40 protein-coding genes and 5 pseudogenes are annotated in these 42,155 nt (G+C 69.5%); 17 read left to right on the top strand and 28 right to left on the bottom strand.

The genetic code is table 11. From position 1 onward, the window contains the following. Window positions 1–660 (bottom strand): annotated as a pseudogene (locus BCD49_RS38040) (tetratricopeptide repeat protein); the annotation flags it as partial. Window positions 661–1,157: 497 nt separating this feature from the next. Here BCD49_RS38040 and BCD49_RS41635 point away from each other — a divergent pair. Then, window positions 1,158–1,835: a hypothetical protein gene (locus BCD49_RS41635; RefSeq protein WP_007516250.1), complete on the top strand. Its 678-nt coding sequence runs from the start codon at window positions 1,158–1,160 to the stop codon at window positions 1,833–1,835. Window positions 1,836–2,021: 186 nt separating this feature from the next. Here the strand turns inward: BCD49_RS41635 and BCD49_RS38030 are convergent, their stop codons facing one another. Together BCD49_RS38030 and BCD49_RS38025 are read right to left on the bottom strand one after the other, a co-directional pair. Beyond that, window positions 2,022–3,392, bottom strand: a complete 1,371-nt coding sequence (locus BCD49_RS38030; RefSeq protein ID WP_007516249.1) for a permease prefix domain 1-containing protein — start codon at window positions 3,390–3,392, stop codon at window positions 2,022–2,024. Further along, window positions 3,389–3,763, bottom strand: a complete 375-nt coding sequence (locus tag BCD49_RS38025) for a PadR family transcriptional regulator (protein WP_007516248.1) — start codon at window positions 3,761–3,763, stop codon at window positions 3,389–3,391. The genes BCD49_RS38030 and BCD49_RS38025 overlap by 4 nt, the downstream gene beginning before the upstream one ends. Before the next feature lie 329 nt (window positions 3,764–4,092). Here BCD49_RS38025 and BCD49_RS41630 point away from each other — a divergent pair. Beyond that, window positions 4,093–4,588, top strand: a pseudogene (locus BCD49_RS41630) (IS6 family transposase); the annotation flags it as partial. A 32-nt stretch (window positions 4,589–4,620) separates the two neighbouring features. Here the strand turns inward: BCD49_RS41630 and BCD49_RS38015 are convergent. The 4 genes from BCD49_RS38015 to BCD49_RS38005 all read right to left on the bottom strand — a co-directional run bounded on the left by BCD49_RS38015 (window position 4,621) and on the right by BCD49_RS38005 (window position 8,222). Then, complete coding sequence (locus BCD49_RS38015) at window positions 4,621–5,907, bottom strand: MFS transporter (RefSeq protein WP_007516247.1); 1,287 nt, start codon at window positions 5,905–5,907, stop codon at window positions 4,621–4,623. Continuing rightward, a complete protein-coding gene (locus BCD49_RS38010) occupies window positions 5,904–6,443 on the bottom strand; it encodes an ArsR/SmtB family transcription factor (protein ID WP_007516246.1) in 540 nt (179 codons plus the stop codon). The genes BCD49_RS38015 and BCD49_RS38010 overlap by 4 nt, the downstream gene beginning before the upstream one ends. An 82-nt stretch (window positions 6,444–6,525) precedes the next feature. Then, window positions 6,526–6,813 (bottom strand): transposase, encoded by a 288-nt coding sequence (locus BCD49_RS41625; protein WP_083401951.1) that lies wholly within the window; start codon window positions 6,811–6,813, stop codon window positions 6,526–6,528. Window positions 6,814–7,040: 227 nt separating this feature from the next. Further along, complete coding sequence (locus BCD49_RS38005; RefSeq protein ID WP_035924739.1) at window positions 7,041–8,222, bottom strand: cytochrome P450; 1,182 nt, start codon at window positions 8,220–8,222, stop codon at window positions 7,041–7,043. 59 nt (window positions 8,223–8,281) lie between these two features. On the opposite strand from BCD49_RS38005, the pseudogene BCD49_RS46695 reads away from it, so the two are divergent. Beyond that, window positions 8,282–8,863: pseudogene (locus BCD49_RS46695) on the top strand (integrase core domain-containing protein); the annotation flags it as partial. 58 nt (window positions 8,864–8,921) lie between these two features. Here the strand turns inward: BCD49_RS46695 and BCD49_RS42915 are convergent. From BCD49_RS42915 to BCD49_RS37980, 6 genes and pseudogenes are all read right to left on the bottom strand, one after another. Next, window positions 8,922–9,020, bottom strand: a pseudogene (locus BCD49_RS42915) (IS6 family transposase); the annotation flags it as partial. A gap of 149 nt (window positions 9,021–9,169) precedes the next feature. Continuing rightward, the gene (locus BCD49_RS37995) at window positions 9,170–10,459 is read right to left on the bottom strand and encodes a GIY-YIG nuclease family protein (RefSeq protein ID WP_131803652.1); all 1,290 of its coding nucleotides are present in this window, start codon (window positions 10,457–10,459) and stop codon (window positions 9,170–9,172) included. Window positions 10,460–11,152: 693 nt separating this feature from the next. After that, the gene (locus tag BCD49_RS43340; RefSeq protein WP_007516242.1) at window positions 11,153–11,398 is read right to left on the bottom strand and encodes a hypothetical protein; all 246 of its coding nucleotides are present in this window, start codon (window positions 11,396–11,398) and stop codon (window positions 11,153–11,155) included. Then, on the bottom strand, window positions 11,395–14,523 hold the full coding sequence (locus BCD49_RS37990; protein WP_007516241.1) for an ATP-binding protein: 3,129 nt from the start codon (window positions 14,521–14,523) through the stop codon (window positions 11,395–11,397). Before BCD49_RS37990 ends, BCD49_RS43340 begins: the two co-directional genes overlap by 4 nt. 56 nt (window positions 14,524–14,579) lie before the next feature. Continuing rightward, complete coding sequence (locus BCD49_RS43335; RefSeq protein ID WP_157845209.1) at window positions 14,580–15,014, bottom strand: hypothetical protein; 435 nt, start codon at window positions 15,012–15,014, stop codon at window positions 14,580–14,582. Between the two features lie 761 nt (window positions 15,015–15,775). Continuing rightward, the gene (locus BCD49_RS37980) at window positions 15,776–16,234 is read right to left on the bottom strand and encodes a hypothetical protein (protein WP_007516239.1); all 459 of its coding nucleotides are present in this window, start codon (window positions 16,232–16,234) and stop codon (window positions 15,776–15,778) included. 132 nt (window positions 16,235–16,366) lie between these two features. Between BCD49_RS37980 and BCD49_RS37975 the strand changes: the two genes are divergently transcribed. Together BCD49_RS37975 and BCD49_RS37970 are read left to right on the top strand one after the other, a co-directional pair. Continuing rightward, the gene (locus tag BCD49_RS37975; protein ID WP_007516238.1) at window positions 16,367–16,618 is read left to right on the top strand and encodes a hypothetical protein; all 252 of its coding nucleotides are present in this window, start codon (window positions 16,367–16,369) and stop codon (window positions 16,616–16,618) included. 486 nt (window positions 16,619–17,104) lie between these two features. Then, complete coding sequence (locus BCD49_RS37970; RefSeq protein ID WP_131803650.1) at window positions 17,105–18,310, top strand: hypothetical protein; 1,206 nt, start codon at window positions 17,105–17,107, stop codon at window positions 18,308–18,310. 152 nt (window positions 18,311–18,462) lie between these two features. Here the strand turns inward: BCD49_RS37970 and BCD49_RS37965 are convergent, their stop codons facing one another. Both BCD49_RS37965 and BCD49_RS37960 read right to left on the bottom strand, forming a co-directional pair. Continuing rightward, entirely contained in the window at window positions 18,463–18,708 is a 246-nt protein-coding gene (locus BCD49_RS37965) for a hypothetical protein (protein WP_007516236.1), read from the bottom strand. Between the two features lie 162 nt (window positions 18,709–18,870). Continuing rightward, window positions 18,871–19,362 (bottom strand): MarR family winged helix-turn-helix transcriptional regulator, encoded by a 492-nt coding sequence (locus tag BCD49_RS37960; protein WP_116439467.1) that lies wholly within the window; start codon window positions 19,360–19,362, stop codon window positions 18,871–18,873. A gap of 185 nt (window positions 19,363–19,547) precedes the next feature. On the opposite strand from BCD49_RS37960, the gene BCD49_RS37955 reads away from it, so the two are divergent. Then, window positions 19,548–20,495, top strand: a complete 948-nt coding sequence (locus tag BCD49_RS37955) for an NADP-dependent oxidoreductase (RefSeq protein ID WP_071042477.1) — start codon at window positions 19,548–19,550, stop codon at window positions 20,493–20,495. 320 nt (window positions 20,496–20,815) lie between these two features. Beyond that, window positions 20,816–21,277 (top strand): annotated as a pseudogene (locus tag BCD49_RS37950) (VOC family protein). 2 nt (window positions 21,278–21,279) lie between these two features. Here the strand turns inward: BCD49_RS37950 and BCD49_RS37945 are convergent. Further along, window positions 21,280–21,993, bottom strand: coding sequence for a response regulator transcription factor (locus BCD49_RS37945; protein ID WP_027140550.1), 714 nt, complete (start codon window positions 21,991–21,993; stop codon window positions 21,280–21,282). Continuing rightward, complete coding sequence (locus BCD49_RS37940) at window positions 21,896–23,239, bottom strand: sensor histidine kinase (protein ID WP_071042479.1); 1,344 nt, start codon at window positions 23,237–23,239, stop codon at window positions 21,896–21,898. Before BCD49_RS37940 ends, BCD49_RS37945 begins: the two co-directional genes overlap by 98 nt. Window positions 23,240–24,202: 963 nt before the next feature. Between BCD49_RS37940 and BCD49_RS37935 the strand changes: the two genes are divergently transcribed. Further along, window positions 24,203–24,916, top strand: coding sequence for an LmeA family phospholipid-binding protein (locus BCD49_RS37935; protein ID WP_083401948.1), 714 nt, complete (start codon window positions 24,203–24,205; stop codon window positions 24,914–24,916). A gap of 473 nt (window positions 24,917–25,389) precedes the next feature. Here BCD49_RS37935 and BCD49_RS37930 read toward each other — a convergent pair whose 3' ends face one another. After that, the gene (locus BCD49_RS37930; RefSeq protein ID WP_007516228.1) at window positions 25,390–25,872 is read right to left on the bottom strand and encodes a hypothetical protein; all 483 of its coding nucleotides are present in this window, start codon (window positions 25,870–25,872) and stop codon (window positions 25,390–25,392) included. A 200-nt stretch (window positions 25,873–26,072) separates the two neighbouring features. Next, the gene (locus BCD49_RS37925; RefSeq protein ID WP_007516227.1) at window positions 26,073–26,750 is read right to left on the bottom strand and encodes an IS6 family transposase; all 678 of its coding nucleotides are present in this window, start codon (window positions 26,748–26,750) and stop codon (window positions 26,073–26,075) included. 340 nt (window positions 26,751–27,090) lie between these two features. On the opposite strand from BCD49_RS37925, the gene BCD49_RS37920 reads away from it, so the two are divergent. Next, window positions 27,091–27,579, top strand: a complete 489-nt coding sequence (locus tag BCD49_RS37920) for a DinB family protein (RefSeq protein WP_027140548.1) — start codon at window positions 27,091–27,093, stop codon at window positions 27,577–27,579. Window positions 27,580–27,923: 344 nt separating this feature from the next. Here the strand turns inward: BCD49_RS37920 and BCD49_RS37915 are convergent, their stop codons facing one another. Continuing rightward, window positions 27,924–28,184, bottom strand: coding sequence for a hypothetical protein (locus tag BCD49_RS37915; protein WP_007516224.1), 261 nt, complete (start codon window positions 28,182–28,184; stop codon window positions 27,924–27,926). 49 nt (window positions 28,185–28,233) lie between these two features. Next, on the bottom strand, window positions 28,234–28,479 hold the full coding sequence (locus BCD49_RS43860; RefSeq protein ID WP_027140547.1) for a hypothetical protein: 246 nt from the start codon (window positions 28,477–28,479) through the stop codon (window positions 28,234–28,236). Between BCD49_RS43860 and BCD49_RS41610 the strand changes: the two genes are divergently transcribed. The 4 genes from BCD49_RS41610 (at window position 28,457) to BCD49_RS37890 (ending at window position 32,052) form a co-directional block, all read left to right on the top strand. Next, on the top strand, window positions 28,457–28,921 hold the full coding sequence (locus BCD49_RS41610) for a LuxR C-terminal-related transcriptional regulator (protein WP_007516223.1): 465 nt from the start codon (window positions 28,457–28,459) through the stop codon (window positions 28,919–28,921). The genes BCD49_RS43860 and BCD49_RS41610 overlap by 23 nt on opposite strands. A gap of 282 nt (window positions 28,922–29,203) precedes the next feature. Further along, window positions 29,204–30,154 (top strand): TauD/TfdA dioxygenase family protein, encoded by a 951-nt coding sequence (locus tag BCD49_RS37900; RefSeq protein WP_071042476.1) that lies wholly within the window; start codon window positions 29,204–29,206, stop codon window positions 30,152–30,154. A 29-nt stretch (window positions 30,155–30,183) separates the two neighbouring features. Continuing rightward, window positions 30,184–31,050, top strand: coding sequence for an alpha/beta fold hydrolase (locus BCD49_RS37895; protein ID WP_007516221.1), 867 nt, complete (start codon window positions 30,184–30,186; stop codon window positions 31,048–31,050). Between the two features lie 282 nt (window positions 31,051–31,332). Beyond that, the gene (locus BCD49_RS37890) at window positions 31,333–32,052 is read left to right on the top strand and encodes a GntR family transcriptional regulator (RefSeq protein WP_007516219.1); all 720 of its coding nucleotides are present in this window, start codon (window positions 31,333–31,335) and stop codon (window positions 32,050–32,052) included. On the opposite strand, the gene BCD49_RS37885 is transcribed toward BCD49_RS37890, so the two are convergent. From BCD49_RS37885 to BCD49_RS37865, 5 genes are all read right to left on the bottom strand, one after another. Further along, complete coding sequence (locus BCD49_RS37885; protein ID WP_007516218.1) at window positions 32,015–33,706, bottom strand: thiolase C-terminal domain-containing protein; 1,692 nt, start codon at window positions 33,704–33,706, stop codon at window positions 32,015–32,017. The two genes, BCD49_RS37890 and BCD49_RS37885, sit on opposite strands and share 38 nt — an antisense overlap. A gap of 33 nt (window positions 33,707–33,739) precedes the next feature. Beyond that, window positions 33,740–34,705 carry a TIGR03621 family F420-dependent LLM class oxidoreductase gene (locus BCD49_RS37880; protein WP_007516217.1) on the bottom strand — a complete coding sequence of 322 codons (966 nt, stop codon included), beginning with the start codon at window positions 34,703–34,705 and terminating at the stop codon, window positions 33,740–33,742. A gap of 84 nt (window positions 34,706–34,789) precedes the next feature. Then, entirely contained in the window at window positions 34,790–35,950 is a 1,161-nt protein-coding gene (gene larA, locus BCD49_RS37875; RefSeq protein WP_007516216.1) for a nickel-dependent lactate racemase, read from the bottom strand. 112 nt (window positions 35,951–36,062) lie between these two features. Further along, window positions 36,063–36,824 (bottom strand): sugar phosphate isomerase/epimerase family protein, encoded by a 762-nt coding sequence (locus BCD49_RS37870; RefSeq protein ID WP_007516214.1) that lies wholly within the window; start codon window positions 36,822–36,824, stop codon window positions 36,063–36,065. A 178-nt stretch (window positions 36,825–37,002) separates the two neighbouring features. After that, window positions 37,003–37,812, bottom strand: a complete 810-nt coding sequence (locus BCD49_RS37865; protein ID WP_007516213.1) for an enoyl-CoA hydratase — start codon at window positions 37,810–37,812, stop codon at window positions 37,003–37,005. Window positions 37,813–38,048: 236 nt separating this feature from the next. Here BCD49_RS37865 and BCD49_RS37860 point away from each other — a divergent pair, with 236 nt between their 5' ends. Beyond that, window positions 38,049–38,495 carry a nitroreductase family deazaflavin-dependent oxidoreductase gene (locus BCD49_RS37860; protein ID WP_007516212.1) on the top strand — a complete coding sequence of 149 codons (447 nt, stop codon included), beginning with the start codon at window positions 38,049–38,051 and terminating at the stop codon, window positions 38,493–38,495. Next, window positions 38,492–39,256 carry an SDR family NAD(P)-dependent oxidoreductase gene (locus BCD49_RS37855; protein WP_007516211.1) on the top strand — a complete coding sequence of 255 codons (765 nt, stop codon included), beginning with the start codon at window positions 38,492–38,494 and terminating at the stop codon, window positions 39,254–39,256. The genes BCD49_RS37860 and BCD49_RS37855 overlap by 4 nt, the downstream gene beginning before the upstream one ends. Here the strand turns inward: BCD49_RS37855 and BCD49_RS44525 are convergent. Continuing rightward, entirely contained in the window at window positions 39,225–39,815 is a 591-nt protein-coding gene (locus tag BCD49_RS44525; RefSeq protein WP_007516210.1) for a hypothetical protein, read from the bottom strand. The two genes, BCD49_RS37855 and BCD49_RS44525, sit on opposite strands and share 32 nt — an antisense overlap. A 433-nt stretch (window positions 39,816–40,248) precedes the next feature. Here BCD49_RS44525 and BCD49_RS43330 point away from each other — a divergent pair, with 433 nt between their 5' ends. After that, the gene (locus BCD49_RS43330; protein ID WP_007516209.1) at window positions 40,249–40,485 is read left to right on the top strand and encodes a hypothetical protein; all 237 of its coding nucleotides are present in this window, start codon (window positions 40,249–40,251) and stop codon (window positions 40,483–40,485) included. A gap of 72 nt (window positions 40,486–40,557) precedes the next feature. Then, window positions 40,558–41,364 (top strand): helix-turn-helix domain-containing protein, encoded by an 807-nt coding sequence (locus tag BCD49_RS37845; RefSeq protein ID WP_007516208.1) that lies wholly within the window; start codon window positions 40,558–40,560, stop codon window positions 41,362–41,364. 203 nt (window positions 41,365–41,567) lie between these two features. Here the strand turns inward: BCD49_RS37845 and BCD49_RS37840 are convergent. Next, a partial coding sequence (locus BCD49_RS37840; protein ID WP_116439466.1) for an IS5 family transposase occupies window positions 41,568–42,155 on the bottom strand: 588 nt, incomplete at its 5' end.

The raw sequence follows: 42,155 nt of genomic DNA, 5'->3' as shown, positions 1-42,155 counted from the left end.
GTCCGCCATTTCCCCGACCCGTTCGAACCGGACACGCAGGGCGTCACCGAGGTTGGACAACCGCCTGGCACGGACGGCATGGTTGGCGGGCGTGGCATCCACTGCGGCCTGTCCCGCCGCAATCGCAGCCTCCAGGTCCGCCAGCTCGCCGCCCCACCCGAACCGTCTGTTCAGAGCGTTGCCGAGGTTGGACAGCATCCCAGCGCGGCCGGGATGGTCGACGGGAACGGTGTCCACCGCGGCCTGTCCCGCCGCAATCGCGGCCTCGAGGTCCGCCAGCCTCCCGACCTGTTCGAACCGGATGCGCAGGGCGTTGCCAAGGTTGGACAGGTCCACGGCGCGCCCGGGATGGTCAACGGGCGTGGCATCCACCGCGGCCTGCATGGCAGCGACCGCATCATTCAGGTCCGCTGGTCTCCCATTGCGCTCATACCGGATGCTCAAGGCGGCGCCGAGGTTGGACAACCGCCCGGCGCGGTCAGGGCGATCAACAGGAGTAGCGTCCACAGCCTGCCGGAGCAGGTCGATCGCATCGTTCAGCGCCGACTGGCTACCGGTCAGCATCGTCTTGCCTAGCAGGTAGACAGCGCGGCCAGCCTTCCACTCGACCGCAGATCTTTCCAGCCGTGACCGCACCCGCCCGAGCAGACGCTCCCGCATCCTCCGGCCCCCGTAACGCCCGTCGGGCCGCACTGCCGCGACGGCCACCGCTCCCCTGGCGCTGACAGCATGAACAGTCACTCTCACGACGTAGCAGTCATACCAAGCGCCCGCCGAGAATACGCCCGAGCCGGGACTGTCCTGCAGGTCAGACATTCCCCACAGGCACCCGTCGAGATCACGGTTCYGGCCAGGAGCAGGCAGCTACACCACCGTCGCCGCGACGGCGACCCGACGCCCGAGCCTTGTGCCTGTCCTGGGCCGAGGAGAGGGCCGGCRCATGATCGCCGACGGTGCGGATGTCGCGGGTACATGCGCGGAGCGCCAGGGATGCCGCCCGGGCGGCACGAACAGCGATCTGTGAGCGCTCGCGATGCACCAGGCGTTCTCGCGCCACCCCGACTTCAGTCAGCCGCTGATCGCGTCGGTCGGCAGAGCTGAGATAGTGGCGGCCGGTTTGCGGCGATCTGGGACAGGACAGGCAGGAGAATTTCGCGATGCGGGGCAGGGCTCGACGGGTAGCCGCGACAGCCGCCGCGGTGGCGGTCGTAACGCTCACCGCAGGGTGCGCCAACTCCTCCAACCCAGGCGGCACCACCGCGGCGAGCCAGCAGCCGACACCGATGGCCGCCTCGGCAACGCCAACGACGCCCGCCGCGCGAGACAACGCGACCGACCTGCTCGACGCGCAGGACCGGCTGCGCCCCGAGCAGGTGCAGCAGGCCTGGTGGACGTGGGCGACGACGCCGGCCACCGGCCAGGTCAGCCCGGTGGACGATCCGGACGGCCGGGCCTGCGCCGACCGGCAGCCGGCCAGAGTGTGGTTCCTCGCCGGCACCTACGGCGGCGACGCCGCCCGGGCATGCACGGTCCCCGCAGACCGGGTCTTCATCGTCCCCCTGGTGAACTTCCGCGCCGACACCGAAGCGGACTGCCAGGACCTCCTCGCGGCCGCACACGGCAACGCGACCTTCGACCAACAACCCCTCAGCCCGGCCGCCATCGAACCGACCCTCCTGATCGAGGACGGAACACAGTCGTTCGCGTGCGGCCTGTGGATCGCGATGAACACCATCCCGGCCGGCAACCACCGCCTGTCGATCGACGGCAACGCCGGCGACTTCCAGACCCACGTCGACTACACCCTCACCGCCCTCACCCCCAGCTCCGGATAGCCCGGCCAAACGAGACCGAGATCTACTCGACCCCATGACCCGAACGACGAGATCGCGAACCCGCCGAGATCAGACTGCCGGCGTGGTCGCAGCCGGCAACGGCGTCGGCCGGGCTGGGGCACCGGGAGACGACCTGGCGCCACGGACGTCGAACTCGCAAGGCGGCGCCATCTGGGCGCGGGCGGGTCAGGCGTAGTTGAACAGCGGAGGGAAGACGAGGGCCGCGATCCAGGCCCAGGCGGCGTAGACGGGCAGGTAGCCGGTCTGCCAGCGTTCGAGCGTCGCGAACGGGGTGCGTCGACGGACGAGCCCCAGCAGTAGCCACGCTGACCAGGCGAGGTTGGCGAGCAGGATGACGTTCTCGCCGAGGGCCGCGGCCTTGTTCGGTGTGGTGCCGTATTCGGTGATGCGCCCGGTGATGGCCAGGAGTACCAGCACGTCGATGGCCAACGCGCTTACCACGAGGGCGAGCTGCAGTTTGTCGAACAGATCGGGTGGGGCCAGCGGGTCGCGGGCTGAGATCGAGTAGAGGAGCAACCCCAGCACGATGACCAGGAGCAGGTCGAACAGGATCAGCGCTTGGCGCTCGACGTCGATGCCGTTGCTGGTCCAGCCGATGGCGACGAGGAAGGCGAGCAGGACCGCTGTGAACAGCGGGGTGAACAGCCGGGTGAGCACCGGAGCGATGTTCTCGACGACGCTCTGCTTGGCCTCGACGAGCCATCCGGCCACGACGACCCCGGCCGCCGCGCCACACGGAAGGAGCCACCCCGCGATGAACTCCTGCGGAACGATCCCGATGGCTTTGAAGGCGCCGGTCGTGAATGCGGTGAGTACGCCGCCGCCGAGGGCCATGAGGACGAAGTAGATGAACCATTCACCGGTGAAGCGGATGAAGTCCATGCGTCGACGGGACGACCGCCAGTCGTCGGCCAGGTAGGCCAGGCCCACCACGAGCCACAGGGCGATGGGCAGGTGGATGCTGGTGATGACCAGCGACTGCGAGCTGTCCGCCAGGGGGTAGGCGTTGGCCGCGACGGCGCCGAGCGCGAACAGCGCCACCAGTATCCCGACCAGTGAGCGTCGGGCCTGCCGGCGCCAGGCGAGGAAACCCGCGAGCCAGGGCAGCACGAGCAGGCTGACGTTCGGCCCGTAGAACGAGGCCGACGCGTCGTCGCCCAGCCTCACCCCGAACAGCTCTGGCGCCTTGATGGACAGCGCGGCACCCGCCGCGCAGAAGGCCATCACCCGCAGCTCCCGCCGCGACCGCGCGTCCGCGGCCGGGTTTGCGGTCAGGACCAACTGCTTCCACAGCCGTTCGGAGTGCTCCCGGGCAAACTCACGGGACAGGTCGTCGAGGCTACCCATCCGTTTGACCGCGACCAGGAACGCCTCATCCGTGTTGAGGCCGGCCTCGACGAGCTCGTCCACGGAACCACGGAGATGGTCTTCGAGCTCGTCGGCGTCGGTCAGCCGCATCTCCCGGCGACGCCCCACGTACTGGCGCCACTGCGCGAGCTGCGCCTCCAGCTCCTCCTGCCCCTCCCGCGCCGTCATGCCCGGCCCTCCAGCGGGATCGCCGTCAGCGTCCCGCGGTCACCAAGACCCAGCCAGATTCCCTTGAGCGCGTCCATGACCGTGGCCCACTGACGGCGCTGCTCGGCCARCTCGGCCAGACCCGCCTCGGTGAGGCGGTAGTACTTACGCCGCCGCTCGCCGGTCACCGACCGCCAGCTGGACTCCACACATCCGAGGCGCTCCAGTCGGTGCAGCAACGGGTAGAGCAGGCCCTCCGTCCAGTCCAGTTCGCCACCCGACAACTCGTTGATCCGCTTGAGGATCGCGTAGCCATAGCTCTCCTCCTCGGCCAGGATGCCGAGCACCATCGGCGTCGCCGAGGCGGCCACCAGATCCTTGCCGACCTTCACCAGGCCTCACCCCGTTCGACACCCTAGAAGTACGATGCATAATACTGCTAGGTATAGAAGACGCAACGGCTGGTACGGCGTTTCGGGCGGGACCAGCCGTCGCACCCACCGCGAGCACCGTTGCGTCGGCCAAGCGCAGGAGCCGGGCCGGCCCCCGTCCGGTGTGACCGTGTGATGCGTAGCCGCAGCGGACCCCGGCCTGGGCGTCACCCGCAACACCCACACCGTCGCGATCATCAGCCGTCGCCTCCGCCGTCCACCCCGCCCGGGTGGCACTGTTGCACGGTTGGGGCCGCGGCTCGGATCGGTAGTCGAGGCATGATCGAGTGATGCTTCGCCGCCCTCGTCCACCGGTCGCGGTCTCGGAGTTCGCGGGGTTCCGCTTCTCTCCTGAGGTGATCGTGCTGGGCGTCCGGTGGTATCTGCGGTACGCGCTGTCGGACCGGGATCTCGAGGAGTTGCTGGCCGAGCGTGGCCTCGAGGTCGACCACGTCACGATCTTCCGCTGGGTGCAGCGGTTCACTCCGCTGCTGATCGACGCGGCCCGGCCCTGCCGCCACAGCCCTGGTGACAGGTGGTTCTGCGATGAGACCAACGTGAAGGTCGCCGGACGGTGGACATACCTCCACAGGGCCATCGACCAGTTCGGCCAGGTCATCGACGTGCTCGCCTCCGAGAAGCGGGACCTGGCAGCGGCGCCGCGGTTCTTCACCCGGGCGCTGTCTCACGGCCGCCGACCGGTCGAGGTGACCACCGACCGGGCCGCGGCCCACCCACGGGCCCTCGATGAACAGCTCCCCGCCGCCCACCACGTCGACGGCCGAACGCGACAGCGCCCTCAACGACCTCGCGGAGCCCTAGATGGCACCCTCCAGAACGGGATCCAAGGATTCCGGGTGATCTGGATCATCGGCCGGGGCGGCGGCACCCAGCGCCGCCTCAACCCGGCGGTTGTTGGTCATGGTCGACGTGACGGCGGTCATGGCGAGGAGGAGGCCGGCGGCGGTGTAGAGCGGGGTGCGTACGTCGTAGGTGGTGGCCAGCCAGCCGCCGAGGAAGGCGCCGAACGGGGCCGCGCACAGGGCGAGCATGCGGGAGGTGGAGGCGACCCGGCCCATCAGGTGGGCGGGGACGATCGCCTGTCGGAGGGAGGGGCCGAGCACCATCGTGGCGCCCATGCCCGCTCCACAGACGGCAAGGGCGAGGCCGGCGATGTACGGGTTCGGGGCGGCGGCAAGGCCCAGGATGGCGAGTCCCTCGGCTGCCGCCGTGCAGGTAAGCGCGGCGCCGGTGCCGAGCCGTCGGCCGAGGAAGGAGGCGATGCCCGCGCCGAACAGACCGCCGGTGGCCTCTGCCGTGAGGAGCAGGCCGAAGCCGAAGGTGTCGATGCCGAGACGATCGTGCGCGAAGAGGGCGAGTACGGTCTCCACGGCGAGGAAGGCGATGTTGCCGACCGCCGGACGCAGCGCGAGCCCGAGCAGCAACTTGTCCCGGAATACGTACGAGGCGCCAGCCCGCGCCTGCCGCAGCAGCGACTCACGAGCCTGCGGTACGGGCCGKGGCGCGGCAGGCAGCGACCGTACGAGCAGCGCGGAGACGGCGAACGACACCGCGTCGGCGAGCAGCGGAACCGCCTGCCCGAGCGCGAGCAGGGCACTGCCCGCAGGTGGCCCCGCGAAGCCGGACGCGGCGGTCTGGGTGCCGCGCAGGCGAGAGTTGGCGCGCTGCAGGAGCGTGGGGTCGCGGCCGAGCAGATCCGGCAGATAGGCCGTGGCGGCCGTGTCAAAGAAGAGTCCGCCGAGACCGAGCAGGAAGGCGACGGCCGCGAGCAGCGGAATGCTCAGCACGTCGAGCGCGGCCGCTGCCGCCGGTATCGCGAGCAGCACAGCGCGCGCCGCGTCCATGCCCCACATCGTGCGCCGACGGTCCCAGCGGTCCACCAGCGCACCGCCGAGCACCCCGAAGAGCAGCCACGGCAGCGTTCCGGCGGCCGTGACGACGGCGAGCGCCATCGGATCCCGCGTCAGCATCAACGCGAGCAGCGGCAGCGCGGCATGCGACACCCCGTCACCGAGCGAGGACACCGTCTGCGCAGACCACAGCCGTCCGAACCCCGTCGGCAACTTCCGACTGTCTGAGGTCACTTGGCGTCCCCTTCGGCCTGCGCGCGCGGTGCCGGGTGGAACAGCGCGAAGACGAGCGACGCGTCCGGCAGCGACGGATCGGACAGCTCCCGGTACTCGTCCGCCAGTGCCTCCAGCCGCGCCCCCAGCTGCGCGAACTGCTCGTCGGTGAGGCGCAGATGCGCCATCCGTACGTGCCGCGCGCCGTCCACCGGCGCTGCCTCGAGGTCCGCCACCGCATGCCGCATCAGCACATCCGGCCCTCCCTCGCCCGGATCCGGCAGCACGATCGCCCGCGCGGCCATCGCGTAGTACCGCTCGGTGACCCCTCGGACCTTCCGCGTTCGTACCACCTTCACCAGGCCGGCCCGTTCGAGCAGCCGTACGTGGTAGCTGGAACTCCCCTTCGCGAGGCCCACTCGCTCGGCGATCTGTGTGATCGTCGCGGGCTCGAAGCGGAGCACGGCCATGATCCGGTGACGCGTGAGGTTGGAAACGGCGCGTAGCTGCTCGTCAGTGGTGACGTGGAACGTCTCGGAAGGATCATCGGTAGGCATACCCCAATGGTCAACGTTTCTTGACCATTGGGCAAGGGGGTGTGTGGCTCTTCGCAGTTCGGTAGAAGTCGCTATCAGGTGGTCACTCGACGTGCCCGACGGTTGTAACGGTGTGTAGCCAGAGTGGGCGACTACTCCGGGAGGCGATGTAGCGGGCGCRGCATTGCTGGTTGGTGACGTACGTGAGGCCGAACGCTTGGCGGTAGACCAGTTTGATCAGCCGGTCGACGCCCTCGGTGGTGGCGTTTGGCAGGCCGCGCAGGACGGTGTTGGCGATCTCCTCGCGCCAGGTGGAGACGGTCTCGGCGAGTGCGACGATCTCGGGAACGTTCTCGCCGACGGTGGCGCAGTGGCTGAAGAACCTGGTCAGGGCGTTGCCGATCTGTGAGCGGCTGGTCGGGTGGCCGGTGTGGGTCGACGCAAGCGAGCCACGGTGCCGAGCCAGGCATCATGCGGCGGCGGCCGTCCGACTCGGCGGAGCCGATCACCATCTCGTGAGAATTCGCGCGGGTCGTGGCGTTCCCCTGAAGAGGACCCGCTGGCGGGGAACGCCACAAGGAAGGTCTCCGGGATGCCTGACCGGGACAGCCAGGTGGTTCAGGTATGTGGTGGTGGCTGAGTCAACAGGACGGCGGTGTAGCCGCGCAGGACGAAGGTGGGGCGTTGGACCGGTTCGGCGGCCAGCGTCCAGGTCGGGGCGTGGTCGAGGAGCGCGGCCAGGGCTGTCTGCAACTCGATGCGGGCCAGCGGTGCGCCGAGGCAGAAGTGCAGGCCGGCACCGAAGCCCACGTGGGGGTTGGGGTCGCGGCCCGCGTCGAAGGAGTCCGGGTCGGCGAAGACCGCCGGGTCGCGGTTGGCGGCACCGAGCAGCGCGGCCACCTCGGCCCCGGCCGGGATCGTGACGCCGGCGACCGTGACGTCCGCGGTGGCGGTGCGGATGAACAGGTGCAGCGGCGGGTCGTAGCGGATCATCTCCTCGACCGCGGCCGGGATGAGCGTACGGTCGGCGCGCAGCCTGGCCAGCTGGTCTGGATGCCGCAGCAGGGCCACCACTCCGCCGCCGAGTGCGTTCACCGAGGCCTCATGGCCGGCGTTGAGCAGCAGGATCGCCGAGGCGACCAGCTCGTCGGCGGACAGACGGTCGGTGCCGTCGCGCGCGGCCACCAGGTGGCTGATCAGGTCGTCGCGCGGGTCGTCGCGACGGCGCGCGGCGAGCCGGCGCAGGTAGCCGGCGAACTCGCCCGCGGCCGTGACCGCCGCGGCCTCGGCAGCGGGTGACGGCGCCACCTCATACATCCGCACGATCGCGGCCGACCACGGCCGCAGCCGGTGCCGGTCGGCGCGGGGTACGCCGAGCAGTTCGGCGATGACCGTGACGGCGAGCGGCTCGGCGACGTCGGCGAGCAGGTCGAAGTCGGGACCGGCCGCGGCCAGCAGCGCCGTGGCCTCGGCCGCCACCGCCGGGCGCAGGCGTTCGACGTGGCCGCGGCTGAACGCCTGCGCGACCAGCGACCGCAGCCGGGTATGCGCCGGCGGCTCGTTCTCCATCATCTGGTTGCGGTGCAGCAGGTTGAAGGGCGCGAAGAAAGCCGCAGGCTCCTTGTCCTGCCAGAGCCGGCCCAGGCGGCGGTCGCGCAGCACCGCGCCGACCGCGGCGTGGCTCGCCGCCAGCCACCGGCCCGTGCCGGCGTGCCAGCTCACCGGGGCGCGCTCCCGCAGCCGGGCGAGCGTCGGGTACGGATCCCGCAGAAACCCCGGATCGGCGAAGTCAATCTCCAATCGTGGTCCCCCTCCACGCCCGCCACGGTGGGAGCCCACCGTAGAACGACCTCCGTGGCTTCCTACGCTCCCAGGCCCACGGCCCGCTCGCCGCCGACTTCCTCGAGACCGTGACCCTGACCGGGACGCGTCTCTACCTCCTCGCCGTGATCGAACACGCCACCCGAGGCATCCGGATCCTCGGCGCCACCGCGCGCCTCACCGGGGCGTGGGTGACCCAGGCCGCCCGTAACCTCGCCATGGACCTCCACGACGCCGGCTCCGCCGCCCGCTACTTCATCCGCGACCGGGACGGCAAATACCCGGCGTTGTTCGACGCGATCCTCGCCGACACCGGGATCACGGTCGTGCGCAGCGGCGTCCGAGCCTCACACATGAACGCGATCATGGAAAGGTGGGTAGGAACCTGCCGCCGGGAGCTCCTCGACCGAACCTTGATCTGGAACCAGCACTACCTCCTGCATGCTCTCCGCGCATACGAGGCGTTCTACAACGATCATCGGTCACATCAGGGCATCGCCGATGCCAGGCCACTCCAACCGCTGCCCGAACCGGTCACCGACCCGGACCGGCTCGCCCACCTCGACATCCGCCGACGCGACCGCCTCGGCGGCATCCTGCACGAGTACGAACACGCCGCCCGACCTGCCCGGACGTACTTTTCGGCAGGTACAGGACCAGCTCGCTGCAACAGCGCCGCTTCTCGACATCCCGGTATGACAGCGCGAACCGCAGATACCAGCGCACGCAGAGCACGATCACCTCGAGCGGGAACCGGAACCCGGCGAACTCCGACACCGGCATCGGCGGGCGAGCGGCAACGAGACACCACTCGATCATGCCTCGACCACCGAGATGGACCACGACATCGGCCCATGCAACAGCGCCCGCTGTTGTTCCTACAGGCCCGACCAAGGCGGAAGCTGAAAGCCGGCCGCAGCAGACTCCTACCGGGTGATGGTGATGGTGAAATTAAGGTGGGTGTTGTTCGCGGCGCGGACCTCGGCTGGCTCGGGTTTATCGCCATATTTCCGCTCATACGACATCGGGTCTTGGGGGGAGTTCCAGGCCGGCGCCTTCTCTTTAATGAGATCGTATTCGAGGGCGCGGGCCAGGCGTTCGTCCAGGTTGGTACCCAGGACGTGGATGGTGGCGGCGGTGCCGATGAACTCGCCAGGCTTGGTCTGCAGGTGCTCCTGGAGGCGGTCGACGGCGTCCCGGGGCGCCGTTCTTCCACCGACGATGCCCACGTAGACGCTCCCGCCCTGGGCGTCGCGGATCTCGTAGACCTGATAACGCTGCGGTGTCTCGGAGTCGATCCGTTCGAAGTCCTGCCTGGCGCCGGCGACGCGGTAGTTGACGAAATCGGCGCGGAAGTCCCGCTCCACGCGGGCGCGCGGGCCGCTGTCCTTGCCCGCCGAGCCGGTCCCGTCGGAGCGCGGCGAGGCATTGAAGTCGTCGCCCACGCCTCGGCCGCCAGGACCCCCGGAGCCGCCCTCGGCCTGGCCGGCGCGGACCTTCCGGGCGGCGTACGCCATCCCAAGCTCCACGAGCACGGACACGCCGTCCGCCAACCGGCCCAGCCTCTCGGCGTCCTCGGCCGAGGCGCCAGCCAGGAGGGCCGTGCCGCGCACGACGCCGCCGAGCGCGCTGTCGGGCGGCTGGTATTCCGCGACCTTGTTCGCCGTCTCGACGGCGTTCGTGGAGATACGGCCGCTCGGCTGGAGGTACAGGGTGTTGTCCTGCTCAGACTCGGACAGGATGCGGCGCAGCATGGCCGGCGGAAGGTCGCGCACGGCAGTCGCCGGGTACTTCCACCAGCCGCCAAGGCCGTACTTCTCCATGAACGCGCCGTTCGTCATGTTCACCTTGTCCCTGATCTGCTCGCGGGAGGTGCCCATCTCGGCCAGCTTCTGGTCGTCGGCTTCCCGCTGCCGGGCCGCCGCGCGGTCGGCGTCGGACTGGTCGACCCCGCCCGCACCGCCGCCCGACTTCGCCCCACCAGCACTGCCATCGGACGGCTTCGCCCCGCTGGGCGCCTTCTCCGACGACTTCGCACCGCCACCATCCGCAGACCTGCCACCACCAGCACCGCCACCCGCCAGTTGGCCGCCACCCTTGCCAGGGGCCGTCTCGATCTTCTGTTCGGGGAACATCCACTTCTTGATCGACTCGTTCCAGGTCGGCGTGCCTTTGAGGTGCGGGAAGCCGTGCGAACGGAAGTAGGCGCCGGCCACCTCGGGGGACCCCCTGCCATTGCGCAGGTCGTCCTCCAGCTTCCGCTCGCTCGGGCTGGCTGGCCGCGTCCGGAAATCCTTCGTGCCGTGCGGCTTGGCGGTCTTGTCGGCCGCATTCTGGCTATACGGTGCGGGGCCGCGGCCCAGGTTGTCGTGGGCGGCTTTGTTGGACGCGTCGGCGGCGTTGGAAGTACGGTTCAGATCGCCGCGCTCGGACCGGCTCGCGGCATCCCTACCGGCAGCTGCGCCGTACGCCGACTGCCCGGCATCACGAGCCGCGGGCCGCCCGCTGCTGTCCGTTGGCTGACTCGACTCGCCGGCCGGTTGGACGTCGCTGTGGCTGGCCGCGTCGGGGCCGCCGGTCAGATCGCCGCGCTCGGACCGGCTCGCGGCATCCCCGCCGGGGACTCCGCCGTACGCCGGCTGCCCAGCGGCCGTATCCCGGTTGGCCGCGACGCCGTCGGACCTATCCCGGGCCCCATGTTCGGGTCCGGAATCCGTGTCGGTTCCAGCCCCGTCACGGTACGTCTCGTCATGAGACTCGCCCTCGTGAGGGCCGTCCTGCGCCGCGGAGAAGCCGGCAGAACCGAGGTCGCCGCGCTCGGACCGAGAGGCCGAGTCCGAGCTCTGCCCGGTGTCGGTCCTCGATGAGCTGGCCTGCTCGCTCCGACTCTCGCTCACTGCGCCCTCGCCTCAGCCGATCCGTCTCCTGAGCATCGTCCTCAGCTCTCGTTCCAGCTGCTCGTTGTTCTCTCGCCTCTTCTTCTCAAGTTCCTCATCTTCTTTCTTGGATGAATCTCCGCTGTGATCATCCTGGGGACCTGGCTGCGTGCCGCCTCCCTCACCCGAACCAAAATTCAGGATCGCCGAATAGTCCTCCGTACGAGGCCGATCACTGTCGTCGTCGGAGGTGCCGCCGCCCGGGTTGTCGGTGCTCATATGCTCGACTCCGTGAGCACGCGGGCGAGGATCCGCCGCGCGGTTCTGGGGGACTTACGCGGGTCCGCGGCGAGCATCTGCTGCTCGAAGCAGAGGCACACCCTCTTCGCACTCGCGACGATGTCGTCGGCGAGCTGCGCCGGCAGGTTCTCCTCGGGAAACTCCGTGATCTCGTAGGCGGCGTCCTGGCAGACGTCCCAGGTCTGCTTCCGCCGGGGCCCGCATGGTCCGGCGTCCGCGCTGTCCGCGGTGTCCGCGCCCAGCCACGACTGCTGGTACCGCCCGCTGGCCACGACGTCGGCGACGGCCGAGCGGTACAGGCACAGCGGCGGGTCCTGGGCGCAGACCATCTCGCAGACCGGGTAGGGCGCGAACGTTCGTTGGTGCAGGCGGCGGGCGGCGGCCTGAAACGCCGCTCGCCGGCGCGCTGTCGCCGCGCCGGCGCCGCCGTCGACCTTGTCGAGGAGCATCTCGCGCAACAGCTCCTCCACCTGCGCCGTGTCGGCGTAGGTCCACGCCCCCTGCGCTCCGCGCCGCTCGGCATACCAGTCGGCGCCGTGCCCGGCCACCGCGCGCAGCAGCTCGTGCTCGCCCATCTCCGGTGGCCGGCGGGCGCTGACGACGGCCGCCAGGTCCCCCCACAGCCGGTCGAGCGCGCCACTCTCCTCGATGGTGGCGAGGACGACGCGGGCGATGGTGCGTTGGACATAGTCGTCACCGGTCATGCGCCGGGCGGCGGCGCACGCCTCCGGCGCGTCCGCGCAGGTGTCCGCGCAGAACGATCTCGGCAGGAAGAGTGTTGCCATCGCCGCGTCCTGGCGCCAGCCGGCCATGTGCCGGGCGACGTCGCCGTCCGCGGGCCAGGTGGTCGTCAGCCGGTCCTTGACCAAAGGAATCCGCACCAGCATGGGGGCGTCCTCGCCGGTGCTGAACACGGCCGCCTCGCCCACGCCGAGGGTGGCCAGGGCGCGGATCTGGTCGTCGTCCATCACCATGGCGCGGCCCATCGCCTCCCGGTCGTCCGCGGAGACGATCCGATGGGCGATCTTGAGGTCGGTGTTCTTCATGACGCCGGCGGCGAGCTGGACCGGGATCTGGTCGGCAGCGATCACGCCCTGCCCGTAGGCGCGGATCTCGGACAGCAGGTTGGAGAACGTCTCGACGGCCTTGCCGCGTGGGTCCGCGGACTCCTCCGAGGTGGTCGGCTGGACGTTGGCGAGCAGCCGGTGCGCCTCCTCGATCACCAACAGGTGGGCCAGGCTCGGCCGCTGCCCCTGCGCCCGCCGGTACTCCGCCAGCCGGATGAGGATCAGCGCCGCGAGGAAGGCCTTGTCGCCGTCGTCGCCCAGTGCCTCCAGTTCCAGCACAGTCGGCTGCCCGAACAGTTCCTCGCAGGGCAGGGAGCGGACGACGTCGAGCATCGCGCCCTTGCCGCCGGCGCGCAGCCCCTCCAGACGGGTGACCAGGGCGGCCCGCATGTCGCCAGCGATCCGGTCCTCGTAGCCGAGTGTCGGGATCACGTCCTTCACCTTGGCGGTGAGGTCGGCCAGGGTCGGGTACGCGAGCGCGGTCTCGTCGCCCGGCCGCAGCCTGGAGTTCTCGTTGGTGCGCAGGTCCCAGCCGCGGTCGGTGTAGACCTCGTGCAGGCAGCGCTCGAGGATCTGCGGCAGCGGTGTCCACATCCCGAAGGCAGCGGTGAAGGCGGCCCGGACGAGGTCAAGGTGCTCGCTGACGGCGGTGCCGGTGGGGACCTCGAACGGGTTGAGTAGCAGTGGTGAGGCGAGCTTCCCGGCGGTGAACACCCGCAGGCGCGGCCCGATGGTGGGGTGCGCGAGGAGCGCCCGGTATTCGGTCTTCGTGGGTTCGACCACGAGGAACGGCACCTGCGCGCGGTCCGCGGCGGCCAGCAGCGACAGCACGGTGTTCGACTTTCCGGAGCCCGTGACACCGGCGACGAACGCGTGCCGGGTGAGCGAGGCGAGACTGACCCGGTACTCGCTCGCCAGTTCCCTTCCCCGCTGCACGATCCGCCCGACCGGCAGCCCGTCCGCGCGCCCGTCGGCCGGGGCCGTGTCGAACCGGGCCACGGTCTCGACCATGAAACCGGGCGTCTCCAGTTCCGGCAGGTGGGCGTAGGCGGCCAGCTGCGTCGTGGTCAGCAGCGACTGCAGCTCGAAGGGCCGCCGGTACAGGCCGGGGCCGGGCTCGCCGGGCTGGTCCGGCAGTGCCCAGTCCTGGGCGAGGTCGACCGCTTCGGGCAGGTCGTGCACCCGTACCGGTTCCGGCAGAGACCGCACTCCGGAGAAGACACTGCGCCAGGCCGCCGCGAGCCTCGGGTAGCTCTGATCGTCGCCGAGCAGGTACACACCGGTACGCCAGGCACCGGTGGCCAGTCCGTCCCCGAGGTGCGTGAGGGTCGCCTTCAGCAGATCGACGTAGTGCTCGGCCAGCGGGCTGGGAGCGCCCTCCGCCTCGGCCTCGGTCGCGATGGCCCGCAGCTCGTTGAGGACCTGCTGGCGCACCCGCGCGACGCCGTGTTCGGACAGGGGGTGCGCGAGCACCAGCATCGACCAGGTCGTGCCGCTGAGGGCGGCGATGATCCGGTCGATCGGCGCGGAACCGTCCTGCTCCTGGATACCGGTGGGGTCGGGCACACCGAGCGCGAACCCGCCGAGCGGGGCGCCGCCGTGCATCGGTCCGGCGGGAAGTGGGCTGCTGACTGTCGCCGGCTCTTCCTCGGCGCTTGTCGAGCTGTAGAGACCAGCCAGCACCGCCGCCAGCACGTCCCGTCGACGGTCCTGGGTCTCCGTCGGTGGTGCTGTCGACGACCACGTGCCCAGCCGTACCCGCACCCCGGCCGGGGTGCCGTCGATCTCGAACGCCAGCGGGACCCGGTGCCCGTACAGACCGGTGATCAGATCTGCGGTACGAGCCCGCCAGGGCTCCTCCAGCTCCCGAGGCTGGGGCCGTCGCGGGTCACGGTCCGAGCGGCCCACCCCGCGTATCCGCAGGATCCGCCGCGCGTCGGGATCGCCGACGGTGAACGGCACCTCCAGGCTGGGTGCCACGGACATCCGCTGCAGATAGTCGACGCTGTCGGTGGTGACGCCGGTGGGCATCGTCATGAACGCCTCGCACTCCTCACCCGCCCGACCAGCGAGCCGGGTTCGTCAGGACGCTTTCAGCACATCGGCGGTCTGATTCCCTCATGCGCGGCCTGTTCGCAGAAATTCTGCGTCTGAGAATGCTCCGAGTAGATCGCGAAACCACCGATCACCACCGCCATGGCCACCAGGGCGGCCAGGCAGATCAGCAGCATCTTCTTTATCGACCGGCCCTTGACGGCCCCGCCCGTCGTCAGGTTCTCCATCCGCTGGCTGTGTAGCGTGCCGTCCTTCCACTGGCCGGACACCAGGATCTCATCACCGTCACCGAGGGCTCCGTCAAAACCGATCGTCCGCATCTGAACGGGAACCGGGCGAAGCCGGTTGCCGTCGGTGTCGTAGCGCTCCAGCCGGAAGGTCAGGACGGTGGACGACTGGTTGTCCCCGTAGCTTTCCTGGCGTTGCGTGATTCCGCGCGCCTGGCCCACGACCGTGGCGTACCCCTGGCGCACCTCATACCAGTCACCACTGTCCCGCCGTCCCGCCGGCTGGACGGTCTGCGACCTGTCCGCCACATCCCGCGCGGCACCCGACGACCTCTCCGGCCGTCTGCTCCGCGCCGGGCCGGCGTCAGCCCACCAGTCCGCGTCATAGGACGTCATGGATGGGTCGTCGGACCGCGGCGGCACCCGGTAGCCGGAACGATCAGGTTCGGAGCGTCCGCCGGCCGCGGAAGGATCGGAGCCATCGATGCCATTGCTCATCTGCTTCTCCCCACTCCACGGCGGGGCCCGAGCGGGACAAAGCCGGACCGATGAATGCCATATCCACCTGCCCCATACCCGGCAGCAGGCGCGTGACTCCTCGGCCACGGAACGCTCRGACAGTTGCCGCCACACTGCCTTGGAAAGCTACAAAACGCGACGAAGCCGACGCGGGCGACGTTGCGCAACACAATCACTGCACGTCACCACCGAATGTGCGCCAGAGCCGATCACGAGACATTCCCGACCCCGGCTGGAGCCTCTGACCTGCGGGAACAGCCTCTGATCAAGCCCTTGCCAAGTGCCGACTGATCACCAGGCGCTGGATCTGATTCGTCCCCTCGAATATTTGCATGAACTTGCCCTTTAGAGATCGACATGCCGCTTGACCTGCGTCGATGCGCCACTGGTGGCGGAGGGACTCGTACGTAGCCACGCCCTATCCACGGCGTCAATGGGCATCTACCTCCGTCTTCGGCGCGACAGGAGTCTCCGCTTCCAGCCGAGGTTCAGGCCCGCGCTCGGGATCCGCTCCCCTGCCGGGCGGGCCGCCCGCCTCGGGCTGGCTCGACCTGGCCGCCGCCGTTCACGACACGCTGCAGATAGCCCATCAGGATGAGCTGCGGGGCGGCCTCGCTGTAGTAGCCGCTGCTGGTAAGGAACTCCCCGTTCTCGACCCACCAGTCCGCGAACTCGTCAAGCATCTTGGGAAGATCGAATGTTCTGTCGGGGCGGATAAACGAGTGCGGGTTCGCCGTCACGCTTTCCTGGATACTCGACGACAGAACCCGGGCTATGACCTCACGGTAGATCGGGTTCGCCGGCCGTACCGGAGCGGTGGGCGCGATGAGGCCGAGGTCCCGGACGTAGCTGAGGTCGTCGTCGTAGGCATCGAGGACGAGCGGATCGCCCGCGAGAAGCGGGCCGATGACCTTGCGAACCCGCGGCTCGGCAAGTTTTGCCGCCACCTCGCGTCAATGCGGCTGGCCTGGTCAGACCTGTCAGGCATCACCTGCGAGTTGCGGATCCAGGCCTACCACCGCCGTGCCACGTCGGTCTTCAGGTGCTCAGCTGTTCAGGGCTACTCAGGGAGGCCTGCCATGAACATCGACGATCCCCTCGACCCACCGACGGATCCCGCCGCACGCTCCGCCTACCTCCGGCAGCGAGCCGAGCTCGCACGTCAACGCACGCAAAGACTGACGACGACGATCAGCCGGACCACCTACCAGTCGGACCCGGCAATCCGCAGCCAGGTCAAGGCGATCCTCGCACCGCCACCCACCGAACGCCTCGAGATGCTCATGGACGAGCCCGCCGTCTTCACCGACGCCCGCCTGATCACCGAGTGACGGACAAAACCCGCCCGCCCCCGCCTCCAGCTCTCCGGGATGCACGGCATGGTCGCCGAACACCAGGTCCCGTACGCCATCGTCGGAGGAGCCTGCACACGCCTCCAGGACACTCCTCAGCTCACCGGCGGCCTGGACATCGGGCCGGACCCGGACACTCCCCCTGGCGCTCTCGCCGGGCAGCGGGAGGGACTGTTCCGGGACCGCCGTGTCGTGATGGTGGCTGGCCTCACCGGCGGGTGCCTCCCGCAGCCGCCCGATCCGGCTGACTTCCTGGGACGAGCCGGGCGCCGGGCGGCACGCTGCGGTAGTGACATACCGGAGATTGCGGGCGGATATTCCGACTTTCTTCGTTCGGCTCCMGGAGCCACCGGGTGGGCGGGCATTATGCGCTGGGCGGCGGGCGCCCTTACCCACCATCCCGGCGCATTGTCACTGGCGTGCGCCACGATGACCCAATGGCGCACCAGGTGGAGGATGCGGGCGATGGCAGAACGCACGGCGGCGCAGCGAGTGCCGTTCGGCTTCGACGACTACGCGAACCAGACCCAGAGGAACGAGATTGCCAATCTTCTCGCCAACCTGCAGGAACTCGAGGAGATGGCGCGGGCGGCGCAGGCAGCACAGGCGAACGCGGAGACGCTCGCCAAGATCACCGAGTTGAAGACAAAGACTTCGGCCATGTTTGCCGACATCTATCAGAACGTGATGGCCCGCTCGGCGGTCGCAGAGCAGGACTTCGCGCGGCATGACTATCGCACCGCGTTCACCGGCGTGTCGCTCGGCACGGAGGAGGAGTTGCCAGCGTTCGTCCGCATGTCGGCGAGCGACTGGAACCTGTTCGGGACCGTGACCCGGCTCGGCGACCAGGGGGTGCTCGTCCAGATCACGAAGGATCTCCAGGTGAGCCCGGGCGTCTTCACGATCGAGCTCCGGACGACGCCGACCGAACGGGCCGACGACGACGGCTGGGACAGGCGCGTGCGCGCTCTGCGGGCCGTGATCTCGACGATCGAGCAGTCGGTCGGGCGCGCGTTGGTGACCCAGGAGGTCGGCGCCTATCAGATCACTATCTTCAACCCAGGACAGGTCGTGCACCGGATCGACGGCGGCGGGTCCGTCCAGGGAACGTCGAAGCATGCCACGGTCGGCGTCCCCGCACTGGAGATCGGCACCGGGGTCACGGCGGCCGACCGCGCCAAGTTCCAGGTCCACCAGTACCTGACCCTGCCGTGGTACGTGGAGAGGTTCACCGGTGACCCCGGCCTGGGCACGCTGGACGAGCGCGAGAAGGTCGGCTACGCGCTCGTGATGTCCGCGGTCCTGAGGCTGGCCCAGGTCTGGACCAAGCACCCCCGGGCGCTGAACCTCCTGGCGGCCAAGACCATGTGGGAGGTCCTGCCCAAGACGCCGCCGGCGCGGATCCTCGCCGCGATGCGGCCGGCCGTGCGCCCGGCGGCCGACGCGGCGATCGGCGGGCGAGCGGTGCCCGCCTGGGCCGGCGACTGGGGCTCCGGGGCCGTGCCGTCGGCTCAGACCTGGGGCGAGGCCCGCGCCCACATCCTCGGCGAGGGTCCCCTGGGCGGCCACGCCCCGGCGGCCTCGACGATCAACGGCCACCCTGCGATGGTGTTCGAATACCGGGCCAACCTCCCTGACGCCTTCGCGCACGCCTGGTGGCATCGGGCCTGAAGCGTCCTCCCGCACCGCCGGCGGCCAGATCGTGGCCTTGGCCGCCGGCGGGCGCGCACGTGGCCGCGGTGGAGCGGGCCGTGCAGAGCCTTAGGGTGGGACGAACGTGTAGCCCCGGCTCTTCCAGTGCCACTTCAGGCAACGTTGCCCGGTCAACGATTTGGCGTAGTCGCTGATCTGTTGTAGCCGTAACTCTGGGTACCAGCGCCGGCGACGCCGGACCCGGTGATTGTGGTCGAGGTCAGGTTGTCGTTGTCGTCGTATCCGTAGGTCTGGGCGCGCAGCGTCCCGCCGGGGCCGCTGGCCGTGTCGGAGGTGATCCGGCCGAGCTGGTCGTAGTCGAAGGCCCGGATCGCGCCGGTGCCGCCGTGGTAGTCGATGGAGGGGCACTGTTGCATCCAGGCAAGCCGGGAGATCTTGGCCGTAAATCTTCTCGCGACCAGGCGTTCTGACGGCTCGACCGACCGCCCCCGCGAGTCCGATCGGTGGTCCCCGCGGGCTTCGCGCGACAAAATTTCCTGTCAAGATCGCCTGGCTTCGCCGGATGCAACAGTGCCCTGTCAGCTGGTGAGCTTGTCGAGGTCGCTTCCGGCGGGGTCGACGGTGTGAGCGATGCGGCGCCCGATGTCGCCCAACTGCCGCTGCTGCGTGCGAGTGAGGGGATCGAAGACCAGGGCGCGGACTGCTTCGACGTGCCCGGGGGCGGTCGCGACGACTTTCTCCCGGCCCGCGTCCGTGAGGATCGCCAGGGTGTAGCGACCGTCGCCGGGGTCCGGTGCGCGGCGTACCCAGCCCGCCTTCTCCAGCCGCCCGATCACGTGAGAAAGCCGGGAGAGTGATCCGTTGGCGAAGACGGCCAKGACGCTCATCCGCAGGGTGCACCCGGGGGCTCCGGACAGCCCGGCCAGCACCTGGTACYCGAAGTGGCTGATCCCAGCGTCCCGCTGGAGCTGGTCGTCGAGTGCGRCCGGAAGCCTGATCAGCACCCTGGCCAGGGTCAGCCAGATCTGCATCTCCTCGTCGGTCAGCCAGCGCGGCTGCTGCGCGTCCACGCCATCAGCCTAGCTTGAACCATCAACCAAACCAACCCGTTGGTCACTTGACACTTCAAGTGATGCTCTCTAGGTTTGAGTTGAAGCTTCAACTTGAGCACTGGCCGGCCGCGGCGAAGAGCCGAGCCGCGACACTCACCCACCCGCCTGGGTCGTCATCGATCCCGATCTGCTACGGAGCACACATGCGCGCATTGAATGTCCCGGCCGCGGGCGAGCAGCCTCGTCTGTCCGACCTGCCCATCCCGGGACCGATCGAGGACACGGTCCTGGTCCGGGTGAAGGCGGCCGGTCTCAACGCCCTCGACAACGCCCTGGCCGCCGGGATGATGGCCGAGATGCTGCCGCACATGTACCCGCTGGTCCTCGGCCGTGACGCCGCGGGCGTCGTCKAGGCGGTCGGAGCCGGCGTCACCCACGTCGCCGTCGGCGACGAGGTGATCGGCCACATGCTGCTAGCTCCGCCGATCCAGGCCGGCACCCTCGCCGAGTACGCACTGCTGCCCGCCGCCGCGGTCACCCGCAAGCCAGCCGGTCTCAGCTTCACCACGGCCGCGGCGCTTCCCCTCGCCGCGGCCGCCGCCAAGGCCGCCGTCGACGCCGTCGAGCCCGAGCAAGGCCAGACTGTCCTCGTCGTCGGCGCCAGCGGTGGCGTGGGTTCCTACGTCGTCCAACTGCTCGCGGCCCACGGCGTCACGGTCGTGGCCACCAGCACCGCGGTGGACGCCGATCGACTGACCGCGCTGGGTGCGACCATCGTCATCGACTACACCGCCGGCTCAGTCATCGAGCAGGTGCACGCCGCGTATCCCGACGGTGTCGACGCCCTGATCGACCTCGTCGCCTACACCGCCGACAGTGCACCCCTCGGCGCGGTCCGCAAGGGTGGCAAGGTCGCCAGCACCCTGGGCGCCGCCGACGAACAGGCCCTCGCCGCCGTCGGTCTGACCGGCACCGGCGTCATGGCCGCTCCCGTCCGTGAGGTCGTCGCGGAGCTCGCCGAGCAGGCCGCCGCCGGCAGGTTGAAGGTCGACGTCACCACCGTCCTGCCCCTCGAGCAGGCCACCGACGGGCTCGCCACCCTCGCCAGCGGCACCGCCCGTGGAAAGATCGTCGTCGAGATCGACGACTGACAGGACGCGCCCCGCTCCGTCAGCCCAGAACCGGAGGCACACCCGTACGGCCGGTGACCCCGGCTGGTACCTGCCCACCACGAAACGGCGTGGCACCAGCCGGGGTCCTCCGAACAGGGCCGCAGACATCTCCAGCCCGGGCAGCGGGGCTGCCTTGGATCGCCGGTCCTCTCGGCGTCCGCCGCCAGGTCGGAGACGCTCGCGACGGCTTCGCAGTACGGATCCCGGTAGCCACGGACGTCAGCTCGCGGCGCGACCACGTCCCTTCAATCCGCTGGCAAACAGATCAATTCGCCCCTCGGCCTATCGGGAGACCTGACGTGGAGATCAAAGAGCTCGGACACCTCGTCCTGTATGTGCGCGACCTGGACCGGTCGGCCCACTTCTACCGTGACATCCTCGGCTGGCGCCCGGCCTACTCGGGCGACGGGCCCCTGCCCTACCGCGGGATGGCTTTCAACGCTGGCGGCCGTACCCACCACGAGCTGTTGCTCCTCGAAGTCGGCCAGTCCGCGGCCCCCCTGCAGCGCGGACGTCACGTCGGCCTCTACCACTTCGGGCTGAGGGTCGGCACAAGCGATGACGAGCTGCGGGAGGTTCTCGCGACCTTGGTGGCCAACGACGTTCCCATCCACGGGGCCACTGACCACGGGCTCACCCACAKYYTKTWYYTCWMRSASMMSRMSGSMWACGAGATCGAACTGTTCATCGACGTACCCGGCGTCGACTGGGAAGACCCCGCGCACTGGAGCGCCCCGACCGCCCGACCGCTGCGCCTGTAACGCTAGTGCCGCCCCTGACAAGGCCGGTTCCGTTCCGCCTCGGGTCGGCGAGGCTGAATGGCCAGGCCCGTCTGGTAGGCGATGACGACGAGTTGGGCGCGGTCGCGGGCGTGGAGTTTGGTCATAGCCCGATGGACGTGGGTGCGGGCGGTGAGTGGGCTGATGACGAGGCGGGCCGCGATCTCGTCGTTGGAGTAGCCCTCGGCGACGAGCGCTACTACCTCTCGTTCGCGGGTGGTCAGGACGTTCAGCGTGTCGGAGGTCGCGCGGGCGGTGCTGGGTTCGGGCACGGCGAGAAAGCGGGTGATCAGCGCGCGGGTTGCGGCGGGCGAGAGCAGCGCGTCGCCAGCGGCCACCAGCCGGATCGCGGACAGCAGTTCGTCAGCGCCGACGTCCTTGCCGAGGAATCCACTGGCACCGGCGCGCAGTGCCTGGGCGACGTACTCGTCGAGTTCAAAGGTGGTCAGGATGAGGATCCTGGTGGCGGCCAGGTCCGGGTCGGCGCCGATGGTGGCGGTCGCGGTCAGGCCGTCGGTGCCGGGCATCCGGATGTCCATGAGGACGACGTCCGGGCTGTGCTGACGGGTGCGGGTGACTGCCTCTGCGCCGTCGGCGGCCTCAGCGACGACCGTCATGTCCGCCTGGGAGTCGATCAGCATCCGGAATGTCGCCCGCAGCAGGGCCTGGTCGTCGGCGAGCAGTATGCGGATCGTCATCGGTCCCTGTCTTCGTCACGGGGGTGGGCTGCAGTGGAAGACACATGGCCACCTGGAAGCCGCCCTCGGGTCGAGGGCCGGCGGTCAACTCGCCGCCGACCGAGCGGGCACGTTCGCGCATGCCGATGAGGCCGAATCCGCCGGTCGCCTGCCCGCCGCCGGTCGCATCCGGCTCCTCCTGGGTGGCGGCTGTCGTGGGGTGCGGCCGCCTGGTCGCGGCGCCGTCGTTGATGACGCTCATGGTGAGCATGTCGCGGTAGTAGGTGATCTGTACGTGTGCGGTGTTGGTGGCCGCGTGTTTGGCCACATTGGTCAGTGCCTCTTGGATGACGCGGAACGCGGTCAGATCGACTCCGGGGGACAGCGGCCTCGGATTCCCGGCCACGTCGACGGTGACCGTGAGCCCGGCCGCGGCGAGCGCGGCGGTCAGGTCGGGTAGCCGGCCAAGTCCGGGGGCGGGTTCCAACGGCGCGTGTGGGCTGTCGTCGGCGCGGAGCAGGCCGACGGTGGCCTTGAGGTCCCGAAGCGCGGCCGAGGTGGTCGCGGTGAGGCCGGTCAGGATCTCCCTGGTCTGCTCGGGGCGGGTCGTGGAGAGGTGGGCGGCGGTGCTGGCCTGGGCGTTGGCCAGGGTGATGTGGTGGGCGACGACGTCGTGCAGTTCGCGGGCGATCCGGGTGCGCTCGTCGATCACACGCCGGTGGGCCTCCTGCTCCCGGGTGTGCTCGGCGTGCTCGGCGCGGGCCCGCTCGGCGGCCAGGTAGCCACGGCGTAGCCGCGCGGTGTTACCGAGTGCGGCGGGGAGTATCAGCCACGCGATCGGACCGATGGTCTTCAGCACCAGCKGGTAGCTGGCTGGGTCACCGATCAGCGCCGCCGTCACGACGACAGTGGCGGTGGCGCCGGTGAACACGATCGCGGTCCTGCGGTCGGTGTGGTCGGCCAGCCAATAGAGAGCTGCCATAGCCGGGGCGATCAGCAGCATGCTCAGGAGGTAGCCGTGCAACGCCATGCCTGCAGTGCAGACGGCAACAACCGTCACGACCGTGCGTGGCCGCCGTTCGTGCCATAGCAGCGCCAGGCAGGAGATCGCGGCGAGTATCACCGCCGGCCAGGCGGAGTCCGGGCGGGTGTCCTTGCCGGGAGCGAGGCGGCTACCGGGCCCGGCCGCGACGAACATCAGCAGTGCGACCACCGCTGTGGCCAGCCCGTGGTGGTCGCTCGCGAACCGTCGCCAGCCCATCGCCATGATCACGAGTTTCGGTCGGGTGCCGTAACTGTGGCGCCTACGGTACGTGTCCGCCGGCCGGTGCGGCACAGCGTCGTCGGGACGGCCCTCGGGGCGGGGAATTCTCATCGGACCGCGGCGGACTCGGCGCACGCGGAACTAGTGGTACCGGGAAGGGAGAACGCCTCGCCGGTAGCCGGCGGTGTCTTCGCTGTGGCGAAGGTAATAGTCGCCGGCACCACCGTCCACAGCGCCACGACATCTCGCCATCGCCGATAGACGAGCCGGCCCAGCCGATACGGGAAACTCGCCACGAAAGGTCTCCGCCTCTTCTCGGGTTCCGTTCCAGGCTGCCCTGCAGACCCCCACCCGGTCGTCATCCCTACGCCGACAGTTCCCCGTACCACGAGTGCAGTACGTACCGCCTGGCAGCGCCGCCAGCAGGAGCCTCGCCGGCTCACGATCCGCCTCGCACCCCGGCGCAGCGTGCGCGACCCACCCGATCCACCGGCTGGACCCGCAGAACCCACCTCCCGCCCAGCCGCCACACCATGACGGCACGCGACGTACGACGAAAGACGTAGCAGGAAATGTCGGCGCGGGGACGACGACGTGCCAGCGGGCTCCGGACAGGCTCGACGAGAAAGCGAAAGCGACGCTGGCACATGACAACCATGTTGCCGGAATTCCGAGCCTCGTCGGACCGCTTCAAGCACGGACAGGAGCGTTGAGAACGTGAATAGCGGGCGAAACAGTCCCCATGAAACTCGGCCCAGACGGCCCTCGACCGGTTCCGCCCCGTCACGGTGGTCCGAGGGCCCCGACACGACCCCGGCCGAGATGGTTGGGCCGGCCAACGTCGGGCCGAGGACCGCCGATCAAACTGATCCCCGAGGGCGCCCGAGGCAGCCCGCGACGACCGAGCCGGCCGACGGACCGCCCGGTCGCCACCGACGGCGCCGCCGGTGGCGACGCGTTCTGCTCGTGCTCCTGGTCGGCCAGCTGGTGCTGCTCGGAGTCGGGGACCGGGTCGCGGCCCACGCGGCGGCCGGCCAGATGGTCAGCCAGATCCAGAAGAGCCAGCACCTGCCGAACCCGCCGACGGTGTCCATCGGTGGCGTCCCATTCCTCACCCAGGTGGCGACCGGCCGCTACCGCGACATCGAGCTCGGCGTCCGCCGGATCGCGGTGCCGACCCTCTGCGTCGATGACATCAAAGTGCACCTGCAGGGCGTCCATGTCCCCCTGCGCAAGGCGATGGCCGACAAACTGACAACCATCTCGATCGACCGCGCCGTCGGCACCGTCCGGATCACCTACCCCGATCTCAACACCTTCCTCTCCACCGAACCCGGACACCTGCGGGTCACCCCCGCCGGCCGCGCCCTCCGGCTCTCAGCGCCGGTCGACGTGCCGATGCTCGGGTCGGTCACCGCGTTCGGTGACCTGCAGGCCAGCGTCACAGACAACCGGCTGACCCTCGCTCCCACCGGCCTCGGCGTCAAGGGCCTGGGCTCCTTCCAGCTCCCGACCGGCGCGGTCGACACCCTCACTACCACTGTGCCGCTGACCGGCCTACCCATGAACCTTCAGCTGACCGCGGCCCGAACCACCCCCGACGGCATAGAGATCACCGCGGTGGCCGACCACCTCTCCCTCGGCACCACCCAGACCGGACCCACCATCCACGGATGCTGAACCCCGGGGAGCCGGACAGGGTAGGCGTTCTGCGCGGCCCGCAGCGCGCCGGGACAGGCCCCCGCAGGTAGGCCGAGACCTGCGCGGAGCTGCTCGATCCCCACGTCGCAGGCCCGGTTTCGACTATGTCCGGGACTTCGGCGCCCGGCTGCCTTCCATCGTCATCTCCCGGCTCACCGGTGTCGTCCCGGAGGACCGCCCAGAGGCCCGCCGGATGATCGACCGATTCACCACGACGAGACCGAGGCGATGGCAAGCGAGGGCGTCCTCGCCGCGGCGAGGACGCCCCGGCCCTCCGAATGCAACAGCCCCGGACGGGCTTCAGCAAACGGACTCAGCCGTCCCCAGCGGTCGAGTTCGGTGATCGACCAGGCTAGGCCCGACCATCGCCATGCAGCCGGATCGCCGCGCCGCCACGGAGCCCACAGATGGGCTGGTGCTGACCCGCATCTGACCCGGCGCGGTGTCCGGGCTCACACGCGGTGCGCTCGTATGCTTCCTATGAGTGACGCGACATGAATGGCCAGCAGTAGCAGGCCGAGACCGGTCGCCGACAGCAGGCCCAGACCCGGGCGGCTGTTGGCGACCGGTTCGAACAGGTTGCCTGCCGGATCCGTCATGTAGGCACGGGCAGTCTCGGACCTGACGGTGACGATGCAATGGACAGCCGCGAGCACAGCACACAGGGCGGCGGCGAGGCCGGCCACCCACCATCCGTGAGCAGGCCGCCCGGAAGATGCCGCCCTGGCCAAGACCATCTCCAGCGCGACCGCCACCCCGATGCCCAGCCCCAAGACAGCGGCGATGACAGGGTCGGCATCTGTGAGGACGTCGAGCGCGGTCTCGGCCCCGGTAATGTCGTTGTCCGCCCAGGGCAACAGCACCGCCCCCACGGCCAGAACAATGTGGCCCACTACCAAGACGATCAACGCCTGTGCTCGCAGGATGCCCCTCATGGCAACTCGGACGCATCTCGCCCACGACCGGTTCTGAACTTCGCCCTGAGCACCTCTGCCCGAGCTGCGACCGCGCTGGCAGTCCCCGCCGGAATCCGGGGGCGCATGCATTGAGCTGGTCCGGGGGTGGAGCTTGGGCGGCACTGTTGCATCGAGCCTCGATGCAACAGTGCCCGCCGAAGCGATGGCAAGCTCGAAGATCAGACCACGGCGGCGAGCTCGGAGAACGCGGCCGATAGCCGCAGCCGCGGATCGACGTCGGTGGCGAGTTCGTAGTGGCCGCGGCGGATGTTCTGGATCAAGGCGTGTCCGGTGCTGATCGTCTGAGCGGAGCGCAGGCGTTTCAGCCCGCGCATCGGCCGCAGCCTGGCCTTGAGTCGGCCGTGGTCAGACTCGATCCTGTTGTTCTCCCGAGCGGCGTCGATGTGCCAGGCCTCGGGCAGCATCTCGTCGAGGACCCGCGGGTAGACCAGTGCCTTGTCCGTAGTGACCTCGACCGGCCGGCAGCCATGGGTCAGTGCCTGCTGGAGGAATCGGCGGGCGGCGAGCTGGTCGCGCCGTTCGCTGGCGAGCACGTCGATGACCTGGCCGTGCTGGTCGACGGCCCGGTAGAGATAGGTCCACCTGCCTGCGATCTTGATGTAGGTCTCGTCGACGAACCATCCACTGGCCGGCCGGTGCCGGCACGGCCGGGCCGCCTCGACCAGCAACGGCGTGAACCGGCGCACCCACCGGTACACAGTCACGTGATCAACATCGATGCCACGTTCGGCGAGTAGCTCCTCGACGTCCCGATACGACAACGCGAACCGCAGATACCACCGCACCGCCAGAACGATCACCTCGGACGGGAACCGGAACCCGACCAACTCCGACACCGGGACCGGCGGGCGAGGACGGCAGCGAGCCATCATCCGATCATGCCGCAGTCGCCGCAGAGACCACGGCCCCGCCGGCGCAACAGCGCCCTTGGATGTTATCCTTATGATCGCTCCGGCTCGTCCTCGGCTCTGGACACGGCATTCCCCGAGGACCCTCTGACAAGGGCCGAGAAGCGTTTGCAGCGCCTACATCCCCGGCGGGCCTCCGGCACCGATGTCATCGGTGTTCTCCTCGGCGATCGAGACGAGCCCTGTCCGATCGACCCTCATCCTGCTCGAGTACGCGCCCATGGCCTGATCCGTCGATGTCCTTTCAACCCAGAAAGCTGAACAATTAATGTTCATATGGCCCCGAATGACCGCTGGACCCGAACGTCTCATGTTGGAGAGCTTGCTTGACCGCAACCGGCAAGCGCTCATCGACACCACGCGAGGGCTATCCGAGACCGACGCACGGCGGCGCCTGGTCGTCTCACTGACCACACCGATCGGGCTGATCAAACACGCCGCCACCGCCGAGCGCATCTGGTTCCAACGCACCCTGCTCGGCCTGGACGAGTCCGCATGCGACGGCTACGCCACCGGTGACGACGGCAGTTTCGTTGTCGCCGGCGGCGAAACGCTGGCCGACGTGATCGCCGAGTTTGAGCGTGCCAGCGAGCGTTCCCGCGTGATCGCCGCTGACTTCGAGCTCGACGACACCAAGCCGCACCCCCGCGCTGGCGATGTCAGTCTGCGGTTTGTCTACCTGCTCCTGATCGAGGATTTCGCCCGTCACGCCGGCCATGGTGACATTCTCCGAGAACAAATCACCGCCGCACGATAGGCGTTGGCAGGGTTGCGCGCTGCTCGCGGGTTTTCGAGAATGGCTAGCGGACCAGCTAGGACATGGAGCCAACCTCGCGTGGCCGATCCTGATCTCCATGGCCGCCTTCCGGACGAGCCTGAAGGCGCCTGGCAAAGAATGGTCGGCGATGGTTCCGATGCGGCAACGGCGGCACTCTTCGAACATCTCTTCAGGTTTCTCGAATCGCGAGCGTCGTGACAGGGATTCGGTTCTTCATCCTGATCAGGCGCGCGGGACCACCGGCGGACGTGCCTCCATGGGGCGGGCTAGACGCAGGTCCTCGTGTTGCATCACGCATCAGCGTGCGCGCACCTAAATATCGATCACTCGACGACCAGCCGGGCGCTCGCGAACACCGCGTGCTCCGCCATCAGCATCCGCAGCCGCTGCTCCGGCGGCACCGAGAGAATTGCCTTCACCTGGACCAGCAGCGAAGGGTCGGACTGCCAGGTCTCCCTCGTCACCGTCCCGAACAGAGCCTGGGCACGCGCCTGCTCCGCCCGCCCACGCAGGTAGACAGCCCGCTCGGCAGGATCCTCCGGCGGATCAAAAGGATCATCCAGGCTCGCCGCCGAACCTCCCATGTGAACGGCACCGGACTACAATACGAGCCCTCCACGGTGCACAGCCACCTCACGGCCAGACCCGCACGCACGAGACTACCAGCGCCGCCACCAAAAAGATCAACAAGAACGCGGCGGCGGGGGCGGACCGGTCAGACCCACCACGCCCGTCGAAGCGCCGGCCCGCCTCCACCGACGATTTGGCTGTCGCCGCCGTCCCGATCCGCAGGGCCGGGGGGACCTGGGCGGTGATGTACGCCGCCACAAGGTCAAGGGAGCAGATCGGATCAAACGTGAGCGACACCTTCGTCGACATTGCTCGCGCATTCGAGCGATTCCTCGCGTACCACGGCGGCGGCCTCAAGGGAAACACCGGGATCGTTCCGGACGCACGACCACCCGCCCCGGGCCTTAAAACTCTTCTCCGAATCGAGGCCGAACTCGAAGGACTGACTGATCGGTCCGACGACGACCAGGCCGTGCGGACTCGGGTCGAGTCCATCCGCCAACTGTTGTATATCTGCTATGGATACACGGATCAGGTAGCCGACCATGACTCCGTCTCCAGCCTGACGCCACGCGAGCTGGAGGTGATCCGGTCTATCGCCGAAGGCCACTCCAACGCGGAGGCCGCGAAACTCCTCGCGGTAAGGCCGGAAACCATCAAGTCGCACCTGCGAAGCATCATGCAGCAGCTCGGTGTACACAATCGCATCGCCGCCGTGAACACGGCACGCAGGGCCGGCCTGGTGCCGTAGGCCCGACGCCCCCGACGCCACGGGACAGCGCCGCGCGACGGCGGAGGTGATCGATCCGCTCCAGCCCTCGATGGCGAGCTCCCACCCGGCCTCCCGTACCACGAACGCTCGACGGCTAGCTCATGTGGATCCATAATCCATCATGCATCGGGAGGTACCTACGGAGAGCGCGGGTGATTCGGCGGACAGGACCGCCCCGGTCTGCATGCCGGCCCGCCCAGGACCCGGTCCTGGAACCAGGAGACGTCCCGCGGGGYGTTCCGATCCGGGAGGAGGCCGCACGTGGCCGAGCATTTCTCGATTCGCCCGCTGACCGTCGGCGCTGAGATCGTCGACCTCACCAGCGACCCCGGCGACCCCGCGGTGCGGGATGACCTGTTCGCGGYGTGGCTCGAGTACGGGCTCCTGCTGTTCCGGGATGTCGACTCGATCGAGCGGCACATCGCGCTGAGCCGCTGTTTCGGCGAGCTGGAGATCCATCCGCTCCCCAGTGTCCGTGCCCCGGAGAACGACCTGTTCATGGTCGTCGGCGACGAGATCTCACGGCCTTACGTCTATGACGACGCGGAGATCAAGGTCGGCACGATTCCCTGGCACCGGGACACGGCCTACACCCCGAACATCTCGACGGGTGCGCTGCTGCGGATCCTCGTCACGCCGGACGTCGACGGCGAGACGATGTTCGCCGACACGGCGCGGGCATACGACGACCTGCCGGACGACGTGAAGGCCCGCCTGGCCGGACTGGAGTACCGGGCCACCCTGCGGCGCTCGCCGATGGAGCAGACCGGACCTGGGGCGATCTGGCGGACGGTGCGTCCACTCACCGACGAGGAGTGGGCGAAGGCAGGGCTGTCGGGGCGCGCGGCCGATGGTGGGCGGCGCGGCGCGAGTCCGCCGTCGGTCGTGCATCCGGCGGTGGTCGTGCATCCGGAGTCGGGCCGTACCTGCCTGTTCCTGAGCCCGAAGGAGTTCGACTTCTTCCTCGGGATGGAGCCGGTGGACAGCGACGAGCTGTTCGCGTACCTGTGCGACCACATGCTCCAGGGCCGGTACGTCTACAAGCATCGCTGGGCCGTCGACGACGTCGTCGGATGGGACAACCGGCGGTTCCTGCACGCGGCGGTCGGCAGCAGGATCGGCGACCGCCGTCGTGGCCTGCGCACGACGCTCGCCGGCGCCTTCGGCGTCGGACGCCTCGTCGAGGCMGCCGCCAGCGGCGCCGGCAACTGACCAGCACACGCGATTTCAGGGGAATCGATATGGCACGAGCCAAGGTGAACGGGTTGACCATCGGCTTTGACATCATCGGCGACGGGCGGCGCTCCTGGGCGCTGGCCCCGGGCGGCCGGTACTCCCGGGAAACCCCCGGGCTGGCGCAGTTGGCCGAACAACTGGCCAGGCATGACGGCCGAGTGCTGATCTGGGACCGCCCGAACTGCGGCGAGTCGGACGTCTGCTTCGAGGGCTCCAATGAATCGAACCTGCACGCCGACACCCTGGCCGCGCTGCTCGAGCACCTGGACATGGCTCCGGCCGTCCTCGCCGCCGGGTCGGCCGGAGCCCGGGTCTCCCTCCTGGCCGAGAGCCGCCATCCCGCGACCGCGAAGGCACTCGCGCTCTGGTGGCCCAGCGGAGGCGCGTTCGAGTTGTTCGTCCTTGGCAACGTCTACTGCACACCGTCCATGCGCGAATGCTGGCGGACCGGCATGGCCGGGGTCGCGGCGCTGCCGGACTGGGCCGAACAGATCACGAAGAACCCCGAGAACCGGCAGCGGATCCTCGACCAGGACCCGGCCGTGTTCCTGGAGACCATGGACCGGTGGCTGCGCGCCTTCATCCCGCGGGACGACGAGGTCATTCCCGGCCTGCCCGACGACCAGCTGGCCACCATCGCGCCACCGGCGATGGTCTTCAACAGCGGCGTGAGCGACGGCAACCATCCGCGCTGGGTGTCGGAACGCATCGCGAAACTGCTGCCGAACGCGCGCCTGGTCGACCCGCCGTGGGGTGACCGCGAGTGGCACGAACGCCAGGCCGAGCGTGACAAGGGAATCTTCGTGCGCTGGCCGCTCCTGGCCCCACAGCTCACGGCCTGGGCGGACGACGTCCTGGGCACCACCGCCTGATCGCCGAACCGCCGCCGGCTCCGGTCACGGCGTCGGCGGTGGCTTCGACCGCCTCGGCGCCAGTCTCAGGAGGTCATGTCTGGTGCCGTGTTCCGGCGGTCGGCGCGTCAGGGCGGCTGACCTGCGGGGTGCTGTCGACGCACCACTAAAATTCGGGCGTATGTGCGCGCCCGCCGTCGTGACCCGACGGCGAGGCGAAAGGGAGAAGGGGACGATCACCCAGATGCCGAAGATCTGCGTCGAGGTCGGGGGGCTCCTCGACGGTGTCGGTGGCGGCTGATCGTGGTTTCGCATCCCATCAAGCTAGAGAAGGCCAGTAGCCAGGTCGTCGACTATCTCCTGGAGGAGATCTTCGAGGGACGGCTGCGGTCGGGCCAGCGCATCGACATCATCAACGTGAGCAAGATCCTCGAGATCAGCCGGAGTCCTGTCCGCGAAGCGGTCGTCATGTTGGAACGTGACGGGATCGTGTCCAGCCGGCCGCATCGGGGAGTTTTCGTCGAGCCATTCGACGCCGACTCGATCCTGGACGACTTCGAGGTGATGGGTCTGTTGAGCGGCGTGGCGGTCGCCCGGCTGGCGACCAGGCCGGACCCGGAGGTCATCGCCGAGCTTCGCCGGCTGGTGCGCGAACTCGAGGCGGCCGGATCGCCGGACCGGATGCGTGAGCTCGTCCAGGAGATCCTGCGGGCGGAACACCGCGCCGGCGGTTCCCGGCGTCTGCTGGCGCAGCTGCGCGCCTTCGCCGGGTATCTGTCCTGGGTGTTCCGGGTGCACAGCGGCCAGCCGCCGGGCACCAGCGCCCTCGCGCACGGCCGGGTCGTGGAAGCGATCGCTGCCGGTGAGCCGGAGCAGGCGTCCCACCACCGGGTCGAGGACTTCCGAGCCGCGGGAAAGGCAGTCGTCCAGGACCTCGCCCGCCGCGGCGTCCTGGCTGAAGGCTCCCCACGAGACGGCGCCGGGGTCAGTCCCGCCGGAGCAGGATCACCCCCGCGGGTGTGAGTCCCCCGCTGGTGGCGACGGCGACCCGCGCCCCCGGCACCTGGCGTTCTCCCCCGTCGCCCCGCAGCTGCACGACCGCCTCATGGACGAACCCCATGCCGTGGGTGCGTCCGGCCGACAGCTGACCACCGTGCGGGTTGAGCGCGATCGCGCCGCCTTCCCGGGCGATGTTGCGCCCCTCGGCCAGGAAGTCCCCCGCCTCGCCGATCTTGCAGAACCCCAGAGCCTCGATCCACGACAGGCAGTTGAAGGTGAACCCGTCGTAGAGCAACGCGACGTCCACATCGTCGGGGCCCATCGACGTACGCGTCCAGAGATGGGCAGCCGGGCCGAGGGTATGCGGCTCGTGAGTGACCGTCGCCTGGTCCCAGGCGATCCGTTCGGTCATCTGCGTGCCCACCGCCTCCACCAGCACCGGAGGCCGCGGCAGGTCGCGGGCGGCCTCGATCGCGGACACGACGACCGCCACACACCCGTCGGCGGGCACGTCACAGTCGTAGAGCCCGAACGGGGTGCTGATGGTGCGGGCCGACAGGTAGTCGTCCATCGTGAGCGGATCCCGGTAGACCGCCGAGGGGTTCAGCGCGGCGTTCGCCCGCTGCGTGACGGCGATCTGGCCGAGGGCGGCACGGGTGGTGCCGTACCGGGCGAAGTGATGCGACGCGCGCAGTGCCAGCGTGATCGCCGCCGACCCCACCCCGTAGGGCCCGCTGTACCCGGGGACCCGGCCCTCGTGTTTCCCCATCCCGTAGGGGCTGGCGCCGCCCGGGCCCGCGGCCCGTTGCCGGGCGGCGAAGGTGGCCTGCCAGACGGTGCGGAAACAGACGACGTGACGCGCCAGGCCGGCCGCCACGGCGAGCATCGCGGCGATCACCGACCCGGCGGGGCCGAACGTCTCGCCGCCGCCGTTGTACCAGGTCGGCCGTAGGCCGAGGGCGTCCTCGAGCGCGCTGACTCCACCCTCGCCTATCCCGCCGGTCGCCGGCGTTCCCGGGTAGGTGGACAGGCCGTCGATGTCGTCCAGGTCCAGCCCGGCGTCGGCCACCGCGGCCGTCACCGCCTCCACCGTGAGCGACAGGGGCGGTCGCATCAGCCGTCGGCCGATCGGCGAGGTGCCGATGCCGGTGATGGCCACCCGATCCTCGAACCGGTCCGAGCGCGCCATCGGCCGAACGCGCAGCCGGTGGTCCTCGGGGGCGATCTCGTCCGCTGGCAGGTCGGCGTCGGGCTCACCGCTGGGAACGTAGAGCGGAATCCAGACATCGCCACGGTGCTCGAACCTGGGAACGACGCGCATGCCGACCCTGAGCTCGTCGGCGTCGACGTCGACGAGGTTGGTCGTCAGCCGGACCCGGGGATCCGCGTCGAGAACGACGGTCGCGACCGCGTAGGGCGGTGGCATCCGGGGGTCCCACGGCTGGTGGTTCACCGTGACCCCGGCGACGACACCACTCCCCGGGACCTCCCTACGCCCCAGATCAGTGGATCGGCAGTAACGGCAGACGGGCTGCGGCGGATGCAGCAGTGCGCCACAGCCATCGCAGCACACGAAGGAGAGCAGACCGTCGCGGCCGGCCTCCCAGAACGGTCGGCTTTCCTCGTCGAGCAGCGGTAAGGAACGCTCGACGTTCTCCATGGTCAGCATTCGAGTCATCGATCTCTCCAAAGCCGCTCTGGTCCCATGCCGTTACCGTCCCGACAGCCGCTCGACGACGGGGGCCAGGGACTCGGGGGTCGCCCCGAGCGGCGCGGAGAAGTAGCTGATCCCGAAGCGGTCCCGGGTGTCGCGGAGCTTCGCGCAGACCTCGTCGAGCGGGCCGACGGCGACCATCGGCGACGCGCGAAGCTCCTCTTTCGAGGGGACGGCGCCCTCCCGCGACCTCAGCTGCCGGGTGAAGCGTTCGAAGAACGCGTCGAACCCGCCGGCCGGGTCGTCGGTGATCGTGACGTTCAGCAGCTGGGCGCCGAGCTCGAGCTCGTCGAAACGATCGCCGGCGGCCGCGCGGACCCACCCGACCTTCTCCTCGTACGTCTCGGCGGCGAAGGGGCGGGACTCGGGCGAGGGCGACCCGCCCGAGATGCGCGGCATGATCTGGACGATGTCGGCCTGGCGGCCGGCGACCGACAGCAGCCGGCGACCGCCGCCGCCGATCATGATCGGCGGGCGGGGGCGCTGCGTCGGTGTCGGCGTTCCCTCCAGGTCGGTGATCCCGAAGTGACGTCTGGAGAAGGTGAAGGGGCCGTCGGCGAACAGGCCCTTGAGGATGACGACCACCTCCTCGAGACGGTCGATGCGGGTCGGCGCGTCGTCGAAGCGGAGGCCGGCCTCGGCGTACTCGGCCCGCATCCACCCGGCGCCGATGCCCACCTCGAGCCTGCCGCCCGACAGCACGTCGAGGGTGGCGAGTTCCTTGGCGAGCACCGCGGGATGGCGGAAGTCCTGGTTGAGCACGGTCTGGGTGAGCCGCACCGTGCTCGTCGCGTCGGCGACCGCCTGCAGCGCGAGCAGCGGGGCGAACGGCAGCATGAAGTGGTCGGCCATGGCGAAGGTCGCGTAGCCGAGCTTCTCGATGGTCCGCCCGGCCTCGAGGAGCGCCGCGCGGTCGGAAACCCGCCCGGGTCCCGTCCCGAACCGGATCGGTCTCACGCCCATGTCGCTCCTAGTCATTCAGGCCACCTGCCAGGTCAGGAACCTGATCTCGAGGTGCTCGTCGAACTTGGCGGTGCCGTACCGATCTCACGGATGGCTCTCGATCGCGCCCGCGACTGTCGCCACGGTGAGAGGTCCTTCGGGAAGAAGGCAGACGGTGGCGTCCGTGCCCCTTCGGCCGAGCAGTTCGGCGACGGTGGCGGACGGGTCCTCGACGGGCCGCAGGTGCGCGGCCCGCACCTGGTCGGCCGACAAGCCCTCGGTGTACAGGTGGACCGTCGCCGTCGAGAGCACCCGGCCGAACACCTGTGTCTGCCACGTGTCCTGGGAGGCGGCGACGTCCGGGTCGGTGAGCGCCGCGGCGGATGTCGCCGACCTGATGATCCGCGCGAAGGCCCCCTCGTCGGGATACCCGTCCACGCAGCTGGCCAGTATCACGATGTCACCGCCAGGCCGGACCACCCGTTCGGCGGCCGCCATGCCCTTGACCGTCTGGTACAGGTTGCGGTCCAGGGGCAGGCCGGCGTTGCTGCTGATCACGATGTCGCAGGCCGCCGGCAGGGTGTGCACCGCGGTCCGCCGCACGAACGCGCACGCCTCGCGATGCGCGCCCGGAAGTGTGCCCACGAACGCCGCCGTGACCTCACGGGCGCTGTTGATCGCCACGTCGACCGAGAGGTCCGGCGGCAGGAGCGCCGCCGCCCGCGCGATGAAGCGGTGCACGGGGTTCGCGTCCAGCTCGGTCCAGGTGGAACGCGGATGAAGGATGCGCGCGGGGCTGTGGGCCGCGAGGATCGTCTCGAGGGCGGCGACGCCGGGGCAGACCGCCTTGGGCCCGCCGCTGAAACCGGCGAAGAAGTGGGGCTCGACGAAGCCGGTGACGATGCGCACGTCGGCCGCGACGTAGCGGCGGTCGAGCAGCACCGGCGTCCCGTCGACCGTCCCCACCTCGACGTGGTCGCCGTCCGTGGCGACGTGCTGGTGCACCGCATAGCGGGCCAGGATGTCGGGGCCGACCAGCGCCGCAAGTTCCTCGGCCGTGGCCGGCCGGTGTGTTCCGGTGGAGCACAGCAGGGTGACCTCGTGCGGCCCCGCGCCCAGCCGCTCCAGCTCGGCCAGCAGCGGGGGCAGCACGACCCGGTTGGGCATGGGTCGGGTGATGTCCGGGAACACGATCACGACCGTCGTGCCCGGTGCCACCAGATCGGGCAGTGGCCGACCGACCAGCGGCCGGCGCAGCGCCGTCACGAGCGCCGCCGCCGGGTCGGGAAGACCGGGCCGGTCGGTCGGCGCAACACGTGGGCGTTGTCGGGCACGTCGACCGGGACCGTTCCCGGCCCGTAGGCCAGCTCGACCCGCATCAGGACCAGTACCGAGCAGACGACGCGTAGGCCCGGCGAGCGAACTCGGGTACCGGCAGGGCGCGCAGCTCCCGGTTGAGCACCTCGACGCTCACCACGCCGTCGAAGCCTCGGTCCAGCAGCGTGGACGCGAACCGGTCGAGTTCGAAGACCCCATCGCCTGGCATCACCCGGCGGTGCATCGTCTCGCGCATCAGGTTGTCCGACTCCGGCACTGGCGCGTCATCGAACTGGATGTAAGCGATCTGCTCCAACGGGACGTGGGCCAGGTCCTCCCAGGTGCTGTCGCCGAGGAAGAAGTGCCAGGTGTCGATCAGCAGGCCCGCCCGGTCGGTTCCCGCGGCCGCCACGACCTCCAGGCCGGTCCTGATCGACGTCACCGGACCGAGCGGGCTGAACTCGACGGCCATGCCTGCCCCCGCCTCGGCGAGGATCGCGGCGCATCGTTCGATGACCTTGGCGGTCTCGTCTGTGAGGCCGACCCGGAAAACGGCGTTGACCCAGCGCGCGCCGATGACGGCGGCCGCCTCGGCCAGCCGCTGCGCCGAGAACACCGTCGCCGTCTCGTCCTCGGCGATGACGAGTGCCAGCAGTTCATGGCAGTGCAACCCCGCGGACGCGAAGGACGCGGCGGCCTCGGTGTTCACCCGGCCGGCGGGGATACCAAGCGCCGAGAATCCCGCGTCGCGGGCCGCCCGCACCAGCCCGTCCGTGTCGATGTCCCACCGGCTGTCCGGAGTCAGCGCAAGTTCGACGGCCATCTTCTGATCACCTCTCCTCAGGACAGTGGCCAGTCGAGTCCCGGCAGGGCGGCCGGTGCAGGGATGCGGCGACCGGCCGAATGACCACCGGTACGGGCACGCCGACGATGTCAGGACAACGGCCGAACCGGCTGCGGCCGGCGCCACCATCCCTGCTCCTACGCCGCCAGCGCTGGTCTCACCGGGCGGTGCTTCGCTCCTTCATCGCGGTGAGGGCTGCCAATGAGGGAGTACCGCCGGTGACGACGTTGGCTCGTGTGTGGCCGAAGTGGTGCATGTCGAAGCAGGCCTCAAGCGCGCTCGCGAAGCCCTGGATGTCGAGGGTGCGATTGATCGCCCGCTTGGCCATCCGTAGCGCGAAGCTGTCCTGCGCGGCGATACGGCGGGCGAGCTCAAGGGTGGCGGGAAGGAGGTCGTCGGTGGGCACCACCTTGTTGACCATGCCAATCTGGCGCGCCTCCTCAGCGGTGATTGACCCACCCGTGAACAGCAGTTCCTTGGCCTTGCGGGCGCCGAACTCCCAGGCATGAGCGTGGTACTCGACGCCGCAGATGCCCATGTAGAGCACCGGGTCGGAGAACTCGGCGTTGTCCGCGGCGACGATCAGGTCGCACGGCCAGCACAGCATCAGCCCGGCGGCGATGCACTTGCCCTGTACCGCGGCGATCGACGGCTTGGGGACCTCCCGCCAGCGCTTGGCGTAGTGGAAGTAGTGGCGGGTCTCCCAGTCGTACAGCGCGTCGGGCAGCGGGATCTCGCGGTCGATCGTGGACGTCTGCTTGCCGCTCATGTCGTGACCGGCCGAGAAGTGCTTACCGCTCGACCGCAGCACGATGACCTTCACCTCGGACGACTCGTCCGCCGCCTGCCACGCCTGGTCCAGCTCCATCAGGACCTTCTGGCTCTGGGCGTTGGCGGCCTCTGGCCGGTTCAGCGTGATGATCCCGACATGGTCGTCGACCTCGAACTGGACATGATCGAGCTGCATGCGTCCTCCCAGGAGCGATGCCGGCGGCGGCACGAGCGCGTACCGCGCGGCATGAGCCGGTTCTAGCGCATCCGGCCGGCAAAGTGAATTATGGATCCAACTTGCACCGGCCGTCGACCAACCCGGCTGAGCGGCCCGTCGGCTCGGTGCTGCCGCCGCCCTGCCCGGATCGCCAGATACGAGCGGAGGCGATCGCCTCCGGTCTCCTTCGGCCGGCCGGCCGAAGGAGAGTCCCGATGACCGAACCGACCTACACTCAGCACGATCTGACCCTGCTCAAGGACAACCATGTCCGCGCCTACCGGGAGACCGGAGGCGAGGTCGGGTACCTGTGGAACGGCGTCCCGATCCTGCTGCTGACCGCGACAGGGCGCCGCACGGGCGAGCCTCGGACCTCGGCGCTGATCTTCGGTCGTGACGGCGACGACTACCTTGTCGTGGCCTCGACCGGTGGGGCTCCGAAGCATCCGTCGTGGTACCTGAACCTCCGGGCACGTCCAGCGGCCGAGATCCAGGTCAGGGCCGAGCACATCCCGGTCATCGCCCGAACGGCATCCGACAGCGAGAAGCCACGTCTCTGGAAGTTCATGGCCGACCTCTGGCCGAACTACGACGCATACCAGACGCGCACCGACCGAGCCATCCCCGTCGTCGTACTCGCGCCAGCTGGGAACCGGCCATGAGAGGCCTCGCCGGCAAGGTCGCGCTCGTCGCCGGCGGCGGGTCGGGTATCGGCGCCGCGACCGCCATACGCCTCGCCGAGGAGGGCGCCTTCGTCGTCGTCGGCGACATCGACGCCGGCAACGCCGAGCGCGTGGCGGCCGCCATCCGCCAGGACGGTGGCAAGGCCGCCCCGATCCCGTTCGACATCGCCGACGAGGCCTCCGTCGACGAACTCGTGACCCGGAGCGTCGAGATCTTTGGAGGTCTCGACGCCGTGCATGTCAATGCGGCGGATCTCTCCTCCGGCACGCTCGGCCGTGACACGGACGCCGAAGCCGTCCCCCTGGAGGTCTTCGACCGGACCATCGCCGTCAACCTGCGGGGCCACGTTCTGGTCACTCGGCGCGTCCTCGCCGAGCTGCGCGCCAGGAGCGGTGGCGCCATCGTCTATACCGCGTCGGCGGCGGCGTTCACCGGCGGGTCGGGCCGCGTCTCCTACGCCACAGCCAAAAGCGGGCTGCTGGCATTGTCCCGCCATGTCGCTCACCGATGGGGTAAGGAGGGCATCCGCGCCAACGTGGTGTCGCCGGGCTACGTCCTGACCGAGGGCGTGCTCGCCCGAGCGAACGCCATCTCGCGGCAGGTCCTGGACCTCTGCGCGGCGCCACGGCTCGGCCAGCCAAAGGACATCGCGGCGGCCGTCGCCTACCTGCTCTCCGACGACGCCGAATGGGTCACCGGCCAGGTACTCAGCGTCGACGGAGGCACAACCATGCGATAGCAGGATTTGTTGCACTCGTCGGAGGCGGGGTCGCGGTCGACGCCCAGGCTGATCGGATGATGGCTCGCTGCCTTCGTCGTCCACCGGCTCCGGTCTCGAAGTTCGCTGGGTTCAGGTTCCTGCCCGGGGCGGCGTTGTTCGACCGGAACTCCAGCACGTCGAGCAGCGCGATCAGCCCGCGCCGGTAGTGGTTCGAGCACGAGGCCTTCAGCGTGGTCTGCACGGTGCGCCGGTACACCGGCCCCTTGGTCTTGAACTCGTGCACCAGGTCCCGCAGCGTCTGCTCCCCGCCGGCCACCGCCGGAAACACCACCTCGCAGACCGGCTCATCCGGGCTGCTAAGCGAGGCCTCGGCGATCGCGAACAGGATGTTCTCCTTGCCGGTCACCCGCTTGAACGCGTTGACCAGCTCCTCGATGACCTTCTTGTCCGCGCGCGCGCCGATCCGGTGCACCATCGAGATCAGCAGCTCCACGAGCGTGTCGGTGATCTCCTGAAGCCGGTGGTGCAGCAGCGCCAGCATCGACTCGGCGTCGGGGAGGTGGGAGGGGCCCTCCATGGCTAGTGGAGGGCCCGCTCCGCCGAGTTGCCGTCCGGACCAATTCAGACGCCGCCTCGGTGCAGCCAGCCGCCTAGGCGGCGTACGGCTGCGGGTCCTAGTAGACGGGATCGGAGGCCTGTTCGGCCAGACGTTCGGATACACCCGGACGAAAAGCCTTCTGACCTGCGCTTTCATAGTTGTTAGGTGGCTGTTCCTTCGACAACGCCCGCGCCGTGGAATTGTTGGGCTGACCGTCCCAACGCGATGCGGAGTCGAAACAGACAACACGGTGGTCGCTGTCCCTGTCATACGGCCCGGTAGGCCTGCATCATCGCCGTAACGCCACACGTTTTCGCCGGCTGGCTACCGGCGGATCGACGTGCTGGCTGCTCGTCGCAAGACCCGTCCGGACCTGTAATCAGCACGTTGTCTTCTGGAAAGGGGCTGTGCCGTGGGCGCACGCACCAGCCGCATCTGGCGCGCGAAGCGCGCGGGTTCATCTGAGCAGACGTCCTGGTGGGCGGTGCTCCTGCACCTGTTCGTTCTCGTTCTCGTCATCGTGGTCGTCGTTGTGCTGAGGCGCTATGGCTACGACCCGGTCACCACGCTCGGCCTGATCTCGGCCGCCGCCGCGGCGGCGGCCGAGATCAGGCGCCAGATGCTGGGCGGCGAGAAGCAGCCGGGCTGACCGGTGTCGAGGGATCCGGCCAAGCGTCGTCCGGGCCGACCCGAACGACCGATCGATCCCGCCGGCGGTCCGGTGGCCGCGTTCGCGCAGCGTCTGCGGGACCTGCGGCCACCGGAGATGACCTTTGACCTGATGGCGAAGGTCGCGCTCTGCTCGAAGCCGACGTTGGCGGCCGCCGCAGCGGGACGGAAGATGCCGACCTGGTCGGTCACCTGCGCCTACCTGACGGCCTGCGGTGTGTCCGAGGACGAGCGGGAAGTCTGGCAGCAGGAACATGCGATCGTCGCCCGCGAGCACCAGGCCTGGACCCGGCGCGAGGCTGGCGGCGGGGAAGGCGCCGTCGAGGCCTCCAGGCTGCCGGGCCCGGAGGACGTGCGGACAGCCGAGGACTTTGCCAGGGCGCTCGACGGGCTTCGGCAGAGTAGGGGCCTGTCGTTCCGGGATATGGAGCGGCGGGCGCGCATGCTGAATCTGCCGCGGGCGCTCCCCTTTCAGACAGCGCATGACGCGTTGAAGAACGGCAGGCCGTCCGAACACACGTTGCGGACCATCCTCGCAGTCTGTCGTGTGCCCGGCGGCGACCGAGCGGCGTGGCTTGATGCCTGGCGACGTGTTGTCGCGCAGGCCGACCATGACCGTGCGGTCGCCCGCGCCATGCACGTCCTGGGGCGTCCCTCCGATCCGGCGGAGCACAACAAGGCCATCGAGATGCTGACCACGGCGATGGCCGCCTACCCACCGGATGACCCCCGCCACCGCAGCCTCGCCGACCATCTCGCGACCCTGCTCACGACGCTTTATCCGCGCCCCGAAGGCAACAGTGCCCCGCCGCGCCGTACATACGACTACCTGAGGGATCAGGAGAACGAGGAACCGTAGGCCTTCGTCACCCGGTCCGCCGCGAGGCGCCGAGCGGGTCCTGCGATGCTGGCTCGGATGTGCCTGGCGGGCGGACGAGTGTCGGTGCCATCATGGCGAGCCGAGCCAGGACGCCGGGGGCTGCGTGCTCGCCTTCGCTACCGCCTACCGGCACTGGAACACCGCTGCTTCCCTTAGAGCCTGTCCTGAATCTTGAAGGGCTATCAGCTCGCCGTGTTCGGTTGCTCGCGGGCCGTCCAGCGTTCGACGGGCTTGCCGCGGACGAGGCGGCGGGCCATGGTGCGGATCATGGCCCAGCGGATGAAGGCGACCGAGCTTGCCGGGTCTCGTTCGTAGTCGCGGGCGAGGCGGCGGTGYGCGGTGAGCCAGGCCAGGGTGCGCTCGACGACCCATCGTTTCGGGAGGGCGGTGAAGCCTTTCTGTCCGTCTTTCTTGCGGACGACCTCGACGGTGGTCTTGAGAATGTCGGTGGCCCAGGTGACGAACTTGCCGGCGAAGCCGCCGTCGGCGAACAGGTGCCGACACGTCGGGGTGGTGAAGTAGTGGTCGAGCAGGAGTTGGCGAGCGCCGTCGCGGTCCTGGCGGCTGGCGGGCAGCACGAGTACCCCCAGCAGCAGGCCCAACGTGTCGACGACGATGAACCGCTTGCGGCCGTTGACCTTCTTGCCCGCGTCGTAGCCACGGCTGGGGTGGGTGACGGTCTGGGCGCCCTTCACGGACTGGGAGTCGATCACCCCGGCGGTCGGCCGCGGCCGGCGGCCCTCGGCCTGGCGCAACTGGTCGCGCAGCCC

It is taken from the genome of Pseudofrankia sp. EUN1h (assembly GCF_001854645.1).
In the GTDB taxonomy this organism is placed as follows: Bacteria; Actinomycetota; Actinomycetes; order Frankiales; family Frankiaceae; genus Pseudofrankia; species Pseudofrankia saprophytica.
The sequence above is the reverse complement of the archived record's forward strand: the minus strand, read 5'-3'. Positions and strand labels throughout refer to the sequence as shown.

What these genes read in the sequence shown, in the direction of transcription:
- BCD49_RS37860 (WP_007516212.1), top strand. Translation starts at nt 38,049, where the DNA reads ATGACCGAACCGACCTACACTCAGCACGATCTGACCCTGCTCAAGGAC.
- BCD49_RS37975 (WP_007516238.1), top strand. Translation starts at nt 16,367, where the DNA reads ATGAACATCGACGATCCCCTCGACCCACCGACGGATCCCGCCGCACGC.
- BCD49_RS37895 (WP_007516221.1), top strand. Translation starts at nt 30,184, where the DNA reads ATGGCACGAGCCAAGGTGAACGGGTTGACCATCGGCTTTGACATCATC.
- BCD49_RS44525 (WP_007516210.1), bottom strand. Translation starts at nt 39,815, where the DNA reads ATGGAGGGCCCCTCCCACCTCCCCGACGCCGAGTCGATGCTGGCGCTG.
- BCD49_RS37870 (WP_007516214.1), bottom strand. Translation starts at nt 36,824, where the DNA reads ATGGCCGTCGAACTTGCGCTGACTCCGGACAGCCGGTGGGACATCGAC.
- BCD49_RS37990 (WP_007516241.1), bottom strand. Translation starts at nt 14,523, where the DNA reads ATGACGATGCCCACCGGCGTCACCACCGACAGCGTCGACTATCTGCAG.
- BCD49_RS38010 (WP_007516246.1), bottom strand. Translation starts at nt 6,443, where the DNA reads ATGCCTACCGATGATCCTTCCGAGACGTTCCACGTCACCACTGACGAG.
- BCD49_RS37970 (WP_131803650.1), top strand. Translation starts at nt 17,105, where the DNA reads ATGGCAGAACGCACGGCGGCGCAGCGAGTGCCGTTCGGCTTCGACGAC.
- BCD49_RS37945 (WP_027140550.1), bottom strand. Translation starts at nt 21,993, where the DNA reads ATGACGATCCGCATACTGCTCGCCGACGACCAGGCCCTGCTGCGGGCG.
- BCD49_RS43340 (WP_007516242.1), bottom strand. Translation starts at nt 11,398, where the DNA reads ATGAGCACCGACAACCCGGGCGGCGGCACCTCCGACGACGACAGTGAT.
- BCD49_RS37855 (WP_007516211.1), top strand. Translation starts at nt 38,492, where the DNA reads ATGAGAGGCCTCGCCGGCAAGGTCGCGCTCGTCGCCGGCGGCGGGTCG.
- BCD49_RS37920 (WP_027140548.1), top strand. Translation starts at nt 27,091, where the DNA reads ATGTTCATATGGCCCCGAATGACCGCTGGACCCGAACGTCTCATGTTG.
- BCD49_RS41635 (WP_007516250.1), top strand. Translation starts at nt 1,158, where the DNA reads ATGCGGGGCAGGGCTCGACGGGTAGCCGCGACAGCCGCCGCGGTGGCG.
- BCD49_RS37880 (WP_007516217.1), bottom strand. Translation starts at nt 34,705, where the DNA reads ATGGGCGTGAGACCGATCCGGTTCGGGACGGGACCCGGGCGGGTTTCC.
- BCD49_RS43860 (WP_027140547.1), bottom strand. Translation starts at nt 28,479, where the DNA reads ATGTCGACGAAGGTGTCGCTCACGTTTGATCCGATCTGCTCCCTTGAC.
- BCD49_RS37885 (WP_007516218.1), bottom strand. Translation starts at nt 33,706, where the DNA reads ATGACTCGAATGCTGACCATGGAGAACGTCGAGCGTTCCTTACCGCTG.
- BCD49_RS38030 (WP_007516249.1), bottom strand. Translation starts at nt 3,392, where the DNA reads ATGACGGCGCGGGAGGGGCAGGAGGAGCTGGAGGCGCAGCTCGCGCAG.
- BCD49_RS37930 (WP_007516228.1), bottom strand. Translation starts at nt 25,872, where the DNA reads ATGAGGGGCATCCTGCGAGCACAGGCGTTGATCGTCTTGGTAGTGGGC.
- BCD49_RS37915 (WP_007516224.1), bottom strand. Translation starts at nt 28,184, where the DNA reads ATGGGAGGTTCGGCGGCGAGCCTGGATGATCCTTTTGATCCGCCGGAG.
- BCD49_RS37965 (WP_007516236.1), bottom strand. Translation starts at nt 18,708, where the DNA reads ATGCAACAGTGCCCCTCCATCGACTACCACGGCGGCACCGGCGCGATC.
- BCD49_RS37865 (WP_007516213.1), bottom strand. Translation starts at nt 37,812, where the DNA reads ATGCAGCTCGATCATGTCCAGTTCGAGGTCGACGACCATGTCGGGATC.